The organism is Promicromonospora sp. NFX87, assembly GCF_048564965.1.
GTDB lineage: Bacteria > Actinomycetota > Actinomycetes > Actinomycetales > Cellulomonadaceae > Promicromonospora.
This window is the reverse complement of sequence record NZ_CP183413.1, coordinates 4828635-4885611: the sequence shown is the minus strand read 5'-3', so window position 1 is coordinate 4885611 and position 56977 is coordinate 4828635. Positions and strand designations below refer to the sequence as shown.

The following is a 56977-nucleotide window of genomic DNA, read 5'->3' as shown; positions in this document are numbered from 1 at the left end:
CGGCCACGAGGTTGGCGAGGCTCCGCAGGGTCGGCGCCAGGTGCAGCGCGGCGATCTGCGAGGTGATCTTGCGGTTCGCCTCCTCCGGGAACGGCGACATGATGTCGCCGCTGCGCAGCCCCGCCTCGAGGTGCACGACCGGGATCTGCCGGTAGAACGCGGCGAGCGCGGCGGCCGTCGAGGTCGACGTGTCGCCCTGGACGATGACGGCGTCGGGCCGACGCTCCGCGAGGATCGGGTCGAGCCGGCTCATGACCCGGGCGAAGATCTGCCCGAGCGTCTGGCCGTGGCTCATGATGTCGAGGTCGTGGTCCGGCACGATGCCGAAGACCTCGTTGACCTGGTCGAGCATCTCCCGGTGCTGGCCGGTGACGACCGTCAGCGAGTCGAACCGGTCGTCGGCCTCGAGGGCAGCGATGACCGGGGCGACCTTGATGGCCTCGGGGCGCGTCCCGTAGACGGTCATGACGAGGGGCCGGTTCACTGGTCGCCCGCCTCGGCCTGGAGCGCCGCCTCGGCCTGGAGCGCCGCGATCCGTGCGGTCCGGACCTTCGCCTGCTTGGCGTCGCGCCCCCTTGGGCGGGCATGCCGCTCGCGGACCGGGCCCTTGGCCGGCTCGGGCGTGTCGAACCGCACCTCTGTCTCCCGTCGTTCGGCGAAGGCTTCCTGGAGGATCTGCTTGGCGTCGTCCGGCTTGTCCTTGGCGTGGGCCCACGCCCACTTGCGGTACCGGACGGCGACGTCCTGCGCCTCGCCGTCGAGCACGAGGCGGCCGTGGTGCAGCCAGATGGCGCGGGTGCACGACTCCTCGATGGTCTGTGCCGCGTGGCTCACGAGGAACACCGTTCCCGCTTCCTTCCGTAGGCGCTCCATGCGGACCTCGCTGCGTTCCTTGAACGCGGCGTCACCGGTGGCCAGGGCCTCGTCGATGAGCAGGATGTGGGGGCGTGCCGCCGTCGCGATGGCGAAGCGCAGGCGAGCCGCCATGCCCGAGGAGTAGGTGCGCATGGGCAGGTAGATGGACTTGCCGAGGCCGGCCAGCTCGATGACGTCGGGGATCGCCGCCTGCGCCTCGGCGGGGGACAGGCCCATCGCCAGGCAGCCGAGCCGTACGTTCTCCTCGCCGGGCAGGTCGGGGACCAGCGCGGCGTTCACGCCGATCAGCACCGGCGTGCTCTCGGCCAGCACCTGGCCCTTGGTCGGTTTCTCCAGGCCCGCGATGATCCGCAGGAGCGTGCTCTTGCCGGAGCCGTTCTGGCCGACGATGCCGATCTGCTCGCCGGAGTTGGCGACGAACGAGATGTCCGTCAGCGCGCGCACCGTCACCTTGGGCTCCTGGCCCAGTGCGTTGAGCACCGTCCGCTTGAGCCTGGCGCGGCGACCGCTGGACGTGTCCGTCGACGGCGTCCGGTAGAACATGCGCAGCCCCTGGACGGCGACCGTGGGCCACAGCACGGGAGTGCTCCCGGACCGCGGCGCGACGGCGGCGAGCTGGCCGGTGTGCGGCGGGGCCTGCACCGACATCGGGATCGCTCCCGTCAGCGGCCGCTGCACCGGCACCGGCATCGAAGCGGGGCGCCCCTGGGTGAGCTGCGGCGGCGGCATCGGGTAGTCGAGGTCAGCGGCCATAGCTCTCCTCCGCCTGCCAGAAGGTGATGAACCCGATCAGCAGCATGCCGACGGCCCAGCCGCCGAGCCACACCCAGCGCATCGGGTCGGGCGTGGTGGCGTACAGGACGCAGTCCCGCACGATGTCCAGCACGATGAACATCGGGTTGGCCTCGACCACCATCTTCAGTACCGGTTCGTCCTTGAGCAGTGCGTCGAACGAGAAGAACACCGCGGACGCGTACAGCCAGATCCGCATCGACATCCTGATCAGGTTCGCGACGTCGGGCAGCGCGGCCGCCCACCGGGCCACCAGGAGCGAGACACCGGTCGTGAACACGACCTGCAGCGCCAGGGCGGCGGGCACCAGGGCGAGGCGCCAGGTGTACTCCTCGGCAGGGGCGATGAAGTAGATCAGCGCGCCGAGGGTCACGAGCGTGGGGCCGAGGTTGAGCAGGTTGCGCAGCACCACCGAGATCGGCAGCGCCGCCCGCGGGAACGTGAACGCACGGATCAGGTTCTTGCCGGTCTGCACCGAGCGCGCGGCACCGTTGATCGACGACGTGGTGAACCCGAACAGGAACACGCCGATCAGCAGGTACCCGATGAAGTTGTCGATGCCTCGCCCGCCCTTCATCAGCAGGCCGAACACCACGAAGTACACGGCACCGTTGATCAGCGGGTCCAGGATCAGCCAGGCCTGGCCCAGCAGGCTCTGCCGCGTCCCGCTGGTGACCTTGGCACGCGCGTCCGCCCACAGGAAGTGCCGGCGGGCCCAGAGCAGGCTCACGTACTGGCCCAGCGGGGGGCGTGCGCCGACGCGGGACAGGTTGCCGAGCGTCACGAGCTTGGTGGTCGTCGGCGACGCGTCGAACAGGGCCGCGTACGACCCGGTCTCCGTTCCTGCGCTCATGCCTTCACCCCCAGACACTCCCGGTAGATCCCCAGATACGTCTCCGCGTTCCTCACCCATGTCCTCTCGGTGGCCACCGCCCGGCCCAGCTCGACCAGCTCGGCACGCCGTCCGGCGTCGTCCAGGAGGGTAGCGACCGCATCGGCCCAGCCGGCCAGGTCGTCCGCGCCGACGTGCAGCCCCGCGCCGCCCACGGCCTCCACCAGCGCGGGCAGGTCGCTGGCGACCACCGGGCGGCCCACCGCCATCGCCTCGACCGGCTTGAGCGGGGTCACCAGGCGCGTGACCTCGTGGTCGCGGCGCGGCACCAGCACGACGTCGAGCGCGGCCAGCCAGGTCTGCGCCACCGCGGGCGGCACCCGCCCGGGGAGCACCACATGGTCGGCGACGCCGAGCTCGTCGGCCAGGCGCGCCAGCCCGGGCCGCGAGACGCCGTCACCCACCAGCAGGCCCGTGACGTCGTGCCCGCGGGCGCGCAGCGTGGCCACCGTGCGGACCACCGTCTCCAGGCCCTCGTAGTCGACGAGGCTGCTCACCGTTCCGATCGCGGACCCGGCCGGCAGGCCGAGCGCTGCCCGCGCGGCCTCCGGCGTGGGGTGCTGCGCGGCGATCAGGCTGTCCGGTACCGCGTTCGGCACCACGGTGATGTGGCTGGCGGGGACACCGCGGGCCACCAGCGCGTCGCGCATGGTTCCGCTGAGCGTCACCACGGCGTCGGCCGCGAGCGCGAGCTCGGTCTCCTTAGCCTGCATCAGCGCCCGGCGGCGGGACGACGCCGCCCGGGCGCGCGCGGCGGGCGTGCCGTGCGACGCCACCCAGGTCTCCTCGGGCAGCCCGCGCACCTCGTAGACCCACGGGATCCCGAGCCGCCGCGCGGCGGCGCGCGCCAGGCTCCCGTTGGTCGACGGCGTGGTGGTGTGCAGGACGTCCGCGCCCGCGTCCCGCGCGGCCTCGGTGAGCAGGTCCGCCTCCTGCGCGATCCGGCGCGCGACGTCGGACGCCATGCGGTCGGGGACCAGGCGGTGGTAGGTGACCCCGTCGACGACGTCGGTCCCGCGGGCCGTGAGCGACCCGATGGTCAGCGGGTAGCCGGGGCGCGTGGTCGCGAGCGCGGGCGTCCCCGCGGCGCGCTGCGCCATCAGGATCGCGTGCGAGCGGAGCGTGTAGCCGCTCTGCGTGTGCGGCAGGGAGTTGGTCAGGTGGTGCAGCACGGTGATGCCGCCCGGGCCCGGCGGTCCGGGGGCGGTGTCGGGTGCCCGGGTGCCCGCGTCGTCCGCCGGCTCGGGCCGCAGCACGGCCACCTGGGCGCGGAGGCCGGCGGGTGCGTCCGGTCCGATGGCGTCGGCGTCGCCCAGCAGCCAGGCGGCCCGGTAGCGCGCGGGTCCGGCCCCGTCGACGTCGTCGAGCAGCTCGGGCCTGCCCACCGCGACGGCCACCTCTGCCGCGACCCGGCGGCCGCGGCCGTCGCGTCGTTCCAGGAGCTGCTCCGCCTCGTCCGCCGCGCGTGCCGCGTCGCCGGCCAGCATCCGCCCGAGCGCGTGCGGGGCCGACGGCGCCGGCGCGAACCCGAGGGCGCGCACCAGGGGCCGGCGCAGCGGCTCGGGAGCCCGCCGGGCCGCCTGGACGGCGAGCCACAGCGGATCCTCGACGAGCGTGCGCGCCACGAAGGACGTGGTGAAGCGGAGATTGCGCGCGAGCTCGCTCGCGCGCCGGAACGGCAGCGCCATCAGACCCGGGCCCTCCGGTCGAGCGGGGCGTCGGGCGCCGGGCTCGGCAGCAGGTCGTCCAGGAGCTCGGCGTACCGGTGGCCCAGCACCCCGTCGCTCGCGTGCTCGGCGACCCAGGCCGCGGCGTCGGACGACGGCGCGGGCACCACGCCGTCGGACAGCCAGCCGCACCACAGGTCGGCGAGCCCCTCGACGTCGCCGGGGCGCACGACGGCGCCCGCGCCGTTGATCGTGACCAGGTTCGCTGCCTCGCCGGCCAGGCTCGCCGAGGCGAGGACGCCGGACGCCATCACCTCGTACAGCTTGGACGGGACCGTCCACTCGAACGGCTCCCAGTCCCGCAGGGAGACGACGACGGTGTCCGCCCAGGCGTACAGCTCGCGCACCTGGGTGGACGGCACCGAGGGCTCGACCCGTACCGGCGCGCCGAGCTCGGCGGCCAGACGCCGGAGCGGTTCCAGCTCGTTGCCGTGCCCGACGATGCGGACGTCCAGCGCGTGACCGCGCTCCTGGACCAGGGCTGCTGCGCGCACGGCGACGTCGAGCCCCTGCGACCGGCCGACCGTGCCCGCGTAGACGACGCGCAGCGGGCGGTCCGCGAGGCGCACGGGAGCGTTCTCACGCACGGGTTCGAACGCCGTCCCGTTGCGGACCACTGCCACGTTGCGGACGCCCCGCGCGCGCAGGATCTCGGCGAACGCGGCGGTGGTCGTGACCACGAGGTCCGCCCGGGTCTGGAGGCGCGTGACGGTGCGGTGCACCACGCGCGCCACGAGGTCACGGAGGCGACGGCGCAGGCCGCCGGGCCGGTCCCGGCGCAGGAGGATGCCGCTGGGCTGGATGAGGTCCGGCCAGGCGTCACGCATCTCGACGACGAACCGGGCGCGGTGCCAGCGGGCGAGCGCCCAGCCGGCGACGACGCTCGGGATCCCGGGGACCGTCGCGATCACGACGGCGGGCCGGCCGGCGGAGGGCCGGATGCCGTACAGGACCGAGCTGATCGCGGCGACCGTCTGGTCCGCGGCCCGGGATCCGAGCCCATGAGAATGCTCGCGGAAATTCACCCGGATGATCTTCTCGCCGTTGGTGCCCGTCTGCACGGAACCAGGCAGGTATGAAGGTGAAGAGTGGGTGATCTTTCCCGATGGATAGTGTGGCGGAGGCGCCAGGACGGTCATCGGAAAACCCGCGTTGACCAGGTGTTCGATGAGTGCTCCCCAGCGTCGCTGGGGGGCTCCCGTCTCGGGTGCGAAATGGTGCGTGACCAGGAGGATCGAGCGGTCCTGTGGCTGTCTCGCGCCAGCGTTCACTGCGACTCCCCTCACTGTTCGGTGCCACCTGCGCGGGCACCGAGCTTCACCCCTGAAACGACGCTCCGGTTGCGGGCCAGGCTCAAGAGTAGTAGTCGCGTTCGCCACTATGATCAACACCTATGGCCGCACCTGATCGAATGAGCGATCTTCTCGCCCCGCCCAACCCGGTGGACGGCGATCTCCGTCACGCCCGGCGCGCACCTCGGAGCCGCGGATTCGTCGCCGGCCTCGTGGTCGGTGCTCTGCTGCTCGTGGGCGGAGGAGGTGTCGCGGCCTACTACGCGTACCGGATGTCGCTCGACGACAACCTGGAGCGGATCGAGGACCCGTTCGCCGACGTCGACCCCTCGACGCGGCCCAGCGCTCCCGCGGTCGAGGGTCCGACCGCACCCGTGAACATCCTGGTGCTCGGCTCCGACAGCCGGATCTCCGCCGGCGACCCGACCCAGTGGGAAGCCGGCGCGCAGCGCACCGACGCGATCATGCTCGTGCACCTGGCGGCGGACCGGAAGTCGGCCGCGGCGATCTCCATCCCCCGTGACTCCTGGGTACCCATCCCCGGCTACGGCGAGGCCAAGGTCAACGCCGCGTTCTCCTACGGCGGCCCGGCCCTCATGATCCAGACGGTCGAGAACCTGACGGGCGTCCGGATCGACCACTTCGCGGTGACCGACTTCGAGTCGTTCAAAGCCCTCACCGACTCCCTGGACGGCGTGGAGATCACGGTGCCCGACGGCGACGGCGGCTCCGTGCGGCAGGCGATGACCGGCGAGGAAGCACTTGAGTTCGCGCGTGAGCGGTACGCGCTGGCGAACGGCGACTTCGGCCGCGTGCAGCGGCAGCAGGCCTGGATGCGGGCGATCGTGGCCAAGGCGAAGAACAGCATGAGCGAGCCCGTGAAGATGGCCAGTTTCCTGGAGGCCATCACCAGCTCGGTGGCCGTCGACGAGGGCCTCACGTTCGACAAGATCCAGGAGCTCGTCATGGGCACCCAGGACATGGGTACGAACGACATCACGTTCATGACCGCGCCGTACTCCGGCACCGGGCGCAGCGCCGACGGGCAGTCCATCGTCGTGCTCGACCGGGCCGTGTTCGACCCGCTCATGGAGGCGGTGGCCAAGGACGAGGTGCCGAAGTTCGTGGAGGCCAACCCGGACGCGATGGACGTCCTCCCGGCGGTAGTCCAGTAACTCGTCCCTCGACCCGTTCCGGCGATTGCCGAAGTAGAGCGCCTGTCCCCCTTCAGCGTGAGGCGAACCTCACGAGGAACGGGGACAGGCGCTCTACTTCGGCAGTCGCCGCTCGGGGATCAGAGGCCCAGGGCCGTCCGGATGTCCGCCTGGACCCGGGCCAGGCGGTCGCGTGCGGCCACCCGTGCCGCGGACAGGGTGTTGGCCGTGGCGTCCGGATCGACCGGCGACACCACCTCGATGTAGCACTTGACCTTGGGCTCGGTGCCGCTCGGCCGCACGATCACGCGGGTGTCGTCGGCCGTCAGCAGCACGACGCCGTCGGTGGGCGGCAGGCCGTCGAGGCCTTCGGCGAGGTCGCGCACCGATTCCACCGGCGAACCCGCCAGGACGGACGGCGGCGACGTGCGGAGCGCCGCCATCGTCGACTCGATCAGCGCGAGGTCCTCGAACCTGGCCGACACCTGGCCGGTGACGTACAGCCCGCAGGCGCGGGCGACGTCGTCGAGGCGGTCCAGGAGCGTGCGGCCGTCCGCGGCGAGGCGGTTGGCCAGCTGGGCGACGGCGACCGCCGCCGAGAGCCCGTCCTTGTCCCGCACGTGCTCGGGGTCGACGCAGTAGCCCAGCGCCTCCTCGTACCCGAACACGAGATCCGGGGTGCGCGAGATCCACTTGAAGCCGGTGAGCGTCGTGGCGTGCGCCAGGCCGTGCCGGGCGGCGATCGCCGCCAGCGCGCGCGACGACACGATCGAGCAGGCCAGCGTGCCGCTTGTTCCCGCACGTGCCGCGCGCTCGGCCGCGTCCCAGCCGAGCAGCATGCCCACCTCGTCGCCGTGCAGCATCCGCCAGCCCTGCGAGGACGCGGTCTCCGCGCCCTGGTACGTCCCGTACTGCGGGTCGAGGACGGCGACGGCGCAGCGGTCGGCGTCCGGGTCGTTCGCGATGACGAGCTGCGCGTGGGCGTCCTGGGCGAGGGCGAGCGCCATGTCGATGGCGCCGGGCTCCTCCGGGTTGGGGAACGCCACGGTGGGGAAGTCCGGGTCGGGCTCTGCCTGCTCCTCCACCGGTACGACGTCGGAGAAACCGGCCTCGGCCAGCGCGCGGGCGAGAGCCGCGCCGCCCACCCCGTGCAGCGACGTGGTGACGATACGGAGCTTGTTGCGCGGCTCGCCGTCGTGCAGGGTGGCCACCGCCGCGTGGTAGTCCTCGGTGATCTCGCGGCCGAGCACGGTCCAGCCGGACTCGGCGCGCGGCACGTCCTTGGCGGCGCGCACGAGCGCGATCTCACCGGCGATCAGGGCGTCGTACGGCGGGACGATCTGCGCGCCCTGACCGGCGTCGGTGACGACGCGGCCGCCCAGGTACACCTTGTAGCCGTTGTCGGCGGCGGGGTTGTGGCTCGCGGTGACCATGACGCCGGCGTCCGCGGACAGGTGCCGCACCGCGAACGCGAGGACGGGCGTGGGGCCCGGCGCGGGCATGAGCAGCACCTCGGCGCCGGCGGCGACGAGCACCGCGGCGGTGTCGCGGGCGAACTCGGCGGACCGGTGCCGGGCGTCGAACCCGACCACCACGCGTGGGGTGCCGCGGCCGAACTCCTTGGTGAGGAAGGCGGCGAGGCCTGCGGCGGCGGTGATCACCACCGCGCGGTTCATCCGGTTCGGTCCGGCGGCCATGGCGCCGCGCAGGCCGGCGGTGCCGAACTGCAGCAGGCCGGAGAACCGGTCGGCGAGCTCGGCGACGGCCAGCTCGCCGACGTGGGCGTCGGTGGTGCGGGCGACCAGGTTGCGCAGCTCGGCGACGTCGGCGGCGTCGACGTCGGCGGCCATCCAGGCCTCCGCGCGCGCGACGAGGTCGGACGCGGAGAGCGCCTCGGTGGAGGTAGGCAGGTTGGCGGACACTGGCGTCAGATCTGCTTGATCACCCGAGCGAGCAGGTCGCTGATCCGCGGCCCGGCTTCCCGGCCCGCCTCCAGCACCTCCTCGTGCGAGAGCGGGTGGGGGCTGATCCCGGCCGCGAGGTTCGTGGCCAGCGAGATGCCGAGCACGTCCATGCGGCAGTGCCGGGCGGCGATGGCCTCCAGCGCCGTCGACATGCCGACGAGGTCCGCGCCCATCAGGGAGGCCATCTTGACCTCGGCGGGCGTCTCGTACTGCGGGCCGTGGAACTGCGCGTAGACGCCCTCCGGCAGGTCCGGGTCCACGCTGCGGGCGACGTCGCGCAGGCGCGGCGTGTACACGTCGGTCATGTCGGCGAACTTGGCGCCCTCGAGCGGCGTCTGGCCGGTGAGGTTGAGGTGGTCCTTGATGAGGACGGGCTGGCCGGGACGCCAGCCGATGTGCACGCTGCCGCAGCCGTTCGTGAGGATCACGGTCTCGCAGCCGGCGGCCGCGGCGGTGCGGACGCCGTGCACGACGCGACGGGGCCCGAGGCCTTCGTAGAGGTGCGTGCGGGAGCCGAGGACGAGCGCGTGCCGGACCGCGCCGTCGGGCCGCTCGAAGCGGATGGAACGGGTGGTGCTCAGGTGGCCCTTGACCGCGGGCTTGAGGAAGCCGGGGATCTCGGCGGTGGGGATCTCGGCGACGACGTCACCGATCAGCTCCGCCGCACCGCCCCAGCCGGAGCCGAGGACGAGTGCGATGTCGTGTCCCGGCACCCCCGTCTTGGCCGCGATGTACTCCGCGGCCGCCGCAGCGACGTCGAACGGGTCGGTCGTCGGGTCGTCAAGATCCAGGTCCGTGCTCATGGTCCGAGGTTAACGCCACTTTCACCGTGGCACGCGCGCACGACCCCTCGGCGAAACCTCCGCAGCCGTGGACGATGCGAGAATGAGATCGTGACCCCCCTCGATCCCACCGCTGTCCCGCCCCATGTCGTCGTCGTGGGAGGTGGACCCGGCGGTTACGAGGCGGCGCTCGTGGCGCGCAGCCACGGCGCGCAGGTCACCGTGGTCGAGCAGCAGGGCATGGGCGGTGCGGCGGTCCTGACCGACGTCGTCCCCTCCAAGACGCTCATCGCCACCGCCGAGTGGATGACCATCGCCGACCGCGCCCCGGAGCTCGGCATCCGCATGCCGGACGACGTCGTGGACCCGCTGTCCGACGTCAACGTCTCGCTGGCGACCGGCGGCATCCCCGTGGTGTCCGCGTACGCGGCGCCCGCCTCGGCGCAGGCGCTGGGCGGCGCGGGTGTGCAGGCGGCCGCGTCCGCAGCCGGGACGGCCGAGGAGAAGCGCAAGCACTTCGTGGACCTGCAGGCCGTGAACAAGCGCGTGCTCGCGCTCGCCCGTGCGCAGAGCTCCGACATCCGCGGCCGGCTGGAGCGCGAGGGCATCCGGATCGTGCACGGCAAGGGGCGCCTGGACGGGCCGGCGCGCGTCGTCGCCGAGCTGTCCGACGGCGCCACCGAGGTGCTGGAGGCGGACTCGATCCTCCTCGCGCTCGGCGCGACCCCGCGCACGCTGCCCACCGCGGTGCCGGACGGCGAGCGCATCCTCACCTGGACCCAGATGTACAACCTGCGCGAGCTGCCCGAGCGGCTGATCGTCGTGGGCTCCGGTGTGACGGGCGCCGAGTTCGCGGGCGCGTACAACGCGCTCGGGTCGGACGTGGTGCTCGTCTCCAGCCGCGACCGGGTGCTGCCCGGCGAGGACGAGGACGCCGCCGAGCTGCTCGAGGGCGTGTTCCGCTCGCGAGGCATGACCGTCCTGTCCCGCTCGCGCGCCGCCGGCGCCGTACGCACGGACGACGGCGTCGAGGTGACGCTGTCCGACGGGCGCGTGGTGCACGGCTCGCACGTGCTCGTGGCGGTCGGTGGGGTGCCCTCGACGTCGGGCCTCGGGCTCGAGGAGGCGGGGGTGCGGCTCTCGGAGTCGGGGCACGTCGTCGTGGACCGCGTCTCGCGCACCTCGGTGCGCGGCATCTACGCGTCCGGCGACTGCACGGGGGTGCTGCCGCTCGCGTCGGTGGCCGCGATGCAGGGGCGGATCGCCGTCGCGCACGCCCTGGGCGACGCCGTCCAGCCGCTCGCGCTGCGCACCGTCGCGTCCAACATCTTCACCGCGCCCGAGATCGCCACCGTCGGCTACAGCGAGGAGAAGCTGCGCGCGCAGAACTCCAAGTTCATCACCACGACGCTGCCGCTCGCGCGCAACCCGCGCGCCAAGATGCTGGGCATCAAGGACGGGTTCGTGAAGCTCTTCGCGCACCCCGAGGCGGGCGTGGTGCTCGGCGGAGTCGTGGTGGCGCCGCGCGCGTCCGAGCTGATCTTCCCGATCACGCTGGCCGTGCAGCACCGGCTGACGGTGGAGAACGTGGCCTCAGCGTTCACGATCTACCCGTCGCTGTCGGGCTCGATCGCCGAGGGCGCCCGCGTCCTGGACGCGCGAGTAGGCAAGTAGGGCTCAGGCTCAGGCGACGCTCGCGTCGACGATGATGCGGCCGTCCTCGATCTTCACGTGCGAGACCGTCAGGCCCGGGACCTTGGCCTCGAGCAGGCGTTCGACGTCGACGGCGATCCGGGCGTCCGGCTGCACGTCCACGACGCCCGGCGGCAGACCCTGCTTCGCGACCTCGTTCTCGATCGGCGCGGCGGCGAGGCTGAGCAGCCGGTGCGCCGGCAGCCCTGCGGCGTTCACCTCGACGGTGAGCGTCGCGACGCCGCGCTCGAAGGATGCCAGCTTGACGTCGGCCCGCACGATCGGCGCGATCTTCACGGCCAGCTTGAGCGGGCCCGGCAGGTCCTCGAGCCGGCGCAGGTCCGCGACGACGCGGATCACCTCTCCGTCGCCGACGACGGAGGTGATGACGGGCGGGGCCTGCTTGGCGATCCTCGCCAGGCCGAGCACCTCTTCGGGCGCGATCCGGATGTGCACGAATCGACCTTAACCCAGCATCGTGAGCAGTCGCGGCAGGGCCTCGCCGAACGCCGGCAGCAGCGTCAGCGAGCCGAGGTCCGCCAGGCTGACCCAGCGGACCTCGAGACTCTCCGGATCGGCCGCGCGCGGCTCGATGCGGTACCCCGGGGCGACGTCGGCCACGACCGTCGTGTACGTCCAGGCCGGGTGCTCCAGCACGTGCGTGCCGACGACGTGCACGGCGGCCGGGTCGATCGCCGCCTCCTCGGCAGCCTCGCGCAGGGCGCCCGCCGCCGGCTTCTCGTCCGGCGCCAGCGCGCCGCCGGGGATGCCCCAGGTACCGCCCATGTGCGACCACAGGGCACGGTGCTGGAGCACCACGTCCGACGGCGCCCCGTCCGCGTCGCGGCGGACGAGCAGCAGCCCGGCAGCCCCGAACAGACCCCAGTGCCGGTGGTCCCCGCAGGTCACCCAGCCGTCTCCGCCATGCCGGTGCAGATCGGTCGGGGGTACGGTCGCGTTCGGCACTGCGTCAGTCTGTCAGGTCGGGGCGGTGCGTGTCAGGCAGCTACACCCTCGACGACGACCTTGCCGTCCTCGAAACGGAAGTCCGTCACCTCGGCGAACGAGCCGCGCATCAGGGCGCGCACGTCGAGGGAGATGGTGCCGTCCTTGCGGAGCTGCACGGCGTTCTCCGGCAGACCGTTCTTGCGTGCCATCTTCGCGATGGTCCCGGAAGCGAGCGGGAGCAGCTTCGTGGCGGGCAGACCGGCGGCGTCGGCGTCGACCTGCAGCACCGCGACGTTCTGGTCGAACGACGTGATCCGGGCCGAGCCGTGCACGACCGGGACGGCCTTGGCCGCGATCTTGACGGGCAGCGGGGCATAGGTCAGGCGGCGCAGGTCGCCGGTCAGCGAGATGACCCCTTCGTCGCAGGTCAGGTCACTGACGAACGACGGAAGCGTCTTGCGCGGGCGGACAAGGGCGATGGCCTCTTCGGGGCTCAGTACTACGACGTGTGTCACGTCGCAGAACTTAGCCGATCAGGACCGACCTTCCGGCCGCGGTCCGGAGGCAAACCGACCCGCTGGGCTTTTTTCACCCTGTCCGCTTTGCGAATTCACCCGGCAGAGGCGGCGAATCCAGGCTTCAGTCGACGATCTCGCAGATGGGAGCACCCGCCGACACGCCAGCGCCGGGCTCTGCGGTCAGGGATCGCACGGTCCCCGCGCGGTGCGCCAGGATCGGCTGCTCCATCTTCATGGCCTCCAGCACGACGACGAGATCACCCTCGGCCACCGTCGCGCCGTCCTCGACGGCCACCTTGACGATGGTGCCCTGCATGGGCGAGGCCAGCGTGTTCCCGGCGCTCCCCGACGTCTTGGCCCCGGCGACCCGCCGGGCAGGACGACGGGCAGCGTTCGCGGTGCGCGCACGCCCGGCGGCGACACCCAGGCCGGCGGGCAGCACGACCTCGAGCCGGCGTCCGCCCACCTCGACGACGACGCGCTCGGCGGTCACCTCCTCCGCCTCCTCGACGGGTGCGGGAGGGGCCGGCGCCAGGGTCTTGAGGGTGTCGGCGAACTCCGTCTCGATCCAGCGGGTGTGCACCCGGAACGGGGAACCGTCGGCGGGGACGAACGCGTCGGCCTCGAGGACCGCCTTGTGGAACGGGACCACCGTGGGGATGCCCTCGACGACGAGCTCGCGCAGGGCGCGGCGGGCCCGCTCGACGGCCTCGGTGCGCGTGGCTCCCGTGACGATGAGCTTGGCGATCATGGAGTCGAACGCGCCGGAGACCGAGTCGCCGGCGACGACGCCCGTGTCGACGCGTACGCCCGGGCCGGTCGGCCAGGCGATGGTGTTCAGGCGGCCCGGCGCGGGCAGGAAGCCCTTCGCCGGGTCCTCACCGTTGATGCGGAACTCGATGGAGTGCCCGCGTACGACGGGGGAGTGGTAGCCGAGCGCCTCGCCGGCCGCGATCCGCAGCTGCTCGCGCACCAGGTCGATGCCCGTGACCTCCTCGGTCACCGGGTGCTCGACCTGGAGGCGCGTGTTCACCTCGAGGAAGGAGATGGTGCCGTCGACCCCGACGAGGAACTCGCACGTACCCGCGCCGACGTAGCCGGCCTCCCGCAGGATGGCCTCCGACGCCGCGTACAGGGACTTCTCCTGCTCCGGCGTGAGGAACGGCGCGGGGGCCTCCTCGACGAGCTTCTGGTGGCGGCGCTGCAGGGAGCAGTCCCGGGTCGACACCACGACGACGTTGCCGTGGGTGTCGGCGAGGCACTGGGTCTCGACGTGGCGCGGCTTGTCCAGGTAGCGCTCCACGAAGCACTCGCCCCGGCCGAAGGCCGCGACCGCCTCGCGGACCGCCGAGTCGAACATCTCGTCGATCTCGTCGAACGTGCGCGCGACCTTGAGGCCGCGGCCGCCGCCGCCGAAAGCCGCCTTGATGGCGATGGGCAGCCCGTACTGCTCGGCGAAGGCCTTGACCTCGCTGCTGTCCTTGACCGGGTCCGGCGTGCCGGGGACCAGGGGCGCGCCCGCGCGCTGCGCGATGTGCCGCGCGCTCACCTTGTCGCCGAGCGACCTGATGGCCGACGGCGGCGGCCCGATCCACGTCAGCCCCGCATCGATGACCGCCTGGGCGAACTCGGCGTTCTCCGACAGGAAGCCGTAGCCCGGGTGCACGGCGTCGGCGCCGGAACGGCGGGCGACGTCGAGCAGCTTGGCCGGGTCGAGGTACGTGTCCGCCGCGCGGGCGCCGCCGAGCGCGAAGGCCTCGTCGGCGAGGCGCACGTGCAGGGACTCGCGGTCCTGGTCGGCGTAGACGGCGACGGATGTCAGCCCCGCGTCGGCGCATCCACGGGCCACGCGGACGGCGATCTCACCGCGGTTGGCGATGAGCACCTTCGAGATGGTTCGGGGCAGGCTGGTACTGGGCACGGCTCACCGTAACCCGGTGATCAGCGACCGAAGTACCGCCTCCACCCACGCGGCGAAAAGTCTGGAGAGCCGACCAACCCCGACGCGAGCCGTTTGGAGGGTTCAGACATGGCGTCCGGCCAGATCCGTCGGATGGGACCGATCTGGTTGTGGGTATCCGGCAGATCCCCCTCGGTCAACTTGTGCGGAGGGAGCGCCACGGGACGCCCAGCTCGGCCAGCAGCTCGCGCAGCAGCGGCAGGCTGAGGCCGACGACGCCGTGGTGGTCTCCCTCGATACGCTCGATGTACGGGCCGCCGAGGCCGTCGATGGTGAACGCCCCCGCCACGTGCAGCGGCTCGCCCGTGGCGATGTAGGCGTCGATCTCGTCGTCGTCGAGGTCGGCGAACCAGATGGTGGTCGAGCTCGTGGAGCCGAGGGTGCCGCCGGTGCCCCCGGCGTCGTCGTCGCGCAGGTCGACCACCCAGTGGCCCGAGTGCAGCACGCCCTTGCCGCCGCGCATCGACCGCCAGCGCTCGCGCGCGACCTCGGCGTCGGCGGGCTTGCCCACGACCACCCCGTCGAACTCCAGCATGGAGTCGCAGCCGACGACTATGACGTCGGCGGGGTCCTCAGCGGGCTCGGACGGCGTCCCGTCGGGGTCGTCGCCGTCCGACGCGCCGGACTCGGCGTTGTCGCGGGCGTCCTCCAGCCGGGACGCCACCTCCTCGGCCTTGGCCTGGGCCAGCACGAGCACGGCGTCGGCGGGATCGAGCTCACCGAAGCGTTCGGTGGCGTCGGCGAGGACCTTGTCCTCGTCCACGCCGGATACGACGACTTCCGGGGTGACTCCCGCGGACTTCAGCGTCGCGAGTCGGGCGGGGGACTGTGAGGCGAGGACCAAGCGAGGCACGCGCGCCACAGTAACGAGAATGCGGCCGGAGCAAACAGGATTTCCGGCATCGGCGTGCAGTGACCCACGTCACTGTGCCCGTGTGCCTCGGCGCAGACGCCCTGACGTGTCAGACGTACAGGTCACCGGGGTGACCTGTACGTCTGACACGTCAGCGGTTCGGGGGCTCAGGCCAGGGCCTCGCGCAGGGTGTCCAGGCCCACCGAGCCCAGGTTGAGCGCCCGCGCGTGGAACGCCTTGGCGTCGAAGCTCTCGCCCGCGGCGGCCTTGGCGTCGTCGCGCGTCTGCTCCCAGAGCCGCTGGCCCACCTTGTACGACGGCGCCTGCCCCGGCCAGCCGAGGTACCGGTTGAACTCGAAGCGGATGAACGACTCGGGCATGTTCACGTTGGCCAGGAGGAACGGCCAGCCCTTCTCGGCGGTCCAGGTGCCGCCGCCCCACTGCTCGGGCGCCTCGAGGCCCAGGTGCACGCCGATGTCGAACACGACACGGGCCGCGCGCATCCGCTGGGCGTCGAGCATGCCGAGGCGGTCGCCGGGGTCGTCCATGTAGCCGAGGTCGGCCATGAGCCGCTCCGCGTAGAGCGCCCAGCCCTCACCGTGGCCGGACACCCAGCAGGCGAGCCGGCGCCAGTTGTTGAGCGTCGCGCGCGCGAACACCGCCTGGCCGCACTGCAGGTGGTGGCCCGGGACGCCCTCGTGGTAGACCGTCGTCTTCTCGCGCCAGGTGTTGAACTCCGTGACGTCGGACGGCACGGACCACCACATCCGGCCCGGCCGGGACCAGTCGTCGCTCGGCGGGGTGTAGTAGATGCCGCCCGACTGGGTGGGCGCGATCATGCACTCCAGGTCCAGCACGGGCTCCGGCACGTCGAAGTGGGTGCCGTTCAGCGCCGTGATCGCGTCGTCGGAGGTCTCCTGCATCCAGGCCTTCAGGGCCGCCGTGCCGATGAGCTTGCGCGACGGGTCGGCGTCGAGAACCGCGACGGCCTCCTCGACGGTCGCGCCCCGGCCCGCGATCGTGGCCGCGACCGACTCCTGCTCGGCGACGATCCGGGCGAGCTCCTCCAGGCCCCACTGGTAGGTCTCGTCGAGGTCGACCTTCGCGCCCAGGAAGTACCGCGACCAGAGGGTGTACCGGTCCCGGCCCACGGCGTCGGCCTCCGGCGCCTGCGGTGCGAGGTCGTGCTCCAGGAAGTCGGCGAGCCTGCCGTACGCGGCCTGTGCGCCCTGCGCCGCCCGCGCCAGGTCACCTGACAGCGCGTGCCCCTCGCCGAGGGTGGCGCTCGCTGCCTCACCCGTCACGAACGACGTGAAGAACGAGTCGCCGGAGGCCAGCTCCCGTGCCTGCGTGACGCACTCGCGCACCTGGCGGACGGCGGAGACGTCGCCCTTGGCCGCGGCGGCGGTGAGCGACTCGATGTACCCGTCGACGGCGCCCGGGAGGGCGCTCATCCGGGAGGCGATGTTCTCCCAGGCCTCCACCGAGTCGGTGGCCATGATGTCGAAGACCTCGCGCAGCCCCTGCACCGGCGACTCGATGTTGTTGAGCTTGCGGAGGTACTCGCCGGCCTCGTGCAGCTCCAGGTCGAGTCCCACGCGCTCGCGCATCGCGGAGAGGGTGACCCGGTCGACGTCGTCCGCGGGCTCGAGTCCTTCGAGCTTCGCGAGGACCTCGCGGTTCGCCTGGGCGGCGGCGTCGTGCCCGGCCGGCGACAGGTCGTCCATCTCGTGGTCGTGGCCGGGCAGGCCCATACCGGTGGCGGACAGCGGGGAGAGCTCGGTGAGGCGGGTGACGTAGTCGTCTGCGACGGCGTCGATCGCGGTAGGTGTACGTGTGGGGGTGGTCATGGGGGCGAGCCTACGGCGGCCACCTGGTTCCCGAGCAGAGGTTTTCCGCTCGCCCAGCCTCTCCTAGGACCGCAGGCTCCAGCGCCAGGCGTCCGCGTTGTGCCGCCCCGACCGTCCGCCGAAGTTCTTGGCGGTCGCCGCGCCGTTCCCGCGCAGCGACCGGGCGTGGTTGATCCACTCGTCGAGCGGCGCCGCGTCGTCGGGCTCGGGGCCGGCCGCCGCGACCGCGGCGAGGCCCGCGACCAGGGCGGCCACCTCGACGTCGTCGGGCTCGCCGCGGACAACACGTACCTCGGGGCTCATTCGTCGTCCTCCTCGTAGAAACCGAAACCGGGAGCCTCGCCGCGCGACGCCGCCCACTCGGCGATGTCGTAGCCGCCCTCGGTGAGGTGCGTCGCGACGGACTCGCCGGCCGCGTCGAGCAGGTCGATCACGCCGTCCAGCGAGGCGTCGCCGCCGCGCGCCGCGACGACGAAGCCGAGGTAGAACGACTCGCCGCCCTCGGGCAGCTCGGACTCGATGATCTCGTCGGGGTCGGCGCCGTCCTCCGGCTCCCACACCGAGGACGTGAGGTCCGGGTGCATACCGAGCGAGCTGTGCAGCGTGTCGAACAGGGCCGCGTTCAGGTGCCCCACCTTCGACTCGAGGGCCAGCACCCGCGGGTCCTCGTCCGCCTCCGCGGCGCCGAACTCGGCGCGCACGCCCACGGCCGTCCCCACGTAGTCGTGCAGCGCAGCCGCCAGCGCATCGACGGCACGGTGCATCGGCTCCGTGTCGACGCGGCCCATCGGCGCCGGGCCGTGGGTGGCGTCCTCGTGACTCATCTAGTTCCTCATCCCGTCCGAACTGCCTCGGTCCTCCCGCCGTCAGAGCGGGATGTTGCCGTGCTTCTTCGGAGGAAGCGTAGATCGCTTGGTGCGCAGCGCGCGAAGCGCACGCACCACCTGCACGCGGGTCTCGGACGGGCGGATGACCGCGTCGACGTATCCGCGCTCGGCGGCGTCCCACGGGTTGACGATGGCGTCCTCGTACTCGGCGGTCAGCCGGGCACGCTCGGCCTCGACGTCCCCGCCGGTCTCGGCGACCGCCTTCAGCGCGCCGCGCTGGAGGATGTTCACGGCACCGCTCGCGCCCATGACGGCGATCTGCGCGGTCGGCCAGGCCAGGTTGACGTCGGCGCCGAGCTGCTTGGAGCCCATGACGATGTAGGCGCCGCCGTACGCCTTGCGCGTGATGACGGTGATCAGCGGCACGGTGGCCTCGGCGTACGCGTAGATCAGCTTGGCGCCGCGGCGGATGATGCCCTGGTGCTCCTGGCCGACGCCGGGGAGGAAGCCCGGCACGTCCACGAACGTCAGCACCGGGATGTTGAAGGCGTCGCACGTCCGCACGAACCGCGCGGCTTTCTCGGCCGCGTCGATGTCGAGCGTGCCGGCCATGGACTGGGGCTGGTTGGCGACGATGCCCACCGACTGGCCCTCCACGTGCCCGAACCCGACCAGCACGTTCGTCGCGAACATCGGCTGGACCTCGAGGAACGACTCCGGGTCCAGCACCGCCTCGATGGCCGTGCGCATGTCGTACGGCTGGTTGTCGCTGTCCGGGATCAGCTCGTCGAGCGCCTCGTCGTCGGCGGTGACCTCCAGCGGCGCGTCGTCCTCCGGCGGGAACGCCGGCGCGTCGGAGAGGTTGTTCTGCGGCAGGTAGCCGATCAGGTGACGCACGTAGTCGATGGCGTCGTCCTCGTCGCTGCCCATGTAGTGCGCCACACCGGACTTCGAGTTGTGCGTCCGGGCGCCGCCCAGGGTCTCGAAGTCGACGTCCTCGCCCGTCACGGTACGGATCACGTCCGGGCCGGTGATGAACATGTTCGACGTCTGGTCGGCCATCACGATGAAGTCGGTCAGGGCGGGGGAGTACACCGCGCCGCCCGCGCTCGGGCCGAGGATCAGGGAGATCTGCGGGATCACGCCCGACGCCGCCACGTTGCGCCGGAACATCTCGGCGAACTGGGTCAGGGCCGCGACGCCCTCCTGGATGCGGGCGCCACCGCCGTCGCTGATGCCGATGAGCGGCACACCCGTCCGGAGCGCGAGGTCCTGCACCTTCGTGATCTTCTGGCCGTGCACCTCACCGAGGCTCCCGCCGAACACCGTGAAGTCCTGGGAGTAGATGCACACCTGCCGGCCGTCGATGGTGCCGTAGCCGGTGACCACGCCGTCGCCCGCTATCCGCTTCTTCTCCAGACCGAAGTTGCGGCTGCGGTGCTTGGCGAGCGCGTCCAGCTCGGTGAAGCTGCCCTCGTCCAGCAGGGCTTCGATGCGCTCGCGGGCAGTCTTCTTGCCCCGCTTGTGCTGCTTCTCCTGGGCCGTCTGCTCCGGGACATCGATGGCGGCTGCCCGGCGGGCGTCGAGGTCGTCGAGCTTGGCGCGCGTGCCGGCGAGGGTGGTGATGGCGTCGTTCACAGTTCGAGCGTAGTTGTCGGATGCCTCCCGCTCGATGCGTGAGCATCCAGCGGGTCACGCTGCTGCGTTGTGGGTTTCCTCCAAGGGCAGGTTCGGGGGCGAGGGGAGAGTATGGAGGGATGAGCCAGTCTCTGTATCGCGACAAGTATCGCGACAAGCTGACAGTTCCGGGGTTCGCGAGGGTCGAGGTCGTCGAGACCTCCCCGTCCACCAACGCCGAGCTCGTCACGGCGGTCCGGTCCGACCCGACCGGCTGGCCGGCGCCGTCGGCCCTCGTCGCCGAGCACCAGACCGCGGGCAAGGGACGCGCCGGACGGTCCTGGGAGACGCCCGCGCGTGCCGGCCTCACCGTGTCGGTGCTGCTGCGCCCGCAGGTCCCCGCCGAGGCGCTGGGCTGGCTCCCGCTGCTGGCGGGGCTCGCGGTGGTGCGCGCGGTGTCCGACGGCGGGATCACCGCCGCCGTGAAGTGGCCCAACGACGTGCTGCTGCCCGCCGTCGACACGATCGCCGGGCTGGGGCTCTACCGCAAGGTCGCGGGCATCCTCGCCCAGGTGGTGCCCGAGGCGCAGGGCACGCCGGGACCGGCGGCCCCGGCCGTGGTGCTCGGGATAGGCCTCAACGTCTCGCAGTCCGCGGAGGAGCTGCCCGTGCCGTCGGCGACGTCGCTGGCGCTCGCGGGCTACCCGCGGCCCGACCGGACCGACGTGCTCGTGCGGCTGCTGGGCGAGGTGCACGCCGTCGTCCGGCGGTGGGAGCAGGCGGGTGGCGACGCCGCGTCGGCCGGTCTGCTGGACGAGTACACAGCCGTGTCCGCGACGCTCGGCACCCGCGTCCGCGCCGAGCTCGCGGGGGGAGCGGAGACCGTGGCGGGCGAGGCGGTCGGTCTGGACCGGTCCGGGGCGCTGGTGGTCCGGACGGAGTCGGGCGAGGAGCGCACGGTGACGGCCGGCGACGTCTGGCACCTGCGGTAGCCCTGCGGGTGAACTACCCGGTCAGACGGGGTGAAGTGGGCGGCAATCCCTGCCGCGTGCCGTAGTGCCTCCGGTAATGTCCGCCGAAGCGATGGCAGGCAAGAACGGGCGTGCGACGGCAGGAGACGCCATGGAGGCAGGTCGAGCCACGGTCGGGGTGGCCAAGGCGATCGTCTGTGCGGTGGCCGTCGTCGCGGTGTACCTGATCAGCACGGTCCGCCTGGACCGGGGGATCGTCCAGACCGACGGGACCCCGACGGCGGGCCTGGTCGCGGCCGGCATCGCCTGGCTCCTGGTCGTCTGGGTCCTGCTCTCCCGCGACGACGGCGTGCGCGGTGTGCGGCTGGGTCTGTGGAACGTCGTCGCCGTCGTCGGGATGCTGCTCGTGCTCATGGGTATCCCGCTCGTGCTGACGCTCATGGGCTGACGGCTTTGGCTGACGTCCTTGGCCGACGTCCCGCGGATCCATGCGGGTGCATGGGGCCTGCGCGCCTACAGTGGTGACGTGCTCCACAATTCCGAGACCTCTCACACCCACCACGACGCACCGGGTGCTGACACCGCGGCCCGGCTCGACGAGACGCTGCTCGGCGGCGCCCGCCGGTACACGCTGTCGCAGGTGGTGGAGCTGACGGGGCTCGACAAGCAGTTCGTCACCCGGTACTGGCGCTGGATCGGCCTGCCCGTCACGCACCCGACCGAGACGTGGTTCACCGATGCCGACGTCGAGGCGCTCAAGGACGCGGCGGGCCTGTTCGACGAGGAACAGATGGACGAGCGCGCCCAGATGACCTTCATCCGGTCCGTCGGCCACACGGCTGACCGGTTGGCGCTGTGGCAGGTCGAGGCGCTCGTGGAACATCTCGCGCGGCGCTACGAGCTGGACGAGACCTCGGCCCGGCTGCTCGCCCTGGACAAGCTCCCGGAGATGACGGAGATGCTGCAGGGGCAGCTCGAGCACGCGTGGCGGCGTCAGCTCGCGGCGCTCACCGGGCGCATGGCCATCGAGTTCGCGGGTGCGCACTCGGACGACCGCAGCGACACCCACCAGCTGCCCCTGCTGCGGGCGGTCGGGTTCGCGGACATCGTCTCGTTCACGAAGCGCACGGCCGGGCTCGGTTCGGAGGAGCTCGCGGAGTTCGTGCAGCGGTTCGAGGCCGGCGCGCGCGACATCATCGTGAACGCGGGCGGCCGCGTGGTGAAGACCATCGGCGACGCGGTGCTCTTCGTGACGGACGACATCTCCACCGGCGCGGAGGTGGCCCTCGGCCTGGCGGAGACCTCCGGCGTAGCCCTGGGCACAGCGGCACCGGGCGATCCGGAGATCCCGGTGCGCGTCGGGCTGGTGTGGGGGCGGGTGCTGTCCCGGTTCGGCGACATCTTCGGTCCCACGGTCAACCTCGCGTCCCGCCTCACCGAGCAGTCGGAACCCTCGACGGTCCTGGTCGACAAGGAGACCGCCGCGAAGCTCGCGACGAGCTCCCGCTACGCGCTCACGGCTCAGCCCGTCCGTGAGATCCCCGGCATCGGTCCGATGGCGCCGGTGCGCCTCCAGCGCGCCTACCGCGGCTGACCCCACCGCTCCGCGAAGTAGAGCCCCAGTCCGGACACAGGCTCTACCTCGGCACCGACGGGCACGCGAAGTAGAGCGCCTGTCCGGACGTACGCTCTACTTCGCGGAGTGGCGCAGGGGCTTCATCGCGCCTGGCAGCAGCCTCAGCTGTGCCCACCGCTCGGCGGCGAACGTGCGCCGGTCGCCCGACGACCAGCGGCGGTCGAACAGCCGCTTCGCGGCCGCGACGGCCTCGGGGCGCCGCTCGGCGATCCGGCCGGCCAGGGCGAAGGCCTCGTCCAGCGGCGAGTCGGTGACGGTCCCGGCCAGGCCGAGCCGGCCGGCGTCGGCCCCGGTGAACTCCTCGGCGGTGAACGTGAGGCGCTTCGCCGTCTCGATGCCCACCAGCTGGGTCAGCGCCCGGATCCCTGACATGTCGGGGACGAGGCCGCGCTCGACCTCCTTGACGCACCAGCGGGCGTCCGGGGTCGTGAGGCGCAGGTCGGCGGCGAGGGCGATCTGCACGCCGGCCCCGAGCACGTGGCCGTGCACGGCGGCGATCACCGGCACGGGCAGACGCCGCCACGCCCAGCAGGCCTCCTGGAACAGGTTGGTGCCGCGGGGCGTCGGCACGAAGGCTCGCGCCACCGCCACCGGGTTCCTGGCCGCGGCGCCGAGGTCGAGCCCCGCGCAGAACGAGCGGCCGTTGCCCGAGACGACGACCGCGCGCAGCCCCGGCGTCCGCCCGAGCCTGCGCGCGGTCGCCCTGAGCTCGCCGAGCATGTCGAGCGACAGCGCGTTGAGCTTGTCGGGCCGGTCGAGGCGGACGTCGGCGATCCCGTCCGAGATGCTGCACGTGATGCGGCTCCCGGACGGGACCGTCGACGGCGTGGGGCTGGCGCTCATGGGGCGCAGCCTACGCACCGCCCACGATCAGCGGTGCGGTCGTGTTGTGCGGGCCGGCGTCAGTTCTCCACCAGCTCCGGCTCCTCCGTGTCGACGCCCTCGTACGGCGGGACCTTCACGGTGCGCGCGCCGGGCGTGCCGCCGAGGATGACGGTCCGGTAGCTGACGTTGTTCGACGTCGTCCGCTCGTGCAGGTTGCCGTTCGGGTTCACGGTGATCTTGATCTGGTAGGTCCCGTTGCGGACACCGGTCAGGTCGAACGCCTGGGTCTGGTGCTGGCTGTAGGTGTCGCCCCAGCCGACGGGCAGGACCTCGCGCAGCCACAGCGCCGACCGTTCGCCGCAGGCGCTGTCGAGACCGGTCGCCTCGGGTCGCCAGACGGCGCCCGGCACGGACAGGTCGACGGCGTTGGTCGGCACCAGGCACCACGACTGCTTGCCGCTGGTCGTCACCAGCTTGCCCTTCGGGGTCACGAGCTCGTAGCTCGCGAAGTCGAGGAAGTGCCAGTGGTCGTGCTCCGGCGCCTCGTGGTACTCCATGGTCCCGGTCTTCGTGCTACCGACCTCCTTACCGTCCCGGTAGAACATCTGGTAGGCGTCCATGACCTCGGCCGAGCCGCGGCGGTAGCCCTCGACGACCAGGGGGCCGGGTCCCGCGTTCCACTCGTGGGCGTTGAAGGTGAGCCGGTCGATGCCCGCCTCGTCCACCTCGTTGCCGATCTGCCACGCCGGTACGGAGACGAGGTCGGGGAGGCTGTCCTTGGCAGGCTTCTTCGTGGACGGCGTGGTGCCGGCCTGGCCGAGCGACGGGTGGTCGCCGCCGTGCGCCTGGCTGCTGTCCAGGGTGAAGAGGTTCACGCGGTGGCCGGTGCCCGAGGGCTCGGAGTGGCCCGCGTGGCCGCCCTGGGCGCGCAGGCTCTCGGCACGGGTGGACTGCGCGTCCTGCCCCGCGAGGGTGCTGAAGCCCTCGGCCGACTCGCCCAGGAGCTGGTCCGCGACGCCTTCGCAGCCCCACAGCTCGCACTCGTCGACGATCTTCAGCTTCTGCGTCACCGAACGGCCCTTGGCGGGCAGGCCGAGGAGGTTCGCGACGTCGTCGTTGACGGTGGTGGTCATCACGAGGTCCGTGCGCTTGGTCTCCACCTGGAAGAACGCGTCGAGGCGGGCCGCCCAGCCCTCCTCGATCCCGAAGACCGTCGACTTCGTGAACCAGCTGCCGCCGCAGAGCGACGGGTAGACCGGCTCCGTGCGACCGGTCGGCTGGATCCGCTGGCGGTCCCACCCTCCGGGGCACAGGCTGCGCGTCTCCTCGAGCAGGACCTTGCCCTTGGGCGTGGCGATCTTGACCGTGAGGCCGTTCTTGAGTCCGTCGAGCCCGTCGACGAGGGCGGCGGGCACCTTCGTGGTGGTGCGCTTGTTGCCGCGGATCACCGTCTTGGTGACCGTGGCGGGGGCCGACGCCGTGGCGCGCTTGGCCAGGAACTCGTGGCTCTCGCCGTAGGCACCCAGCCAGACCTGCGAGTCGACGTACACGAAGCCGTCGAACGTGTAGCCCTGGACGGTGTCGCCCGTCGGGACGATACGGAGGCCGCGTTGAGCGGACGACCGGTCCGTCTCGGAGTCGGTGGTCGTCACTGCGGCGCCTGCCGGCGGCGTGGCTGCGGAGGCGGACACGACGTGTGCCGCGGCGCCCTCTCCGAGCAGCCCGAGTGCCAGTGTCGCGGCGACGCCCATCGTGAGCAGGCGAGGCGACGGGCGGGACAAACTGCGAGCGGTCATTGATCCCCCAGGGGTGAGGACAGAGGAGTCTGTCGCACCTATGGACGCTCGGGCCTGCGGAAACGTTGCCCGGACGGGTCCAGTTCACCCTCTGGGAAGTCGCCTGTGACACGGGCCGCCCGTCCCGCCCGCTCCCACGTGACAGGCGGGAGGGGCGGGACGGGCGGGACGGGCGGCGGGCCGGGTCAGGGGAACTGCGCGGGAATCGCCTGCGCCAGGTAGGGCTGGAGGCTCAGGGCGAACGAGTCGGTGATGTGGCTGGTGTCGCGGTAGACGAGCACGTTGCCGACGACCTGCTCGCACTTCTCCGGCCCGCAGAAGAAGTCGGTGAGGTCGATGACGTTCGCATACGGTGCGCGCGCGGCGGCCTTGTCGACGAGATCGCGGTTCACCATCGCGTCCTCGCGGTCGATGGCGCACCGCTCGGGGTGGTCGTAGTTCCGCGCCACGCAGGCCTGGGCCTTCTCCCTGGCCTCTGGCACCGCCTTCACCACGTAGACGCGGGCCCCGAGCTCGTGCACCTCGTTCCAGATGTTGGCGAAGCCCTTGACGCCGGGCTCCATGCCCGTGTCCGTGTCACGGAACTCGCTCTCGCCCAGGTAGGAGGTGACCACCGCGTCGGGCCGGACCTCCGCGAGCTGCGCCATCGTCCTCTCGTTGAGCAGCTCGCAGCTGCGCGCCCTCAGGTCCCGCTCCTCGTAGGAGAAGGGGCACGAGTTGTGGTAGAAGCCGAGAAGGCGCCAGCCGCGCTCCTCGGCGAGGTTCACCAGCGGTGTGGAGAGCATCCTGGCGTGGGAGTCACCGATCAGCGCGACGACGGTGTCCGACGTCGGATCGCCGTACTCGCAGACCTGGCTGGACTCGGTGCTGAGGTCCGACTCCTCGCAGGAGGAGCGGAGGGCTATCTCCGTGTCGTCCTCCGCGCTGATCGGGTTGGGCCGGATGGCGGTGGAGCCGTTGGTGAGCACGTCGATCGTGCCGTCCGCCGCGGCGGCGGCACCGTAGGTGCCGCCCAGCTCGGTGGACACGTCGACCGTGTCGGCGAGCGCGTCCCACTCACGTTCGACGCTCGCCGCGCGCAGCGTGGGAACCAGCGTGAGGGCGCAGGCGAGCGCCATCGTCGTGGCGGCGAGGCCCAGCGAGCGCGGGTCATGGTTCTTCAGCCAGGCCGTGGACCGCAGCGGCTGCTCGACGTACGTGTAGCTGGCATGAGCCGCGATGAGCATCAGGCCGAGGAGGCCGAGGCTCTCCAGCTTGGTGGGCTCACCGCCCGCGTACTCGGTGAACCACACGATGGCGGGGAAGTGCCACAGGTAGAGGGAGTACGACACGTTCCCGAGCCACTGCACGGGAGCGCGGTCCACGATCCAGGACAGCGACCCGATACCCGAGGTGCGGCCGGCGGCGATCACGGCGACCGTGCCGAGCACGGGAAGGAGCGCCGCGGTGCCGGGGAACGGTGTGCTGGCCGTCAGAGCCAGGGCACCCACCGCGATCGCGCCGAACCCGGCGAGGGCGAGCGCCGATCGCGCGAGCCGGAACCGCTCCGTGTAGCGGATCGTGACGGCGAGCAGGCCACCGGCCCCGAGCTCCCAGAGGCGGGTGGTCGTGGCGAAGTAGGCGGCGGGGTCCTCGTTGGTGACCGTGATGAGGTTCCAGACGAAGGAGGCGGCGACGAGCACGCCGAACGCGACCAGCAGAGCGACCGTCAGGGCGCGCGGTCCACGGCGTGACCGGTGCGCCACGACGGCGGCGCCCAGCACGACCAGCGGCCACAGGATGTAGAACTGCTCCTCCACGGCGAGGGACCAGAAGTGCTGGAACGGCGTGGCGGCGGTGTCGGACGCCAGGTAGTCGACAGCGTTGCCCACCAGCGCCCAGTTCTGCACGTAGAGCACCGAGGCGAGGCCCTGCCTGCTGATCTCCGCCCAGTCCGTGATGGGCATGAGGATGGGCGTGGTCAGCAGCACCACCGCCACGACCAGGAGGCTCGCGGGCAGGATCCGGCGCGCCCGGTTGGCCCAGAAGTGGCCGAGGCGCAGCCGTCCCGTAGCCCGGACCTCGCGGAGCATGTGCCCCGTGATGAGGAACCCGGAGATGACGAAGAAGACGTCCACGCCGATGTATCCGCCCGGGATGACGTCCGGTCGCAGGTGGTAGATCACGACCAGCGCGACAGCCAGGGCGCGGAGCGCCTGGACCTCCGGCAGAAAACGCCTGGTCATGGTCCCGACGGAGTCCCGAGGCCCGGTGTCGCGCCTCTCTTTGGTGGGCTCCGGTGAGGGCCCGGCGGGCGGCGCGGCGGCGGAATGCGTGGCGGTGGTTGTAGTCATGACTCCAGGTCCGTCAGAGGCGGAGCCGGCGTCCTGCGCCCGCACCGTCCAGTAGGTTCCGTTCGGCACAGCAACCTAATCGGAAATAGTCCGAGTACAAACCCACAGCGTGGCGGGGTGTCGCTGTATGACACGATGCGGACGTGCTGAAAGTCGTTCTCTTCGATCTCGACGACACGCTCGTGGACCAGGAGGGCGCCTCGCGCACGGCGCTCCTGGACTGGCTGCCCGAGCTGGGGCTTGGCCTCGACGACGTGGAAGAGCTGGCAGCCGCGTGGCTCGCCATCGCGGAGGAGGCCTACGCGCGCTACCAGCGCCGTGAGATCACCTTCCAGGACCAGCGGCGCGTCCGGGTACGCGAGTTCCTGGGCGCTGACGCCACCGACGCCGAGGCGGACGAGCTCTTCTCGGGATACCTGTCCCGCTACGAGCGCGCCTGGGTCGCGTTCGACGACGCCGTGCCCGCCCTGCGCCGGGTGCGCGACGAGGGCCTCGTCGTCGCGCTGCTCACCAACGGCGACTCGGCCCACCAGCGGCAGAAGCTCGACCGGACGGGGTTGGCGGAGCACCTCGACGTCGTCGTCGCGTCGGACGACCTGCCGGCGGGCAAGCCCGACCCCCGCGCCTACGCCGCGACGTGCGCGGTCCTCGGCGTCGCGCCGGGTGACGTGCTGATGGTCGGCAACGACGTGGAGAAGGACTTCCAGGGTCCGTTCGACGCCGGAATGGGCGCGGTGCTGCTGGACCGGCACGACCGGTACCCGGAGGTCGCGGACCGGATCCGGACGCTCGACGAGGTGCCGCTGGCCGGGTAGGCCGCCGGCCCTCGGGGCGGCGTCGCGCGCGGGCCCGAGGCAAGGCAGACCCGGGTGGCAGGTGTCAGGCTTGCTGAACTACGTCAACGTCAGCCTCGCCTGTTTCGGGTGAGCTGAACTATTCAGCAGACGCCACACATCCGGGGTTGAGCTGAACGCAGTTCAGCCCACCTGGCACCCACTGTCAGCGCATACCAGCCGCTGCTGGGGGCGCCGCGATGAGCGACTCCTGGACCTGGATCTCCTCTTCGATGACAGTCTCGAGTTCTCCAGGACTGGGGAGCGCGGCGCGCTCCTCCGGCGTCAGGCCCTCGTAGAGAGCTACTGCGACGGGGGATGCGGTGCTTGCGAGCGCGTAGTCGAGAGTGGCGTCGTTGCGTTCGGTGCAGAGCAGGATCCCGACTGTCTGCGCGTGCAGGTCCGGCTTTCGGATCTCGCCGTCGACCATCGCGACGTAGGTGCCGATCTGGCCTATGTGTAGTCTGCGGGCTCAGCGCCGCTGTGGGGTCTCGATCGTTATGCCCCAAGTGTGTAGAGGAATTACGGCACCCGCCTGCCGAGTTGCATATACGCAACGAAGAAGCGCGAAGCGAACCCTTGAGGTTCATCAGACCAGTACCGGCTCCGGATCCCTCGGCTCCGCGTCCACCTCGATCAGCGACGGCCCGTTGTTCTGCACCTTCCCGACGGCGTCACCCACCGGCCGCGTGGTCAGCGGCGCGTTGTCCACCGTCAACAGCTCGGACGCGTCGCGTACTGCCGGGTCCAGCCACGTGTCCCAGGCGTCCTGCGGCAGCACGAGCGGCATGCGGTCGTGGATCGCCGCCATGGCGTCCGAGGCCGGCCGGGTCACCACGGTGGCCGACACCAGCCACCGGTCCGGGTCGGTCTCGCTCGCCGCGGGGTTGCGCCAGAACTCGTACAGGCCGGCGAAGGCGGCGACGCCGGCGTCCGCGGGGTGGATCCAGTACGGCTGCTTCGGGACCTTCTTCGAACCAGGCGCCGTGAGCGACACCAGCTTGCGCCACTCGTAGTAACCGTCGGCGAGCACGAGGCAGCGCCGAGCCGCGAACGGCTTGGCGAACGCCGGCTTGTCGAGCAGGGACTCGGACCGTGCGTTGATCATGCGGGCGCCCACGCCAGGATCCTTGGCCCAGGATGGCACGAGCCCCCAGCGCGCCAGCCGCATGGACCGCGTCACCTCCGCCGAGCCCTTGGCGGCGCGCTCGACCACTATCCGCACCGGGTCGGTGGGCGCCACGTTCCAGGACGGCGGCAAGAGCCGCGCGTCCTCGGCGAGCTCGGCGATCGCGAGCTCGTCAGCGAGGTCCTGGGTGTCCGTGAAAGAGGCGAAGCGTCCGCACATAGGACCAGCATGCCCTGAGCCACTGACACTCGCGGGACCGGTGATCGCGGCGTGCGCGAGGTGGGAGATCGAGATCACTCTGTTCATGGTCGTATCGATTCGATAGAATGGGGGCCATGCCATCCGAAGCGCCGTCGAGCGTGCCCTCAGTCATGCCCGCGCGCCGCGCTCCGTCGTCTCGATCGGCCCTCAAGTGGGTGATCATGCTCGGTGCGCTGGCGTGCCTGCCCGCCCTCACCGTCGACATGTACCTCCCCGCGCTGCCGCAGGTCGCCGCCGACCTCGGTACCTCCGACGCGCTCGCCCAGCTCACCGTCTCCTGCATGCTCGTCGGTGGGGCGCTCGGCCAGCTGGTCATCGGCCCGCTGACCGACCGCTTCGGCCGTCGTCTGCCGCTGATGATCGGCATCGGCATGCACGTCCTGGTCTCGCTGGCCTGCGCCGTCGTGGACGACATCCACCTGCTCATCGGGCTCCGCCTGGCGCAGGGCTTCTTCAACTCGGCGGCGAGCGTCGCGGCCATGGCCACCGTGCGGGACCGTTTCGTGGGCGCCGAGGCCGCCCGCATCCTGTCGCGCCTCATGCTCGTGATCGGCGTGGCCCCGATGCTCGCGCCGTCGCTGGGCTCGATCGTCCTGGAGGCGTTCGAGTGGCGCTGGATCTTCGTGGTGCTCGCGCTGATCGGCGCCACGCTCGCGGTGATCGTGTTCTTCGTGATGCCGGAGACCAACCCGGTGGCCCGCCGCACGACCGGAGGCGCGTCGTCGGTGGTGCGCGGCTATCGCACGCTGCTCCGCGACAAGCACTTCATGGCGCTGGCGCTCATCCCCGGGCTCGCGATGGGCGCGCTCCTGAGCTACGTGGTGGGCTCCCCCTTCGTGTTCCAGCAGGGATACGGGCTGACGCACGGGCAGTTCTCGCTCCTGTTCGCGATCAACGGGCTCGGCCTGGTGCTCTCCGCGCAGGTCAACGCGGCGCTGGTGCGCCGGGTCGCACCTATTCGCCTGCTCCGCACGGCCCTGGTGGCGCAGCTCGTGATGTCCCTGGTCCTGCTCGTGGTCGCGATCACGGAGTTCGGCGGACTGATCGGCCTGCTGGTGGCCCTGTGGCTGGTGCTGGCGTTCCAGGGCCTCATCCCGGCCAACGCGTCGGCCCTGGCCATGTCCCGGCACGGCGAGATCGCCGGCACGTCGGCGGCGATGATCGGCGCCATCCAGTCGCTGCTCGCAGGCATCGTGTCGCCGATCGTCGGTCTGCTGGGCAGCGACACCGTCGCCATGTCGTCGGTGATGCTCGGCGCGGGGCTCGCCGCGTTCGTCGTGCTGGCCACGGCGACCCCGGCGTACCGCAAGGGCGGCTGGCACGCACCGATCTGAGTGTTCATCCCGAGGTCGGGCGGGATTCACCGGGACGTCGGCTCCGCAGTCTTGGCTCGCACGCATGAGTACACCCATGCGCACCCGCGCCTCGCGCGCGGTGGCCGCCGCCGCGGCCGCCTCGCTGCTGCTCCCCGCGGCCGTCGCCGTCGCAGCGCCCCAGCAGGGCCCCGGTCCGAGCTCTGAGCACCACGGCGGCACCTACCTCGCCGCCACCCTGGCCGGTCGCGCCACGCTGTCGGCCGACTACCTGGCCGAAGGCCCGCCGTCAGGCGCCGCGGCCTCGCCCGGCAACGGACGGCAGGGCCCCTGGGACGGCCAGGTGATCCCCGGCTTCTCCGCGATGGTCGACAACCACGACGGCACCTTCTGGGCCCAGCCGGACAACGGCTTCGGGGCCAAGGGCAACTCCGCCGACTTCCTCCTGCGCAACTACCTCGTGCGCCCCCAGTGGAACACCGGCAGCAAGGGCTCCGGCGCGATCAAGGTGCTCGACTTCGTCGAGTACAACGACCGCAACGACGTCCTCGACTTCGAGATCGTCAACGAGGACACCGACGAGCGGCTGCTCACGGGCGCCGACTTCGACATCGAGTCCCTCGTCCGGGCCACGGACGGCACGTTCTGGGTGGGCGAGGAGTTCGGCCCGTTCCTGCTGCACTTCGACGAGGACGGCACGCTGCTGGAGGCCCCGTACGAGTTCCCGGACGGCAGGTCGCCCGGCAACCCGTACCTGGAGCCCGGTGAGAAGCCGAACGTCGGGAGCAGCCGCGGCTTCGAGGCGATGGCCTCGAGCGGTCGCTACCTCTACCCGGTGGTCGAGGGCGCTCTGGCCGACGACGCCGACGTCCGCCGCCGCTGGATCTACCAGTTCGACACCCGCCGCGGCGAGTACACGGGCAAGCGCTGGGCGTACCAGACCGACCAGCAGGCCAACGTCATCGGCGACGCGTTCGCGACCGGCCGCGACACCATGCTGCTCATCGAGCGCGACGACTTCGAGGGTGACCAGGCGGTCACCAAGCGCGTCTACGAGATCGACCTGGGCCGGAAGGACCGCGACGGCTTCGTCAAGAAGGAGCTCGTGGTCGACGCCCTGCGGATCGCGAACCCGCGCGGCATCGACAAGGGCGAGGGCTACGGCCTCGGCGACACCTTCAGCCTGCCCGTGCAGTCCTTCGAGACCGTCCTGTTCGTGGACCGCGACACGCTGCTGATCGGCAACGACAACAACTACCCGGGCAACGACGCGCGCGTCACCGGCACGCCGGACGACACCGAGATGGCCCTCGTCGACCTCAGGAAGAAGCGGGTGACGGACGACGGCGTCACCGTCGTCGGGCACCGCGGGGCCTCGGGCTACCGGCCCGAGCACACGCTCGCCGCGTACGAGACCGCCATCAACCAGTGCGCCGACTACATCGAGCCCGACGTGGTCTCCACCAAGGACGGCGTGCTCGTCGCGCGGCACGAGAACGAGATCAGCGGCACGACCGACGTCGCCGCCCACCCGGAGTTCGCCGACCGCCGCACCACGAAGACCATCGACGGCACCTCGATCACCGGCTGGTTCACCGAGGACTTCACGCTCGCCGAGCTGCGCACCCTGCGCGCCAAGGAGCGCCTGCCGCAGGTCCGGCCGCAGAACGTCGCGTTCGACGGGCTCTACCTCGTCCCGACCCTCGACGAGGTCCTCGACCTGGCGCGCAACAGCCGTACCTGCGACGGCGCGCCCGTCGGCGTCTACCCGGAGACCAAGCACCCGACGTACTTCGACTCGATCGGCCTGTCGCTGGAGGAGCCGCTCGTGCGCGAGCTGGGCCGGAACGGCTTCGACCGCGCCGACGCCCCGGTGATCGTCCAGTCCTTCGAGGTGGGCAACCTGCAGGATCTCGACGACATGACCGACGTCCGCCTCGGCCAGCTCATCAGCAGCAGCGGCGCGCCCTACGACTTCGTGGCCGACGGCGACCCGCGCACCTACGCGGACCTGGTCACCCGGAGCGGGCTGCGCGAGATCGCGTCCTACGCCGACGGCATCGGCGCCGAGAAGAACGTGCTGATCCCGCGCGAGGCGGACGGCACGCTCGGTGCCCCGAGCGCCGTGATCCGCGACGCGCACCGCGTCGGGCTCGAGGTGCACACCTGGACCTTCCGGCGGGAGAACCAGTTCATGTCCGCCGAGTTCCGGTCCTCGACCGACCCGAACGGGATCGGCGACCTCGTGGCGGAGATCCGCGTCTTCATGAAGGCGGGCCTGGACGGCTTCTTCACCGACAACCCGGACCTCGGCGTCGCCGCGGTGAGCTGAGCAGCCGCACCGAGCTGAGCAGCACCACTTAACGGGCCCCGTGCCGGGGTACATGCCTATGCTCCGCATGTGCCCCGGCACCTCAGCAACCAGCGCAGTCACCGCGTCGCGCGAGTCGTGACGCTATTCGTCGTCGGCGCTGTCACGCTCGCCGGCGTCGCCGCAGCGGCCGTGTACCTGGACCTCAAGGACGAGATCGGCGTCAGTGACGTCTCCGGCCTGGTCGAGGTACCGAAGCCCGCGGATCCCGACGACCCGTTCACCGGACGCAGCCTCAACATCCTCCTGCTCGGCACCGACCTGCGCGGCGGCGAGAACACCGAGATAGCCGGCGCCGGCGACGGCGGGATGCGGTCGGACACCACGATGCTCGTCCATGTCTCCGGGGACCGGTCGCGGATCGAGGTGGTCTCCATCCCGCGCGACTCGCTCGTCGAGATCCCCTCCTGCGAGCTGCCCGACGGCAGCGAGTCCGGCGCCACGTACGGCATGTTCAACAGCGCGTTCACGATCGGCGGCGGCGCCGAGGAGGACCTCACGTACGCCGCGGCCTGCGCGCTCTCCGCGGTACAGAGCCTCACCGACGTCCCGGTCACCAACCACATGGTCGTGCAGATGGACGGTGTGGTCGACGTCGTCGACGCGCTCGGCGGCGTGCGCATGTGCCTGCCCGAACCGCTAGTGCAGGACCCGGCGTACGGGCGCTTCGAGCTGCCCGCCGGGGAGCAGACCCTCGACGGGCGCCAGGCCATCGGCTTCCTGCGGGCCCGCCACGGCACGGGGCTCGGCCTGGAGCAGGGCAGCGACCTCACGCGGATCGCACGGCAGCAGGCGTTCGTCGACTCGCTGGTGCGCCAGGTCCTGGACCAGAACGTCGTGACCAACTCGCCGCAGCTCTACCGCACCATCCGTGCGGTGCTCGGCGCGATCTCGGCCGACCCGAGCCTGGCCGACCCGGCGGCGCTGGCCGGCCTCGCCTTCAGCATCCGGGACATCGACCCGGCCGACATCGTGTTCACGGAGCTGCCTGTCGTGGCTGCCCCGACGGATCCCAACCGGGTGGTCTGGACCGAGGACGCTGCAGCGATCTGGGCACGCCTGGCAGCCGACGAACCGCCGCCGGGGCGCGAGACGCCCGCGCCGGACGCGAGCGAGGAGGGCGGCTCGGCGGGCGGCGCTGAGGGCGGCTCGGAAAGTTCGACGACGCCGTCGAACCGGCCGGACCCGTCTCCGTCGCCCTCGCTGCTGCCTGGCGTCTGCGCCGACTGACGCCCTGTCACGGGCTGGAACCTGCCTGGGAAGTGCGAGGGTTATTTACACGTTTGTTGCACCGAGGCCATAGTCTCTGGGGCGTGGCGAGTGACTTCTGGACGGCAGTCCGACCTGTCGGCGAGATTATCCAAGGGGTACCCCGGCACGCTCGATCGGGCGAACGCCAGCCCCGGCACGTGCGTAGCTGGCGCAAGATGTTCGTGGTGCGAGGCGTCACGATGAGCCTCGTAGGGGTGATGGCGTTCGGCTCCGCCGCGGCGGCGACGGCGTACCACAACGCGATCTCGCAGATCGAGGTCCAGGACCTGGACGGCCTGGTGGCCGAGCAGGTCAAGCCCAAGGACCCGTCGGACCCGTTCAAGGACGAGCCGGTCAACCTGCTGCTCATGGGTACCGACATCCGCGACGGGAGCAACGCCGACATCGGCGGCACCGTCAGCGGCATGCGGTCCGACACCACCATGCTGGTGCACATCGCCGCGGACCGGAAGTGGATCGAGATCGTGTCGTTGCCACGCGACACGTTCGTGGACATCCCGTCCTGCCAGCTGCCGGACGGCAGCCAGAGCCAGCCGTACCGTGACAAGTTCAACGCCTCGTTCGAGGTCGGCAGCGGCCACACGTCGCTCAAGCATGCCGCCGCGTGCACGATCAACACCGTCAACGCGATCACCGGCGTGACCGTCACCAACCACGCCGTCGTGAAGATGAACGGTGTGATCGACGTGGTCGACGCGCTCGGGGGCGTCAAGATGTGCCTGCCCGAGGCGCTGCACGGCGACCCGCGGTCGGCGCGGATCGACCTGCCCGCGGGCGAGAACCGGCTCGACGGCAAGACCGCCATCCAGTTCCTCCGGGTGCGCAAGGGCACCGGCATGGGGCTCGAGATGGGTAGCGACCTGACCCGCATCGAGCGGCAGCAGGCGTTCATCAACGCCACCCTGCGGCAGATCCTGTCCGCCGAGACGCTGGCCGACCCGACCAAGACCTTTCGCCTGATCAACGCGGCGCTCGGCTCGCTGAGCGCCGACCCGGACATCGCCGACCCCGGCAAGGTCGCGGGCCTCGCCTGGTCGCTCCGGGAGATCGACAAGCGCAACATCGTGATGACGAAGATCCCGGTCTACGACACCACCGAGGGGACCGCCAGCGGGATCGGCTGGGGTCCGGAGGCCGCCGAGATCTTCCAGCGCATGGCGGCGGACACCCCGCCCGACAGCGTGGTGCTGCCCGAGGCGGAGCCGTCCGGCTCGCCGAGCGCGAGCGAAGGTGGGACCGAGGGCGGCACCGAGGGCGACGGCGGTGACGCCGGGACCGGCGAGACCGACGAGGGCACCGAGACCGGTGGCGAGACGGGGACGGGCGGCGACGGCACCGAGACCGGTGGCGAGGGAACGACGAAGCCCGAGACGCCGAAGCCCAGCCCGAGCCCCGAGGTCCTGCTCGACGGCGTCTGTGCCTGACGCGGACTGACGGGTACTGACGGCTCAGGACCCGCCGAGAATCAGCGACGCCGCCACGACCACCATGGTCACCGCGACGACGCTGTCGAGCACGCGCCACGCGCCCGGCTTCTCCAGGAGCGGCGCGAGGTAGCGCGCCCCGTAGCCGAGTGCGACGAACCAGGCGGTGCTGGCGACGCAGGCGCCGAGCCCGAACCACCAGCGGTCGTCGCCGTGCGTCGCGGCGAGCCCGCCCACGAGCACCACGGTGTCGAGGTAGACGTGGGGGTTCAGCCAGGTCAGGGCGAGCGTCGTGGCGACGGCGGCGCCTACCGTCCGGTCCGTGACGCTGTGCCGGCCCATGACCACCCGCTGCCCCTTGACGGCGCGGTACCCGGCCATGCCCCCGTAGACGAGGACGACGATGGCACCGGCCCAGCGCGCGATCTCGACGACGAGCGGCGCGCTCTGGATCATGGAACCCAGCCCGCCGACCCCTGCCGAGATGAGCACGAGGTCGCTGAGGGCGCAGATGCCGGCCACGAGTCCGACGTGCTCACGGCGCAGCCCCTGGCGGAGAACGAAGATGTTCTGCGCCCCGACGGCGACGATGAGCGAGAGACCGAAAGCCATGCCTGCGAGGGCGGAGAGCATGCCTGAACGGTAAGAAGTCGGGCACGGGATGTCCGGTTCATGATTCGGAAGTGCAGAAGACTGAATCACGGTTAATGATGGGGGTACGTCCAGATTTCACGCAGGTAGTAGCTCTCGTGTTGCTTCTTTTCGCAGCGCTGCCGTGACCCTGTCCAGCACGGTCGAGCGCAGCTTCCACTGCTGCAGGTGGAGCGGGACGTCGACGGTCGTGCCGGGCTCCAGCAGCGCGATGTCGTCACCGGCGGCGCGTCCCCCGAGGGAGGGCGTGTCCAGGAGCATGCCCCAGCCGAGCCCGAGATGGATCGACTCCTCGTACTCGACGGTGCTCGGCACGTGGTGCCGCGGCGGCCTGGCCCCCGGCGCCCGCTCCCGCAGGAACATGTCCTGCAGATCGTCCGTCCGGTCGAAGACGACCACCGGTGCGGCGGCCAGGGCCTCCGCCGTCGGGCCGTGGGGGAACCAGCGCCGCGCGAAGGCGCGAGTGCAGGCCGGCCGGTAGCGCATGATGCCGAGCGGAGTGCTGCGGCAGCCCTGGACCTGCGCCGTCTGCGACGTGACCGCTGCCATCACCACCCCCTCGCGGAGCAGGTCCGCGGTGCGGCTGTCGTCCGCGCGGTGCAGGTCGAACGTGACCCCCTCGACCTGGGCGAGGGCGGGCAGCACCCAGGTGGCCAGCGAGTCAGCGCTGACGGCGAGGGGCACGGTCACGAAGGTGGCGGGCGTGCCGCCGTCGGCCTCCCGTCCGTCCGGGTGCCCGTGCGGATCGTTCGCGCCGAGCTCGGCCGCGATCTCCGCGCCGAGCAGCTCCGTCTGGCGGGCGAGCCGCAGCAGCGCCTGGCCGGACGCCGTCGCGACCACCGGCCGGGCGCGTCGCACGAGCACGCTGCCCGCCGCGTTCTCCAGCGCCCGGATGCGCTGGCTGACGGCGGACGGCGTCACGTGCAGCGCCCGTGCCGCCGCGTCGAACGAACCCTCGGCCACCACGGCGGCCAGCGCTTCGAGCTGGCGGGAGTCCCATCGCATGTCGACAGTCTGACGTCTTCAGTTCTTCTTATGCACCCTGAAAAACCTGAACTGGTCTTCACTCGCTGCGCTGCCTAGCGTGGAAGACATGCTCACCCTGCTCGCCGGACTCGGGTTCGGTCTCTCGCTCATCGTCGCCATCGGTGCCCAGAACGCGTTCGTGCTGCGCCAGGGGCTGCGCCGTGAGCACGTGGCCGTCGTGGCGGCGATCTGCGCGGTCTCCGACGCGCTGCTCTACGCGGCGGGCGGTGCGGGGTTCGGCCCGCTGGTGGAGCGCTGGCCCGACGCGGTGGAGGTGATGCGCTGGCTGGGCGCCGCCGTCGTGCTCGGCTACGGCGCGATGGCGGCCTGGCGCGCCGTGCGCGGCGACACGAAGCTCGCGGCGGCCGAGGACGGCGCGCTCGGCGACAGCCCGGGCCGCCGTCTGCGCCCGGTGGTCCTCACGACGCTCGCGCTCACCTGGCTGAACCCGCACGTGTACCTCGACACCGTGCTGCTGCAGGGTTCGGTCGCGGCCACCTACGGCGACGACCGCTGGCTCTTCACCGCTGGGGCGATGGTGTCGAGCATCCTCTGGTTCTGCGGCCTCGGCTACGGCGCGCGCCTGCTCGCCCCGGTGCTGAAGCGCCCGGGTGCCTGGCGCGTGGTCGACGGCGTGATCGCGCTGATCATGCTGGCCGTGGCGGTCTCGCTGCTCGCGGGCTGAGGGGCTGACGGGCAGCGCGCCGACCGACCCGGCGCGGCCGGCTAGCTCAGCGGGACGCCGAGCCGGGCCAGGCGGGTCGCCGCCTCGCGCAGCACCTCCTCGCGCTTCACGAAGGTGAACCGCACGTGCGAGGCGAGCGCCTTCGCCGTCGGCGAGCCCGCGCGGCAGAACGCCGCCGCCGGGATCGCCACCACGCCGGCGAGCTCGGGCAGACGGCGGCACAGCTCGACGCCGTCGCGCAGCCCGAGGCGGCCGATCAGGTTCGACGCGTCGGCCATCACGAAGTACGTGCCGGCCGGGCGGTTCACCGTGAAACCAGCCGCTTCGAGTCCGGCGCAGAGGAGGTCCCGGCGTACGGCGAGGGCCGCAGCCAGGGCGCGGGGCGTGTCGTCGTCGGCGAGGGCCTGGGCGATGGCGGGCTGGAACGGTGCGCCGGACGTGTACGTGAGGAACTGCTTCACCGTCCGGACCGCCGTGACCAGGTCGGCGGGCCCGTGGAGCCAGCCGACCTTCCAGCCGGTGAACGAGAACGTCTTGCCCGACGACGAGATGGTGAGCGTCCGCTCGGTCATGCCCGGCAGCGTGGCGATCGGGATGTGCTCGGCGCCGAACGTGAGGTGCTCGTAGACCTCGTCGGTCACGACTATCGCGTCATGCTCCTGAGCCACCGCGGCGACGGCCGCCAGCTCGTCCCTGGTGAGCACCGCCCCCGTCGGGTTGTGCGGGGAGTTGAGCACGATCATCCGCAGGCGAGGGGTGGCGGCCGCACGCAGCGCCTCGACGTCGAGGCGGAAGCCGTCCGGCCCGGGAACCAGGGGAGCGGTCACGTGCGTGGCGCCGGACATGCCGATCGACGCCGCGTGCGAGTCGTAGAACGGCTCCAGCGTGAGCACCTCGTCACCCGCGCGGGTCAGCGCAAGGATGGTCGCGGCCAGTGCCTCCGTGGCGCCGGTGGTCACGAGCACCTCGGTGTCGGGGTCGACGTCCAGCCCGTAGTGCCGCTTCTGGTGGTCCGCGATCGCGCGGCGCAGCTCCGGCACGCCGTCGCCCGGCGCGTACTGGTTACGGCCCTCCTCGATCGCCCGGATCGCCGCCTGCTTGACGTACTCGGGCCCGTCGACGTCGGGGAAACCCTGGCCGAGGTTGATCGCGCCGGTGCGGACGGCAAGGGCCGACATCTCGGCGAAGATCGTCGCGGCGACGGTGCCGTCGTCGGCGAGTAGGCCCGCCGCGCTCGCGGTGTCCTGCCAGCGGTCCTGGCCGCGGCCAGGTGAATGGAGGGAGCTCATGGGGTCGACGATATCCACCCCGCGTCCACCCCGAGTTCATCTCGGACACCGCGGACAACCCTCTTTACCTGCGCGTATGTGGACAACCCTGTGGATGTGGTGGATAACCCCGGGGTCGCGGGGAAAGTTATCCACAGGGCGCCCTGCAAAGGTGAACATTTGGCCCTAGCGTTATCGGCCATGGGCGAAGAGGGGGCGCGCATCCTCGAGCACGAGGTGCGCGAGCTGGTGCGGCGCAGGGGGCTGGACCCGATCGGTGACCGGGCGGGGCTGTCGAGCCTTGTCACCGACGCGGTGGGTGACTACGCGACCCGGGCGAGCGTCGGCGTGGTGCCGCCCCTCGCCGATCCCGTGGCAGCGGCCCAGGCGGTGACCGACGCCGTCGGCGGGTTCGGCCCGCTGCAGCCCTACCTCGACGACCCGGAGATCGAGGAGGTCTGGCTCAACGCACCGTCGCGAGCTGCAAACCTTCTCTCGCAACCGGGTGTCCTGACCCACATCACTCTGCTCAGGGACGATCGGGCGGCGTGGTCAGTGCTCGATTGATCGCCATTACGAGGTCTGCCGAGAAGTGGGGGCGGTCGTCAACGAACTTCCTGATGCGTGCTTCCAACTCGTCGGGCTCGCTTCGCCGGCCTGCGTGAGCGCTAGGCGGGATGCCGGGCTTGCTGGTTGCGGGTGGGGCCTTGCGCATGTTTTCACATCCTGGCTCGTCGACCATGGCTCCGTGCCCGGCTTCGATGCCCTGGCCGGGCTTGGGTCCCGCCATCCATGACGGCGGGCACTGCAAGACCTCGTGGAGTGCAGGTTTCGCGTGTGGGACTTGCCCGTCGCGGTGCAACTGTGCTGTCCAAGGTCGTTGCCGGTGACCCGTAGGGACACCGAGAGGACACGACTTTGACGCGGCAGCACGCAGTTCGCATGTGATGTCCGGCAGGAGTCCCATGCGCGGCCCGGGGTGTCCTGTTCGCGCTTGAGTCCGGTCACATCGGCGGCCGTGGAGCGTCCATGCAAGCGCGGATGTTGGGGAGGCGGTCACGCCGGTCGGGAGACCAGTGCTCGCCGTCTGTCGGTTCGCGATCAAGCGCGTCTGGGTCGGTTTCCCAGCGCTTGTAGAAGTCCTGGGCGCTCTGTTTGGTGATCCGCAGGGCCCGGCCGATCTGTTCCCAGGTGGCGCCGTCCTCACGCGCGGCCCGCATGGCCGCCAGCGGCCGTCGATGCGCACCGAGCAGGACGGCCGACATCGGTGTATTGGCAGCACGAGTTCTCACTTTTGTTGTGCTGACAGTACAGCCTGATCTACGGTGTGGACCACCCGAATCGCGAGAGCGTCGTTGGGCGCTGCCGGGACGTCCGCGCCTGGTCACCACGAGGAGAGGCATGAAGCCATCACTGTGCGGCTCTCACTGGCCGCCGATTGTAGGTGTCGGTCGGTGCGTTCCGGCACCGCCAGAGACCAGCGAGCGGAGCCCGAGCTGGTCCTTGGAAGGTCTGGAGCCATGCTCAATAGGGTTGAGCAATTGCACGGGCGTTACGCGCCTAGCCACTAGTTGAGGGTGAGCTGTGATGGCTTAACCGGAAGGCGCGGGCAAAGTGCGGACGCCATGGGCGGCCTACCACGGAACGTCCCCACGCGAGCGTGGGGACGTTGTGTACAGAGTTCGCGCGAGGCGGTCTCTTCATGCTCGCGAGTCCAGAACGCGACGGCCACGCCACTCTGACTTGCATTGATGCGGGAACGAAGACACGCGGGGGCATAGGTGAGTCAACAAGTTCCGGAGATCACGGCGGTGGGTGGCAATCCGTGGGGCGCCTCGGACATTGCGGAGTTGGAGTGGAAGCTCGGGGCCAGCCGTGGATTGGCCGGTGCTGCCACGCAGGTCGTGCTGGATGGCCAAGCCACCGCGCCCGAGACCCAGGGAGGGGCGGAGACTCCCTTACGGGTGGCGTACCGGTCCTGCGACACTGTCGGCGAACGTGTCGTGACGTTGAACGACCGCTCAGCTGGTGTTCGCGTGCACCACGGCTTGGTAGCAGTGGAGCAGCGCTTGCTCGACAGCTTTCAGACGTTGGCGCTAGGCGCCTGGTGCCAAAGGCTTGGCGCCAACCGGGCCAGATTGGTGTCAGCTGGATCCGGGTGCTGCTGCACGCTGGGCTGGCCTAGGGCGGGCCGGGGAGCGTTGGGCTGGGGTGACCACGAATCGGCCGAGCGAGCCGGACACTCCGGATCAGGAGAAGGCCGCCTGGTCGTGACTGCCATCGCTCCGGGGCAGGTGGCGGTGTGTGTGGTGCAGACAGATGTGGTTTGGGCCGCAGTCAGCTCGGCGGTGTTCAAGGCACCCGAGGGCTCTCGCGACCCGGCTGTAGCCGAGAAGCACAGCGTGCTGAGTGGGATGACCGCTCAGTTCCCGCAAGCCGTCAGCCGCGCGGTGCCGGCAACCACATCCCCGCCCAACTGGACATTTTGCCCATCTCATAGGGCAGCTTTGCCGCGCCGCGGGGCGAATAGGGACGCCACCTCCGGGGCGCGGCCTCACGGGGTAATAGCCGACGTGCTGGCCATAGGGGCAGAGACAAGCGGTTGGTCCTTGCTCGTGGTTGAGCGTGTCCGCAACTCGACGAACGAGAGGTAGCGGTGTCGATGCCGGATTCAAGCCCTCCTGAACTCTTCGATGTTCCGATAAAGCACCTGCAGGTATTTGTCCTGTCTGCAGAACTCAACTCCTATGCGAGGGTTGCTAGGCAGTGTGATCTCGACGCCAGTTCTCCGAGCAAGTGGATCGCAAAGCTCGAGGTGAAACTTGGTGGCCGAACTCTCCTCGAGTACGACCCGCGCCGGGGAGTCGTCGAGCTCACCGAGCATGGACGCGCGCTGCTTCCAGCCGCCACTAGGCTCGTGAGCGCGGCCCGTGACCTCTTCCCCTAGTACGCACCGCTCCGCCGGCCCCGGACGTTACTTCGGAACGGACTCCGAGCCTCTGACTCTGCGCAGCCGGAGAGACCATGAACAGGGAGAGGGCATTCTGACCTGCAAGGACCTGAGTGTCGTGAATTAGATCTGCACATCAGGGTGCCCTGGAAGAACTCGGTGCGCGTGCTGCGGTCGATTAGCCGACTAGGAGGAGTCCAGGCCGAACACTGCGGCCAGGTACGAGGACCTGCCGATACCAATTGGCCGGTGGGGGCCCTCGCGTTCGGTTGGATCCGGGTCGTCTACGCCAGGTTCCGGGCCGTTCGAATGACCGATGCGCTACCGAGAACCGTAAGCAAGCACCCAACGCACAGGTCGGCGCCTCGGGCGGGTACCCGGCCGGCGTCACGACTCAGTCACGCTGCGTCTCGTGGGCTCGACCGACCAGATCACACACCGCCGCCGGAGTAACCCTGACCTGGCGGTCCGTGACTGACTCCGCATATGCCGCCCGTTACGCATGGGCTGCTTGCCTGGGCCCGCGGGCAAGCCCGACGTCGCCTGGGACATCTGCTTCAACCCTGCCTTCGCCAGATTCTGCGTGCCCGTCGAGCGGACGACCGCGCTGCTCAAGCAGTGGCGCATCCTCTCGACCGGTTACCGCAGCCGACTGGACGAACTCCCAACCGTCATCCACATCATCGTCGACCACTGAGACACGACCGCGCACGACGTTCTACGACATCGGAGAAACGCCGTTGGAGCTCGATCGAGCCCTGCGTGAACGGGCCACGCACACGGACCGGTCCGTTGCAACGCCACTGCGGCGTTTCACCCGAGGGTGCGCCAGTTGGGCGCTGGGGTACAGCGATGCCAACTCGGCAATGACTCCACGGAGCCGGATGGTCCAACCTGGTGATCGCACCGGGAACGACGGGTCGATCGCGAGCCGTCTCCGGATGCCAACCCAGGTGCCCAAGTGAGAGACGAGATCTGAGGGAGGTACGGACATGTTCGAAGTGATCGAGGAGAGCGAAGTTCTTCGCTGCTGCAACGACATCTTCTGATTCCCCGGTGGCCCCACACATGTGTGGGGCCACCAGGCCGGGTAGCCCACAGTTAGGAAAACGCATGGCCTCAATTCGAGTTCCGCAACTGTCTGACCTTGTCGGCGACACCGATGTCTTCTTCGAGGACTACTTCAACCGAAAGCCGATGATACGTCTCGGGGCGCTGAAGTCAGACGCCACCGAGCTGCTCTCTGCCGAGATGCTCGATGAGCTCCTTGTATCGGATGCGATCCGACCGCCATATATCGCGGTGACGAAGTCGGGCGAACTCGTACATCCACGCACCTACACCGAAACTCGAAGGATCCAGCGCGACACGATCACTGACGCAGTCATTCCGACGCGAGTCATCGAGCATTTCAAGACCGGGGCAACGATCACCTGGTCATCGCTAAATCACTATCTTCCCCACATTCGTCAACTGACCCGCGGCCTCAGTGAAGCTTTTGGGACGAGGAGCGACGCCGTTGGCTTCGTCACGCCAGCCGGCCGACGTGGCTTTAAGCCGCATCGGGACTCGGTAGACGTATTCGTGATCCAGACGGAGGGTACGAAGGACTGGCTACTCTGGAACCCGAGCCTCCAGCGTGACGGAGTCGCGGACTGGTATTCGCTAGAGGAACTGGGAGAACCCGACCACCGGATCACTCTCCAACCGGGTGACGTGCTCTATTTGCCGTTCGGAACACCGCACTGCGCTTCGGCCACAGAAACGACATCGGTTCACCTCTCCCTGATGGTCAAGTCACGTCGCTGGCGTGATATTCTCGTGGACTTGGTGACCGAGGCGGTCAGTTCGGATCTGAGGTTTGCAGGAAACCCACTGCTAGACCCAGAAAACGAGAAGTTCGAGATCGAACTTCGATCAGCGGTAGAAGCGCTGTCAGGAAAGCTGTCCGCGGTGCATTGGCGTGACGCAATCCGCAACCTGCGTTCGATGCCGCATGCGGGGGAAGGCTCCACCGCCAACGACTTCTTTACGTCGCAGATGGCGGCCGACTCGCTTGGAGCGTCTAGCGCACTGCGGAGAAGGACTGGTGCTCACGTCTCCGTGCAAGTGGACGAAGGTGCCTCTGATGGACAGCTTGAGGTGAACGGTTCAACCTATCGCGTCCCTCGTGCCGCGATCGACCTGGTCAAGCGAATCCTCGACGGCGAAACCATCCGCATCGACGAGCTTGACGGCGCTCCAAATCAGAACGTCGACTTCGCGCGATCGATCGTCCGACTGGAGATTGCCGAGGTGGTCGGTGGCTCCGACTAGGCCGGCGGATCCAACTACGGCGGCACCTCTTAAAAACAACCGGAACTTCCGTCTCCTTTGGGTCGGCCAAACATTCTCACAACTTGGCGCGAAGGTTGTCGCCATCGCGGCTCCGATGGTGGTGCTCGCTGAGACGAACTCTCCGACGCTCGCTGGAGCGGTCGGGTTCGTCGCTCTTGCCCCAAGCGTGATTCTCTACCTCCATGCCGGAGCATTGGTCGACCAGTGGAGCAAGAGACGCACACTGATCGCTTCCGAAGTTGTCCGTCTGGCTGTGTTGGTGTCGTTCGTGCTTACAACGATCATCTTTGGTTTCAACCTGGCAGCGCTGTGTGTTCTGATGGTCCTGGAAGGCGTATGCACGCTATTTTCGACGCTGGCCGAGCGTGCTGCGCTGCCGAGCTATGTGGTTGAGCTCGACTACCCAAATGCGTACAGCGTTAACGAAGTACGAACGCGCATAGGAACACTTCTCGGGCCATCACTCGCGGGCGCCCTGGTAGGTGTTGCCACAATGCTTCCGTTCGCAACAAGCGCCGTAATGGCAGGAGGTTCTCTCTTCACGGCCCGCCGGCTCCCAAGCGATGTCGCGATCTCCAGCAACTCCCCTAAGGTTCGTCGCAAACTGGAGGTGAAAGCCGGTCTGCGGTGGTTGATCGTCAACCCGTTCTTCCTCTGGACAGGGATTGCGGTGGCAGCTACCAACATCATTGGGGTTGCGTTCCCAATCTCAGCGATAGCACGGCTCGATGCAATGGGCGCAAGTCCGTGGGAGTCAGGATTAGTACTCGCAGCGCTCGGAGCGGGCGGTCTTGTTGGTGCGTGGATAGCACCCCGAGTCGTCGCGCGAGTGGCGCCAGCAGTCGTTGTGATCGGGTCGAGATGGGCGATCGGGGCTTCGTTACTCTGTGCCGCGCTGGCACCCACGCCCGCGTTGATGGCGGTCTTCCTCCCGCTGATCTCAGTTGCGGCTGTCATGTCAAACGTGGCCCTCAATTCAGTGCGCGCCGCAGCTGTCCCTGTCGATCTCCGTGCCCGGGTAGATGGTGCACTCGGACTGATCGGGGGAACGCTCGCACCAGTTGGAGCGTTGATCGCCGGATTGTTCGCTGATTGGTACGGCGCAGACAGAGGAATGGTGATATTGGCCATAGTAATGATACTTATTGCCGGCGCGGTAAACGCAGTAAAGACCATCCGGCGTGGAGTGCCTAGCGAGAATGGGTGACTAATGAGATCAATTGAAAGCCTACTCCAGCTTGATTCTGGGGATTTTCGGCGCCAATACTTCGGACGGGCGTCCCGCCACGCTACGCGCACCGGCATCGATTTGGTATCTGTTGCCGATCTGACCGAGCCGCTTATGCATCCCCTGGTCGAAGGCCGGAACGTGACCTTGATCAAGGATGGCGAAGCGCTAGACAGCAGGCGATACCTTGTCGGCGACGGCCCATATGTTCGAGTCGACGGGGCCTCCGTCGCGAGCGCGATGATGCAGGGATACTCGGTGGTAATGAACCGGGTCCACGAACTGTCGCCTACCGTCCGCAATCTTGCAGCCCAACTTGGGCAAGAACTGGGTGTCGAGGTAGCGGCCAACGCCTATATCACACCACCCGGGTCTAAGGCACTTGAACTGCACTACGACCACCACGACGTAATCATTGTTCAAGTGGATGGCTCCAAGCTCTGGCAAACATGCGCCTCGCCAGTGGTGGCGCCGACTAAAGAGCTGTCGTGGCGAGATATTGATTCGCGTGTCGCGGACGAGATTCTAAACTCGAACCTCGACCTACGAGATCTGAGGCTCGACAAGGGTGACGTCCTTTACCTACCGAGAGGCTGGATGCACCGAGCCCGGTCAGGTGAGTCACGATCAGTTCACGTCACTCTTTCCTTCGATCCTCAGACAAAGGCAGACTTTCTGATTGCGAACGTCCGCAGATCAGCCCTCGAGGATTCGGCCTGGCGATCAGAGAGTGCTTTGCAGCTAGGGCAGGGTAGTGAAGCGGTCGTGGCTGAGATGGCCGAACTGGCGCAACTCGTCCAGACCTTGAACCTATCGACGGTGCCCAACTCGGCCGGCCCAGTCGAGATCATTGATCCGCTCGCACTCGTCGATGCGATCGAGAATCCTGAGCGATTTCGATTCCGCGGCCGCAATGGCGCCGCCTGGTCGATCACAGGTGACGCCTCCGCGGACACTTTCGAGCTCAAGGCAGGAAGTGCACGTGTGCAGATGCCAACGGCGCTTCAGGCGCCCACTGAGGCGTTGCTGGGGCAGGCGTGGATGTCGACGGGTGACCTTGGGCTGCCGGACCTCGATGTCCCAGTTCGGGATTACCTTACTGCCCTGGTTCGGCTCGGTGTCATCTGCGCGTCGAAGGTCTAATGGGCGAGCGTCATCGTCAGTTGGGCGCCTTACCGCGGGTTCATTTCGTGTGTCTTTCCTGCGAGAACTGACTTTTTCGTCCCCAGATGACATCAGCGGATCTGGGATGGAGCGCAGCGTGCCATCCGCCACGAGGTCTCGTCCGAATAGGAGTCGTGAGAAATATGTATGACGCGGCAGTGATCGGTGGAGGGCCTGCAGGATTGCAGGCGGCACTAACACTCGGAAGGGTGCGACGTAAAGTCGCCGTCTTCGACTCTGGCATCTATCGGAACGGGCGCGCTGACAAAGTACACAACATTGTGGGATATGACGGGGAGTCGCGGGAGTCTTTCTTGGAGCAGCTCCGACAAACCGTCGGAGGGTACGACACGGTCGACCAATTTCACAGCGAGGTCACCTCCATAAGGGAGACGGATGGCGGGTACGTCGTGATCGCGAGGGACCGTGAGTTCCACGTGGAGGCGGTTCTATTGGCAACTGGTGTGCGTGATGTCCTACCGGACGTTGATGGTCTCAGTGAAGTTTTCGGAGCGGGCGCTTTCGATTGTGCGTACTGTGACGGGTTTGAGCTGAGGGGTAAAGACGTCGCATTGCTAGGAAATGGTCCTCACGTGGGCAAGGTTGCCCTGATGCTGGATCGGATCGCCCGGGGTTTGATCCTCATCCCCAACGGGGATGAGCTAGATGAACAGAACAAGCTGATCGCGAGGTCCACGCGAATTGGCATTCGTAACGGGCAGGTTGAGCGGATCAGTGCCGCACCATCGGGATTGCTGATCACATTTGAGGACCGGTCGGAGCTCATCGTTGGCGGATTACTGGCCGCTTCCTCTTATGTACAGGCTGCGCCATTCGCTGAGCAACTAGGTCTGCTGACGTTTGCTAACGGCTGCGTACAAGTGGATTCTGGTGGGCGGACTTCGAAGCCCGGGGTCTATGCGGCCGGTGATCTTGCGTACTCGGATGAGAACGTAGGACCGCGGCCTTTTCTCCTGGCCGCGGCTTCTGCTGGACTCGTGGCGGCCATGAGCCTGGACAAGGACAAGGTACTAGCCACGGTGCGCTCATTCCCAAAATGATCGGTGGCGTAGGTTGTCACAATGTGACACCCGTGGCCATTTTTGCTGCCGCGGGGGTTGTGTCGTTCGGAAACGCCACAGCATGCCTGAATAGTTGGATGGTTCTGAGGAGCGAAATTTTGAAGTACGAGCTTTCACTCGAAGTCCGCCCGCAAGACGACCTGTTTCGACACGTCAATGGGCAATGGATCGAGAAGTGTCAGATCCCAGAGGATCAGGCATCGAGCGGAATGTTCAGGCAGCTCCACGACACTGCTGCGAGCCGAGTGAGATCGATCGTCGAGGGAATGGGTCCAGGGACTCAGATCGGCGATCTTTATGCGAGTTTTATGGACACTGAGCAAATTGAATTGCAAGGGACGGCTGCGATAGACGATGAGTTGTCGGGGGTGCTTAGCTCGATGGACGCGAGCGCGCTCGCCCGTTCCTTTGGGAGCCTACAACGTGTGGGTGCAATTGGTGCCATCAGGTACTGGGTGGGTCCGGATCCGGATGACGCGACACTGAACGTCTTGCACCTGTCACACTCAGCCCTCGGGCTTCCGTCGAAAGCCCATTACGTCAACGATGAGCACGGGAGGCTCAGATCCGAATATGCCTCCCACGTCGGTTCGACACTTGAATCGGCTGGTGTTCTGACCAAGTTGGGTGTCGATGCTTCTACAGCCTCGGTTCGTGTGATGAGTCTGGAGGGTCAACTCGCGAGCGCTCACCCCGGTCTGACGGGGGAGCTTAAGGCCGAAAGCGCTGATAAGGGGTTTGTCCGTACGACGAGCGCTGCTCTTCGCGAACTGATCCCGCAATTTCCGTGGCACGTGTGGGCTGACGGGCTCGGCCTGCCAGCTGCTTATTCGAGGCACCTAGTGGTGCACTCCATCGATGCGTTGGCGAATTTCGGCAGGGTTTGGGCGCGAATGGATTTGCTTGATTGGAAGCTGTGGGCGGCGTTCTGTGTAGTCACTGCTCGCGCCCCCTATCTGCCAGAGGCGATAGCGCGACGTCACTTTGAATTTTACGGACGGACTCTTACGGGAGCGGTCAGGGAGGTCGATCGATGGCGTCGCGGCGTGGAACTTGTTGAAAGTTCTCTGGGCGATCTGGTGGGCCGCGAGTACGTAAACCGGTTTTTTTCTGAAGATGACAAGCTGAAAGTCGAGCGTATCGCCAGGCACGTGATATCCGCGTATCGAACTTCGTTAGTGGGTCTCGACTGGATGGCTGACGATACGAAGCATCTTGCTCTCTCGAAGCTCGATGCTCTGTCGTTGAAGATTGGCTACCCCGAAAGATGGCGGGACTATTCGTCGGTAAGGATTTCTCCTACGGATCTACAGGAGAATGTTCGCGGCCTCGCGGAGCACCGAACGCGTGAGCGTCTGAGGAGAATCGGCGTTGCGGTCAGCCATGGTGAGTGGGCCATGAATCCCCAGCGAGTCAATGCCTACTACGATCCACGCGCCAATGAAGTCGTCGTGCCGGCAGGAATGCTGCAGCCGCCATTCTTCGATTCTAGTGCCGATGAGCCGGAGAACTTCGGCGGAATAGGCTCCCTTATGGGCCACGAGATCAGTCACGCCGTCGATGGCTTCGGCGCTAAGTATGGTCCCGATGGCCGCAAGTCGGATTGGTGGACAGCCGAGGACTATTCTGAATATTCGGCGAGAGTTGCACCGCTCGTTGACCAGTACGTTTCCTACGTGCCAGCGCAGTTGGTTGGCGGTCCACTTGCAGTTTGTGTTGATGGCAAAGCGACTCTAGGCGAGAATATCGCGGACCTTAGTGGTTTGAGCATGGCGATCCGCGGTTTTTTGGCTTCCTCGGGCGATCGGCCGGAGATCGATTCGGCAGGTGACCGACTCGCCGACTTTCGGCTACTGTTTTTGAATTGGGCGCTAATCTGGCGCGCAAAGAGCCGAGACGCAGATGTTGTCGGCCGCATATCGGCAACCCCACATTCTCCGAACGAGTTTAGATGTAATGGGCCATTGCGTAACATCGACGAGTTTTACGAAGCGTTCGATGTGAACCGTGGTGACCGGTTGTACTTGGATCCAGGTTTACGCGTCCGTATTTGGTGACAGGGGGCAGTTGGCGAAGCTCGTGAAGCGTGGCAGGTTTGGATTCTGTATAGCGGGCAGATTATTTGGCTTCGCATCTTGCTCTTGATTGTCTTCGTCAGGTTTCGATGGCACTCGTCGTCGTCTGCGTCGGTCCCGGCAGGTTCGCGCTGGCGCTGCTCGTTCTGCGGGCGCCCGTAGAGCCGTCCGGATCATGCATTGGTTTGTCTGAACCCAGGTCTCATGTCAGGCGATCTGGATCGTTCGACGTGTGGATGGGCGCACTCGAAACAAGACCATCGGCTGGACGCTGGGCGCGTACGGCTGGTGGAGCTAGTAGCGGTGGTCGGGCAGCGTGGCGAGCTTCCCTCTTGGGCGCCGAAGCCGAGCAGGAACTCCAGGCGTTTGAGTTGGCTACGAGCGTGGCCTAGGTGACTTAGATTCCTGCTCCCGGTGCGCGCACGAGCTCGGCTTCCGATACCCGGGCCGACGGGCAGCACGCGGCGCCGTGGTCGTGGTGCCGATCACTCCGTTCGATTCTGCTGGCAGTACACTTTCGATTGCTGTATGGAACAGCAGAATGGGAGGACTTCGACGGGGCACCGATCGGGCTGTCAGTGCTTCGGCGACGTGGCCCGCAGGCGTGGTCCTAAGACGGAGTGACCATGGAACCGTTGGTCGTGGTGGAGAGTGCGGCACGACGACGCGCGCGAAGGTCCCATCGCACCCCCGAATGCAGAACACGCTCGGTCACGGCGGCCAGCGCGGCACTCGCAGATCGGTTTCATCTGACGCGAGAGCGGGCGAGAAGCTCGACCGTGCGACTGGGAACCGCTGTAGATCCCGATCGTGCTGTCGTTGGCCAACGTCGCGGTCTTCCCGCGATCGTCACTGTGTTCTGGCCGGCTGGGCTGTTGATCGGCGGACGGGTCCAGACGAAGTGGGCTAGCATCCCCGTGACAATATATCGACAGGGAACATAGATGGATATCCAGAGGCAGGTTGGTGACAGTTCGCGCGGTGAGTCGGCTGGAGCGGCACCTGGTCAGCGGCTCGGCGAGGCTTTTCGGCTGCGGCTCAACGAACTTTTCGTTGCGGCCGAGCGCGGAGGCAGGCGCGTCACCAATCGTGAGGTTGTCCGGTGGATGAACGATCACGGCTACGCGATCAAGGACGCCTACCTGAGCCAGCTTCGGTCAGGGCGGGCCAGTTCCCCTTCGCTGAAGATCATCGAGGGGCTGAGCGCCTACTTTGACGTCGACTCATCAGCGCTCTTGAGTGTTGACAATTCAGCTGTTCTCAACGACCTGCTGGACCAGCACGGTGTCCGGTCAATCGCCACTCGTGCGGCGGGGTTGTCGCAAGAGAACGTCGATGCCATCGCACGTCTGCTTGACCGATTCAGGGAGGCTGAGAACCTCCCACCGGTTCCGCCTGACGAGGCCGGCATTCCGTTAGGGGACAAGTAGCATAGTCGCGACTAGCCCGCCGCAGAACCCGACGATGAAGCCGGTGGCGACCTCGACAGGCGTGTGGTCCCTGACGTAGATGCGGGCGACGCCCACCAGGAGACTGAGCGCCAGGAGGGCGATTGCGGCAGGCCAGGAGAAGCTCGCGGCGATGCCCGCCGTGACGGACAGGACCCCGACATGGATGCTTGCCCGCACGAGGGGCGTGACCAGGGTCAGGGCGATGACTCCGGCGAGGCAGGCGGCGAGCAGCCGGAGCGTCAACGGTGGTGCGCCCACCAGGAGCAGCACCGTGATCGCGATGGCTTCGATGACGATGAGCCCGAGGAGGGCGACAAGGCGCTGCAGCCGGGGGCGGACGTGCCGGGACTCCCAGATTCCCAGGCGCGCCAAGCCGTGGATGAAGAGATAGGGGACTCCGGCGGCGAGGACGACGAGCAGGGGAACCTGCCACCACGCCTCTACCGGGTCGGCCGATAGCAGCCCGATGGTGAGCACGCTCGCGGCGACCGTGTATCCGGGCGCAAGGACCTCGGTCGTGATCCGGGCCCAGTGTGGTTCTGATCGTGTCTCTTTCATCAGGTCCGTCTCGCTCGTCGGTTCCGTTTCACTCATTGAGTTTGTCTCGTTCATCGGGTCATGGAGGCGGTGCGCGCCTCGCCCTTGTGACGGTTGGCGATCGATTCCAGGGCGCTGCCGAGGCGAGGTAGAGATGACTCGTCCTTCAACTGTTCAGTCCAGTCGGCGGGGCTGGTGCTCCGCGGTTCGCCATTGGTGAGTCGCGCCGCCGCCATCTTGAGTTGGTGTGCAACGAGGACCTCCGGTGGCGCTTCCTGCGTACGTGCCGACAGCGCATCCCGGTCGGCTGCCGTGGAATAGTGCGCAAGCGTTCCGATTCCGTCCAGGATCTGGATCGTGCGGTGATAACTGTCCACGGCCTTGTCGTGCGTCGGAGGCGGAACCGTTGCCGAGACTGCCGCCGTGACATACCGGTGCAAGTAGGCAAGGCTCGAGCGCTGCTGCCGAGCGTGGACAGCCGCCGAGGTCAGTTGTCCAACGAGGCCGATGGTCGTCAACACGCTTGATCCGACGATCAGATAGCGAGTTTGGATTCCGAGTACCAAATGTGACCCGTCCGGGTCGCGCATCTGCTGCAGGAGCGCCAGCAGGCTGACGACCGCCCAGATCGTGGCCAGCCCAGCACCTACGGCGGTGAGGTCGCTGCCCCATCGAAGCTGCCAGATCCGTCGCGATCGTGATCGGAGAGCGGAATAGGCGAACCAGGCCGTGGCGCCGATGAATGCTCCGTAGAACACGACCCAATAGGCCGCCATGAGAGGCTTACCCGACATCTGCGAGTCCAAATCGGCGGCGACCCACGGACCGCTCGCCGCGAACGTTGTGACCATCACTGCCGCTGCGCAGAGACAGGCTCCCACGACGACAGGCGTTCTAGGTGTTCTCGCTGTCAGCGTCTGCATCACCCAGCCGGAGATCAGCACACAACCTACGACCAGCGCGATGTGCTTGGTGACCTCATCGACCGGACTGTCCGTGACCTGGCGAAGATGATCGACGACGGGTTGTATGCGGAGTGCCGAGGCGATCGCGACGCATCCTAGACCGAGGGGTAGAGCGGCGTCGGATCGCTTGCGGGCGCGCACAGCCGTCCAAGTAGTCGCGCCCACGAAGACAGCGACCGCAATCCAGGCGAAAATCCCGACGTTCATCTGTACAGCTCGAGTGCCGTGAGGCGGTCACTTGTGCCGCCTACTGCTGCCAATGAGATCATCAATTGACTTGCTGCCGCCTCCACGCGTCGCTCGGTCGGGTCGTCGTAACCGTCTCGGCGCTCCTCGTTTCGCTCGTGCTCGGGGTTATCGAGGGCTTCCGCGATGTGTATGAGTTCGTGAGCGATGATGTGCGCACGATGGAGCTCGGTGACCGCGTGAACGGTATTCACGATGATGCGATCGTGGTTGGGGAAACCGAGCCACATTCCGGACAGACCTGGACCCAAGTCTTCATCCATCACGGTGAGAGGGCGCTGACGCAGGCCCTGCACCACCTCGCAGGCCTCTTCAATGCTCCGAACGCGGTCGAGCCGGTACCTCTGTAGCGTTCCCAATGCGTCCCCATGCCTACGTGGAGCCGCGTGCCTCGTGACAGCAGCCATGGTCATTGGCGACAATATACCTATCTTGTCGCCGTCCTGGCAGCGATTGGCGGGATCATCGGTCAGATTCTGACATGACGAGAGGATGTGGCATCCAGGGCCTCGGTCAGGTCATGCCCGAAGGAGCGGGTGGGTGGAGTGGCCGGGATCCCTGCTGTGATCTGGTGGCTTCGGCCGTAGAGCCCCAGCCCTGTCGCGCCCCACTCGGACTGCGTCGTACCCCGCGCCGCGAGGTTCGAACCACCGTGAGCAACTGGCAAGTGGGTGCATCAAATTGGTTGCTGAGGTGGGTGCCGCGGCGCAAGAGAGCGTGACCACACGCGCTGAAATGTCAGATTGGCTCCGTCAATCTCAGCAGGACTGGGCCGCACGCGTGGCTCGCCCGGCTCCTGACCGGGGCGCCAGCGAGATCGTCAACCACGCACCGCTCGACATTCTTCGAGTGGAGTTCGTCTCGGAGCTGCGTGCGTGGCTGGCTACAGCTGGCCTTGCACGGACGCAGGATGGCCCGCTCGCGCTCATGGGTGACGAGATCGAGTCGAATACAACGCTCCTTCCTGGCGGCCGTTGGTCAGCCAGGCTTCCTGGAACTCGTCGATCGCTTGGTCAAGGGCGCTGCTCGCGGCTTCAAACCCGTGGACGCTGTGCTGGGCGCCGTTGAGCTCGTACTCAGCGAACGGGCTGTTCATCCGGCAGCTGGTGCCGGCCATCTCGGCTGCGACACGGATGGCAGGCGCCGCGGCGTCGGCGACCCGGATCGCGGTCTGGACGTCGAGATCTTGTTGCTTGGTGACCTGGTCGTGGTCGCCCCACCTGGTGTGCGGTGACCGCGCCGTTGCTCGCCACGACCCACGCGGCATCCGGCCCGAGCTGTGACGCGACAGGCAGCGCTCTCACAAGCGAGCTCTCTGTGGCAAGGGCGAATTTGCTACCGGGCTGCTGGGCTGCCCGGACCTGCCCGACCGCCGCGGTGGCGGGGCTGCCGGTGCGGACTAGAGTCCCGCCGATGCAGGCACGCGGGGAGGAGCGGCGCCGAAGCTTCTCATGCGTGGAAATCCGCCTCCTCGGCCTCGCGGGCTAGCTAGAGGCGGCGAGATGTTCCCTCTGGTTCCTCTTCTGCGGCGTGCGCCATGTTGGCCATGAGTACATGGCCTGCCTGGGTGGATCGGCTGGGGCGCGAGCGGGAAGCGCGGCGGAGAGCGGGCCGGAGCGGGATGGCGACCGAGCGGGTGAATTTTCAAGCTGTGCTCGCAGTTTTGTTGACACTAAACTTTTGCATGTCTAGCGTCCATGTTGTCCCAACGGGACGACGCGGGCCCTTCCTGGGCGGCGTCGCACGGTCGGCTATTCCAAACTGTGGAGGATGCAGGCGTGAAGATCATGAAGAGAGCGACCGCGACCGTTATCGGCGCGGCTATGCTCATCGGCGCGGGCGGCACGGCGGCTTACGCCGCACTCGTCTATGAGCACGGAAACAACAAGGCTTGGAACTCCGAACTGGTACAGCTGTACTACTACGGGAGGGTCCAGGCCCAGGGTAGCGAGTGGTGGAACATCGACGGCCAGCAGCGGTGGACCGTGAGTGGCTTCCTCCGCTACTACAACGGCGGCCACGGCGACACGGGCCGGCTCTACACGGCCTCCGCCTCGGGCCGGAACGACGGCACGATCCGTCAGCGGGATCGGTACTACGGTGACACCCTGGATCCGGCGGCGGACTCCACCCGATTCAACTACGGATGGTCGACCGCACCGCTCAACGAGGTCTTGGTCGCGGGAGATGACGCGGACCTCCGCGAAGTGTCTTTCACGGTCCCCGCGAGCTCTGAGCTCGACGGTGTGACCCCGGCGAAGTAGTCAGGCATGTGGTCGTGGCTGTGGGCGCTCGTCGCCCGCAGCCACGACCACAGGACACGACCACAAGATGAGAGCGGTGTTGTGTGAGGGAGCGGGTCCGAGATCGAGTTTCCGCCGGGCTGATCGCAGGTGTGCTTGGCTTGGTGGTTTTGGCCATTGTGACGCAGGTCGCTGATGTTATCGACCGGCGCGATCCGTTAGCGGGTGGTTTTCCCGCGGACGAGACGGTCGGCATGTCTGTCACTGCTTCACCCGACGCGTCGGCAGATCCCGCGCAGGTTGCGCGCGACCTTCGTGATCTGCTGTTCACGACGGATGCAGACGTAGACATGGTCGTCGACTTCACGACTGCAGGTCCGCCGGTGGCTGGGTACTTTAGCACCAGGCCGGCGCCACCTCGCGGTTATGAAGTCCGGGGTCGCTGGTTCAATGACGACGAACTGCGTTCTCCGCGCGCCGTGATAGTGCCCAGGTCAGACTCATACATCATTAACGTGCCGGACCGCGCCGGGGAGGTTGTTCCGTGGGCTGATGCGGCAACGGTGATCGGTTCCTACTCGACTGGTGGAGCGAACTCTCCTGAGTACCTGCAGAACCTTTCGTCGCTTGATCTCGCAAATGGATACTATTTTGTGCACACCGCTGATACCGAACTCCTGGCTCAGATCAGGGATGTATTTGTGAACGCCGAGTATCTTGTTGACATCTACCCGGTCCGCAGTTCGACCAGCATCGCGCTGTCGAGCAGGCCGTTCGTGCTCGGCGCTATTGGGCTCATTGCCGGGATTGCAGTGTTGTTAATTGTCCTCTTCGATCGTGCGGTCGCTTCGATCAATAGGTGGCGAATCCACCGTTTGGTCGGAGGTTCTATCCGAGCGATCGCCAGGATATACGGAACCGACGTCGGCATAGGCCTGCTGGTTGGTGTAAGCGTTGCCGCTTTGGCAGGGGCTGGGACGGTTGCCGCGGTGCGTCCGCAACTGTTACACCTCATCGTCCAACCGTCCGTGCTGTTGCCCCTGCTGGCGGTTGTGCTCCTTGGCTCAGTTGGGGCATACCTTGCCGCCGTCGTCTCCGTGAGGAGGGCCAGTGCAGGCACTAAATGATGGGCTTGCGCGAGCTGGGGACGTCTTCGGCCTC

Annotated in this window: 51 protein-coding genes (1 of these 51 running past the window's edge); 22 read left to right on the top strand and 29 right to left on the bottom strand. The window is 68.7% G+C overall.

Annotation, left to right across the window (positions count from 1 at the left end; all coding sequences use genetic code 11):
• The 5 genes in view from wecB to ACNYC2_RS21935 are tightly spaced (at most 14 nt apart) and all read right to left on the bottom strand, a layout consistent with a single transcriptional unit that may run on beyond the window.
• Window positions 1–466 carry the 5' portion of a non-hydrolyzing UDP-N-acetylglucosamine 2-epimerase gene (wecB, locus tag ACNYC2_RS21955; protein ID WP_419707882.1) on the bottom strand. It extends 743 nt beyond the left edge of the window, so only the first 466 of its 1209 coding nucleotides appear in the window; the start codon lies at window positions 464–466; the stop codon falls past the left edge of the window.
• 14 nt (window positions 467–480) lie between these two features.
• The gene (locus ACNYC2_RS21950) at window positions 481–1629 is read right to left on the bottom strand and encodes an ATP-binding cassette domain-containing protein (RefSeq protein WP_419703821.1); all 1149 of its coding nucleotides are present in this window, start codon (window positions 1627–1629) and stop codon (window positions 481–483) included.
• On the bottom strand, window positions 1619–2521 hold the full coding sequence (locus tag ACNYC2_RS21945) for an ABC transporter permease (RefSeq protein WP_419703820.1): 903 nt from the start codon (window positions 2519–2521) through the stop codon (window positions 1619–1621). Before ACNYC2_RS21945 ends, ACNYC2_RS21950 begins: the two co-directional genes overlap by 11 nt.
• Entirely contained in the window at window positions 2518–4248 is a 1731-nt protein-coding gene (locus ACNYC2_RS21940; RefSeq protein ID WP_419703819.1) for a glycosyltransferase, read from the bottom strand. Before ACNYC2_RS21940 ends, ACNYC2_RS21945 begins: the two co-directional genes overlap by 4 nt.
• Window positions 4248–5558, bottom strand: coding sequence for a glycosyltransferase family 4 protein (locus ACNYC2_RS21935; protein WP_419703818.1), 1311 nt, complete (start codon window positions 5556–5558; stop codon window positions 4248–4250). The genes ACNYC2_RS21940 and ACNYC2_RS21935 overlap by 1 nt, the downstream gene beginning before the upstream one ends.
• A 122-nt stretch (window positions 5559–5680) precedes the next feature.
• On the opposite strand from ACNYC2_RS21935, the gene ACNYC2_RS21930 reads away from it, so the two are divergent.
• Window positions 5681–6754, top strand: coding sequence for an LCP family protein (locus ACNYC2_RS21930; protein ID WP_419703817.1), 1074 nt, complete (start codon window positions 5681–5683; stop codon window positions 6752–6754).
• A 119-nt stretch (window positions 6755–6873) separates the two neighbouring features.
• Here the strand turns inward: ACNYC2_RS21930 and ACNYC2_RS21925 are convergent, their stop codons facing one another.
• Window positions 6874–8583, bottom strand: coding sequence for a phospho-sugar mutase (locus ACNYC2_RS21925; protein WP_419707881.1), 1710 nt, complete (start codon window positions 8581–8583; stop codon window positions 6874–6876).
• Window positions 8584–8660: 77 nt separating this feature from the next.
• The gene (locus ACNYC2_RS21920) at window positions 8661–9500 is read right to left on the bottom strand and encodes a purine-nucleoside phosphorylase (protein WP_419703816.1); all 840 of its coding nucleotides are present in this window, start codon (window positions 9498–9500) and stop codon (window positions 8661–8663) included.
• Window positions 9501–9590: 90 nt separating this feature from the next.
• On the opposite strand from ACNYC2_RS21920, the gene ACNYC2_RS21915 reads away from it, so the two are divergent.
• On the top strand, window positions 9591–11153 hold the full coding sequence (locus ACNYC2_RS21915; protein WP_419703815.1) for an NAD(P)H-quinone dehydrogenase: 1563 nt from the start codon (window positions 9591–9593) through the stop codon (window positions 11151–11153).
• Window positions 11154–11162: 9 nt separating this feature from the next.
• Here ACNYC2_RS21915 and ACNYC2_RS21910 read toward each other — a convergent pair whose 3' ends face one another.
• The 9 genes from ACNYC2_RS21910 to ACNYC2_RS21870 all read right to left on the bottom strand — a co-directional run bounded on the left by ACNYC2_RS21910 (window position 11163) and on the right by ACNYC2_RS21870 (window position 19765).
• A complete protein-coding gene (locus tag ACNYC2_RS21910; protein WP_419703814.1) occupies window positions 11163–11627 on the bottom strand; it encodes a hypothetical protein in 465 nt (154 codons plus the stop codon).
• 9 nt (window positions 11628–11636) lie between these two features.
• A complete protein-coding gene (locus tag ACNYC2_RS21905; RefSeq protein ID WP_419703813.1) occupies window positions 11637–12137 on the bottom strand; it encodes an NUDIX domain-containing protein in 501 nt (166 codons plus the stop codon).
• Window positions 12138–12169: 32 nt separating this feature from the next.
• On the bottom strand, window positions 12170–12634 hold the full coding sequence (locus tag ACNYC2_RS21900; protein ID WP_419703812.1) for a hypothetical protein: 465 nt from the start codon (window positions 12632–12634) through the stop codon (window positions 12170–12172).
• Window positions 12635–12758: 124 nt separating this feature from the next.
• Window positions 12759–14531: an acetyl/propionyl/methylcrotonyl-CoA carboxylase subunit alpha gene (locus tag ACNYC2_RS21895; protein ID WP_419707880.1), complete on the bottom strand. Its 1773-nt coding sequence runs from the start codon at window positions 14529–14531 to the stop codon at window positions 12759–12761.
• A gap of 202 nt (window positions 14532–14733) precedes the next feature.
• Complete coding sequence (locus tag ACNYC2_RS21890; protein ID WP_419703811.1) at window positions 14734–15450, bottom strand: Maf family protein; 717 nt, start codon at window positions 15448–15450, stop codon at window positions 14734–14736.
• Between the two features lie 167 nt (window positions 15451–15617).
• Complete coding sequence (locus tag ACNYC2_RS21885; protein ID WP_419703810.1) at window positions 15618–17300, bottom strand: DUF885 domain-containing protein; 1683 nt, start codon at window positions 17298–17300, stop codon at window positions 15618–15620.
• Window positions 17301–17363: 63 nt separating this feature from the next.
• Complete coding sequence (locus ACNYC2_RS21880; protein ID WP_419703809.1) at window positions 17364–17603, bottom strand: acyl-CoA carboxylase epsilon subunit; 240 nt, start codon at window positions 17601–17603, stop codon at window positions 17364–17366.
• On the bottom strand, window positions 17600–18124 hold the full coding sequence (locus ACNYC2_RS21875) for a hypothetical protein (RefSeq protein ID WP_419703808.1): 525 nt from the start codon (window positions 18122–18124) through the stop codon (window positions 17600–17602). The genes ACNYC2_RS21880 and ACNYC2_RS21875 overlap by 4 nt, the downstream gene beginning before the upstream one ends.
• Before the next feature lie 42 nt (window positions 18125–18166).
• Window positions 18167–19765 carry an acyl-CoA carboxylase subunit beta gene (locus tag ACNYC2_RS21870; RefSeq protein WP_419703807.1) on the bottom strand — a complete coding sequence of 533 codons (1599 nt, stop codon included), beginning with the start codon at window positions 19763–19765 and terminating at the stop codon, window positions 18167–18169.
• Window positions 19766–19884: 119 nt separating this feature from the next.
• Between ACNYC2_RS21870 and ACNYC2_RS21865 the strand changes: the two genes are divergently transcribed.
• The 3 genes from ACNYC2_RS21865 to ACNYC2_RS21855 all read left to right on the top strand — a co-directional run bounded on the left by ACNYC2_RS21865 (window position 19885) and on the right by ACNYC2_RS21855 (window position 22309).
• On the top strand, window positions 19885–20736 hold the full coding sequence (locus ACNYC2_RS21865; RefSeq protein ID WP_419703806.1) for a biotin--[acetyl-CoA-carboxylase] ligase: 852 nt from the start codon (window positions 19885–19887) through the stop codon (window positions 20734–20736).
• A gap of 130 nt (window positions 20737–20866) precedes the next feature.
• Window positions 20867–21163 (top strand): hypothetical protein, encoded by a 297-nt coding sequence (locus tag ACNYC2_RS21860; RefSeq protein WP_419703805.1) that lies wholly within the window; start codon window positions 20867–20869, stop codon window positions 21161–21163.
• Window positions 21164–21241: 78 nt separating this feature from the next.
• Window positions 21242–22309: an adenylate/guanylate cyclase domain-containing protein gene (locus ACNYC2_RS21855; RefSeq protein WP_419703804.1), complete on the top strand. Its 1068-nt coding sequence runs from the start codon at window positions 21242–21244 to the stop codon at window positions 22307–22309.
• 96 nt (window positions 22310–22405) lie between these two features.
• Here ACNYC2_RS21855 and ACNYC2_RS21850 read toward each other — a convergent pair whose 3' ends face one another.
• From ACNYC2_RS21850 to ACNYC2_RS21840, 3 genes are all read right to left on the bottom strand, one after another.
• Window positions 22406–23194, bottom strand: a complete 789-nt coding sequence (locus ACNYC2_RS21850; RefSeq protein WP_419703803.1) for a crotonase/enoyl-CoA hydratase family protein — start codon at window positions 23192–23194, stop codon at window positions 22406–22408.
• A gap of 59 nt (window positions 23195–23253) precedes the next feature.
• On the bottom strand, window positions 23254–24972 hold the full coding sequence (locus tag ACNYC2_RS21845; RefSeq protein ID WP_419703802.1) for a lysyl oxidase family protein: 1719 nt from the start codon (window positions 24970–24972) through the stop codon (window positions 23254–23256).
• A gap of 185 nt (window positions 24973–25157) precedes the next feature.
• On the bottom strand, window positions 25158–27197 hold the full coding sequence (locus tag ACNYC2_RS21840) for an acyltransferase family protein (protein ID WP_419703801.1): 2040 nt from the start codon (window positions 27195–27197) through the stop codon (window positions 25158–25160).
• A gap of 251 nt (window positions 27198–27448) precedes the next feature.
• Between ACNYC2_RS21840 and ACNYC2_RS21835 the strand changes: the two genes are divergently transcribed.
• Window positions 27449–28120 (top strand): HAD family hydrolase, encoded by a 672-nt coding sequence (locus tag ACNYC2_RS21835; protein WP_419703800.1) that lies wholly within the window; start codon window positions 27449–27451, stop codon window positions 28118–28120.
• 184 nt (window positions 28121–28304) lie between these two features.
• On the opposite strand, the gene ACNYC2_RS21830 is transcribed toward ACNYC2_RS21835, so the two are convergent.
• Window positions 28305–28586 carry a PDDEXK nuclease domain-containing protein gene (locus tag ACNYC2_RS21830; RefSeq protein WP_419707879.1) on the bottom strand — a complete coding sequence of 94 codons (282 nt, stop codon included), beginning with the start codon at window positions 28584–28586 and terminating at the stop codon, window positions 28305–28307.
• A 141-nt stretch (window positions 28587–28727) separates the two neighbouring features.
• Window positions 28728–29486, bottom strand: a complete 759-nt coding sequence (locus tag ACNYC2_RS21825; RefSeq protein ID WP_419703799.1) for an SOS response-associated peptidase — start codon at window positions 29484–29486, stop codon at window positions 28728–28730.
• Between the two features lie 116 nt (window positions 29487–29602).
• On the opposite strand from ACNYC2_RS21825, the gene ACNYC2_RS21820 reads away from it, so the two are divergent.
• From ACNYC2_RS21820 to ACNYC2_RS21805, 4 genes are all read left to right on the top strand, one after another.
• On the top strand, window positions 29603–30862 hold the full coding sequence (locus ACNYC2_RS21820) for a multidrug effflux MFS transporter (RefSeq protein ID WP_419703798.1): 1260 nt from the start codon (window positions 29603–29605) through the stop codon (window positions 30860–30862).
• A 64-nt stretch (window positions 30863–30926) separates the two neighbouring features.
• Complete coding sequence (locus ACNYC2_RS21815; protein ID WP_419703797.1) at window positions 30927–33173, top strand: esterase-like activity of phytase family protein; 2247 nt, start codon at window positions 30927–30929, stop codon at window positions 33171–33173.
• 117 nt (window positions 33174–33290) lie between these two features.
• Window positions 33291–34442: an LCP family protein gene (locus ACNYC2_RS21810; protein WP_419703796.1), complete on the top strand. Its 1152-nt coding sequence runs from the start codon at window positions 33291–33293 to the stop codon at window positions 34440–34442.
• Between the two features lie 221 nt (window positions 34443–34663).
• Window positions 34664–35908, top strand: a complete 1245-nt coding sequence (locus ACNYC2_RS21805; RefSeq protein WP_419703795.1) for an LCP family protein — start codon at window positions 34664–34666, stop codon at window positions 35906–35908.
• A 24-nt stretch (window positions 35909–35932) separates the two neighbouring features.
• On the opposite strand, the gene ACNYC2_RS21800 is transcribed toward ACNYC2_RS21805, so the two are convergent.
• Window positions 35933–36541 (bottom strand): LysE/ArgO family amino acid transporter, encoded by a 609-nt coding sequence (locus tag ACNYC2_RS21800; protein WP_419703794.1) that lies wholly within the window; start codon window positions 36539–36541, stop codon window positions 35933–35935.
• A 96-nt stretch (window positions 36542–36637) separates the two neighbouring features.
• Window positions 36638–37564 (bottom strand): LysR family transcriptional regulator ArgP, encoded by a 927-nt coding sequence (locus ACNYC2_RS21795; RefSeq protein ID WP_419703793.1) that lies wholly within the window; start codon window positions 37562–37564, stop codon window positions 36638–36640.
• Window positions 37565–37652: 88 nt separating this feature from the next.
• Between ACNYC2_RS21795 and ACNYC2_RS21790 the strand changes: the two genes are divergently transcribed.
• The gene (locus ACNYC2_RS21790; protein ID WP_419703792.1) at window positions 37653–38270 is read left to right on the top strand and encodes a LysE/ArgO family amino acid transporter; all 618 of its coding nucleotides are present in this window, start codon (window positions 37653–37655) and stop codon (window positions 38268–38270) included.
• Between the two features lie 41 nt (window positions 38271–38311).
• Here ACNYC2_RS21790 and ACNYC2_RS21785 read toward each other — a convergent pair whose 3' ends face one another.
• Complete coding sequence (locus ACNYC2_RS21785) at window positions 38312–39559, bottom strand: pyridoxal phosphate-dependent aminotransferase (protein ID WP_419703791.1); 1248 nt, start codon at window positions 39557–39559, stop codon at window positions 38312–38314.
• A gap of 180 nt (window positions 39560–39739) precedes the next feature.
• Between ACNYC2_RS21785 and ACNYC2_RS21780 the strand changes: the two genes are divergently transcribed.
• Window positions 39740–40105 (top strand): hypothetical protein, encoded by a 366-nt coding sequence (locus ACNYC2_RS21780; protein ID WP_419703790.1) that lies wholly within the window; start codon window positions 39740–39742, stop codon window positions 40103–40105.
• 437 nt (window positions 40106–40542) lie between these two features.
• On the opposite strand, the gene ACNYC2_RS21775 is transcribed toward ACNYC2_RS21780, so the two are convergent.
• The gene (locus tag ACNYC2_RS21775) at window positions 40543–40803 is read right to left on the bottom strand and encodes a helix-turn-helix domain-containing protein (protein WP_419703789.1); all 261 of its coding nucleotides are present in this window, start codon (window positions 40801–40803) and stop codon (window positions 40543–40545) included.
• Between the two features lie 1397 nt (window positions 40804–42200).
• On the opposite strand from ACNYC2_RS21775, the gene ACNYC2_RS21770 reads away from it, so the two are divergent.
• The 8 genes from ACNYC2_RS21770 (at window position 42201) to ACNYC2_RS21735 (ending at window position 51804) form a co-directional block, all read left to right on the top strand.
• Complete coding sequence (locus ACNYC2_RS21770; protein WP_419707878.1) at window positions 42201–42485, top strand: LysR family transcriptional regulator; 285 nt, start codon at window positions 42201–42203, stop codon at window positions 42483–42485.
• Window positions 42486–42999: 514 nt separating this feature from the next.
• Window positions 43000–43185 (top strand): hypothetical protein, encoded by a 186-nt coding sequence (locus ACNYC2_RS21765; RefSeq protein ID WP_419703788.1) that lies wholly within the window; start codon window positions 43000–43002, stop codon window positions 43183–43185.
• A gap of 416 nt (window positions 43186–43601) precedes the next feature.
• Window positions 43602–44804: a JmjC domain-containing protein gene (locus tag ACNYC2_RS21760; RefSeq protein ID WP_419703787.1), complete on the top strand. Its 1203-nt coding sequence runs from the start codon at window positions 43602–43604 to the stop codon at window positions 44802–44804.
• The gene (locus ACNYC2_RS21755) at window positions 44791–46032 is read left to right on the top strand and encodes an MFS transporter (RefSeq protein WP_419703786.1); all 1242 of its coding nucleotides are present in this window, start codon (window positions 44791–44793) and stop codon (window positions 46030–46032) included. Before ACNYC2_RS21760 ends, ACNYC2_RS21755 begins: the two co-directional genes overlap by 14 nt.
• A 162-nt stretch (window positions 46033–46194) precedes the next feature.
• Entirely contained in the window at window positions 46195–47196 is a 1002-nt protein-coding gene (locus ACNYC2_RS21750) for a JmjC domain-containing protein (protein ID WP_419703785.1), read from the top strand.
• Window positions 47197–47360: 164 nt separating this feature from the next.
• On the top strand, window positions 47361–48278 hold the full coding sequence (locus ACNYC2_RS21745; protein WP_419703784.1) for an NAD(P)/FAD-dependent oxidoreductase: 918 nt from the start codon (window positions 47361–47363) through the stop codon (window positions 48276–48278).
• Window positions 48279–48301: 23 nt separating this feature from the next.
• Window positions 48302–50356: a M13 family metallopeptidase gene (locus ACNYC2_RS21740; protein WP_419703783.1), complete on the top strand. Its 2055-nt coding sequence runs from the start codon at window positions 48302–48304 to the stop codon at window positions 50354–50356.
• Between the two features lie 962 nt (window positions 50357–51318).
• Entirely contained in the window at window positions 51319–51804 is a 486-nt protein-coding gene (locus ACNYC2_RS21735; protein ID WP_419703782.1) for a hypothetical protein, read from the top strand.
• Here the strand turns inward: ACNYC2_RS21735 and ACNYC2_RS21730 are convergent.
• The 4 genes from ACNYC2_RS21730 to ACNYC2_RS21715 form a co-directional block, all read right to left on the bottom strand.
• A complete protein-coding gene (locus ACNYC2_RS21730; protein ID WP_419703781.1) occupies window positions 51790–52419 on the bottom strand; it encodes a hypothetical protein in 630 nt (209 codons plus the stop codon). The two genes, ACNYC2_RS21735 and ACNYC2_RS21730, sit on opposite strands and share 15 nt — an antisense overlap.
• Window positions 52420–52433: 14 nt before the next feature.
• On the bottom strand, window positions 52434–53534 hold the full coding sequence (locus ACNYC2_RS21725) for a hypothetical protein (protein ID WP_419703780.1): 1101 nt from the start codon (window positions 53532–53534) through the stop codon (window positions 52434–52436).
• Window positions 53531–53872, bottom strand: coding sequence for a hypothetical protein (locus ACNYC2_RS21720; RefSeq protein ID WP_419703779.1), 342 nt, complete (start codon window positions 53870–53872; stop codon window positions 53531–53533). The genes ACNYC2_RS21725 and ACNYC2_RS21720 overlap by 4 nt, the downstream gene beginning before the upstream one ends.
• A 626-nt stretch (window positions 53873–54498) precedes the next feature.
• Complete coding sequence (locus tag ACNYC2_RS21715) at window positions 54499–54690, bottom strand: hypothetical protein (RefSeq protein ID WP_419703778.1); 192 nt, start codon at window positions 54688–54690, stop codon at window positions 54499–54501.
• A gap of 661 nt (window positions 54691–55351) precedes the next feature.
• Between ACNYC2_RS21715 and ACNYC2_RS21710 the strand changes: the two genes are divergently transcribed.
• Together ACNYC2_RS21710 and ACNYC2_RS21705 are read left to right on the top strand one after the other, a co-directional pair.
• Window positions 55352–55837 (top strand): hypothetical protein, encoded by a 486-nt coding sequence (locus ACNYC2_RS21710; RefSeq protein WP_419703777.1) that lies wholly within the window; start codon window positions 55352–55354, stop codon window positions 55835–55837.
• Window positions 55838–55977: 140 nt separating this feature from the next.
• The gene (locus ACNYC2_RS21705; protein WP_419703776.1) at window positions 55978–56943 is read left to right on the top strand and encodes a hypothetical protein; all 966 of its coding nucleotides are present in this window, start codon (window positions 55978–55980) and stop codon (window positions 56941–56943) included.
• Window positions 56944–56977: the final 34 nt, after the last annotated feature.

Excerpts from the sequence above, each read along its gene's own strand:
- ACNYC2_RS21865 (WP_419703806.1), top strand. The coding sequence starts at position 19,885 with ATGAGCCAGTCTCTGTATCGCGACAAGTATCGCGACAAGCTGACAGTT.
- ACNYC2_RS21840 (WP_419703801.1), bottom strand. The coding sequence starts at position 27,197 with ATGACCAGGCGTTTTCTGCCGGAGGTCCAGGCGCTCCGCGCCCTGGCT.
- ACNYC2_RS21785 (WP_419703791.1), bottom strand. The coding sequence starts at position 39,559 with ATGAGCTCCCTCCATTCACCTGGCCGCGGCCAGGACCGCTGGCAGGAC.
- ACNYC2_RS21715 (WP_419703778.1), bottom strand. The coding sequence starts at position 54,690 with ATGGCCGGCACCAGCTGCCGGATGAACAGCCCGTTCGCTGAGTACGAG.
- ACNYC2_RS21885 (WP_419703810.1), bottom strand. The coding sequence starts at position 17,300 with ATGACCACCCCCACACGTACACCTACCGCGATCGACGCCGTCGCAGAC.
- ACNYC2_RS21880 (WP_419703809.1), bottom strand. The coding sequence starts at position 17,603 with ATGAGCCCCGAGGTACGTGTTGTCCGCGGCGAGCCCGACGACGTCGAG.
- ACNYC2_RS21790 (WP_419703792.1), top strand. The coding sequence starts at position 37,653 with ATGCTCACCCTGCTCGCCGGACTCGGGTTCGGTCTCTCGCTCATCGTC.
- ACNYC2_RS21770 (WP_419707878.1), top strand. The coding sequence starts at position 42,201 with ATGCCGGATTCAAGCCCTCCTGAACTCTTCGATGTTCCGATAAAGCAC.
- ACNYC2_RS21875 (WP_419703808.1), bottom strand. The coding sequence starts at position 18,124 with ATGAGTCACGAGGACGCCACCCACGGCCCGGCGCCGATGGGCCGCGTC.
- ACNYC2_RS21820 (WP_419703798.1), top strand. The coding sequence starts at position 29,603 with ATGCCATCCGAAGCGCCGTCGAGCGTGCCCTCAGTCATGCCCGCGCGC.
- ACNYC2_RS21925 (WP_419707881.1), bottom strand. The coding sequence starts at position 8,583 with ATGGCCGCCGACGTCGACGCCGCCGACGTCGCCGAGCTGCGCAACCTG.
- ACNYC2_RS21795 (WP_419703793.1), bottom strand. The coding sequence starts at position 37,564 with ATGCGATGGGACTCCCGCCAGCTCGAAGCGCTGGCCGCCGTGGTGGCC.
- ACNYC2_RS21745 (WP_419703784.1), top strand. The coding sequence starts at position 47,361 with ATGTATGACGCGGCAGTGATCGGTGGAGGGCCTGCAGGATTGCAGGCG.
- ACNYC2_RS21805 (WP_419703795.1), top strand. The coding sequence starts at position 34,664 with ATGAGCCTCGTAGGGGTGATGGCGTTCGGCTCCGCCGCGGCGGCGACG.
- ACNYC2_RS21950 (WP_419703821.1), bottom strand. The coding sequence starts at position 1,629 with ATGGCCGCTGACCTCGACTACCCGATGCCGCCGCCGCAGCTCACCCAG.
- ACNYC2_RS21860 (WP_419703805.1), top strand. The coding sequence starts at position 20,867 with ATGGAGGCAGGTCGAGCCACGGTCGGGGTGGCCAAGGCGATCGTCTGT.
- ACNYC2_RS21945 (WP_419703820.1), bottom strand. The coding sequence starts at position 2,521 with ATGAGCGCAGGAACGGAGACCGGGTCGTACGCGGCCCTGTTCGACGCG.
- ACNYC2_RS21825 (WP_419703799.1), bottom strand. The coding sequence starts at position 29,486 with ATGTGCGGACGCTTCGCCTCTTTCACGGACACCCAGGACCTCGCTGAC.
- ACNYC2_RS21815 (WP_419703797.1), top strand. The coding sequence starts at position 30,927 with ATGAGTACACCCATGCGCACCCGCGCCTCGCGCGCGGTGGCCGCCGCC.
- ACNYC2_RS21850 (WP_419703803.1), bottom strand. The coding sequence starts at position 23,194 with ATGAGCGCCAGCCCCACGCCGTCGACGGTCCCGTCCGGGAGCCGCATC.
- ACNYC2_RS21725 (WP_419703780.1), bottom strand. The coding sequence starts at position 53,534 with ATGAACGTCGGGATTTTCGCCTGGATTGCGGTCGCTGTCTTCGTGGGC.
- ACNYC2_RS21730 (WP_419703781.1), bottom strand. The coding sequence starts at position 52,419 with ATGAGTGAAACGGAACCGACGAGCGAGACGGACCTGATGAAAGAGACA.
- ACNYC2_RS21780 (WP_419703790.1), top strand. The coding sequence starts at position 39,740 with ATGGGCGAAGAGGGGGCGCGCATCCTCGAGCACGAGGTGCGCGAGCTG.
- ACNYC2_RS21735 (WP_419703782.1), top strand. The coding sequence starts at position 51,319 with ATGGATATCCAGAGGCAGGTTGGTGACAGTTCGCGCGGTGAGTCGGCT.
- ACNYC2_RS21800 (WP_419703794.1), bottom strand. The coding sequence starts at position 36,541 with ATGCTCTCCGCCCTCGCAGGCATGGCTTTCGGTCTCTCGCTCATCGTC.
- ACNYC2_RS21930 (WP_419703817.1), top strand. The coding sequence starts at position 5,681 with ATGGCCGCACCTGATCGAATGAGCGATCTTCTCGCCCCGCCCAACCCG.
- ACNYC2_RS21760 (WP_419703787.1), top strand. The coding sequence starts at position 43,602 with ATGGCCTCAATTCGAGTTCCGCAACTGTCTGACCTTGTCGGCGACACC.
- ACNYC2_RS21940 (WP_419703819.1), bottom strand. The coding sequence starts at position 4,248 with ATGGCGCTGCCGTTCCGGCGCGCGAGCGAGCTCGCGCGCAATCTCCGC.
- ACNYC2_RS21845 (WP_419703802.1), bottom strand. The coding sequence starts at position 24,972 with ATGACCGCTCGCAGTTTGTCCCGCCCGTCGCCTCGCCTGCTCACGATG.
- ACNYC2_RS21775 (WP_419703789.1), bottom strand. The coding sequence starts at position 40,803 with ATGTCGGCCGTCCTGCTCGGTGCGCATCGACGGCCGCTGGCGGCCATG.
- ACNYC2_RS21920 (WP_419703816.1), bottom strand. The coding sequence starts at position 9,500 with ATGAGCACGGACCTGGATCTTGACGACCCGACGACCGACCCGTTCGAC.